A 42,145-nucleotide genomic window follows, 5' to 3' on the forward strand; every position below is an offset into this window, starting at 1 on the left:
GATCGCCCATCGCATCGCCCGCGTGGCCGCCCACCCCGCGCCGCATCCGCTGGCGGCGTCGCCGGGCGGATGGTCGGGTCTGGCCTACTGGCGATTGCATGGCTCGCCGCGGATGTACGCCTCCGACTACGACGCCGCGGCGCTCCAGCCTCTCGCGGTTCGCCTGGCGGCGTGTAAGGCGCAGGAAATTTGGTGCATCTTCGACAACACCATGTACGGGGCGGCGGCGGCCAATGCCCTAACCCTGCAGGCTCTGACCGCCTGAGCTGGGTCAGGTTTCCGAAAGCTCGATCCATGTGGCCGCATGGTCGCTGGCCTTCTCGCGCTCGCGATAGGCGCGGTCGACGCCGGCGGCCTGCAGCCGCGGCTTCAACGACTGGCTCAGCAGCAGGTGGTCGATGCGCAGACCGGCGTCTCGGGCCAGTGCATTCCGCAGGTACTTCCAGAAGGTGTAGATGCGCTCGCCAGAATGCAGCTCGCGGACGGCATCGGTCCAGCCGTCCTCCAGCAGCCGCGCATAGGCTTCGCGAACCTTCGGATGGAAGAGCGCGTCGTCGACCCAGCGTTCCGGCGCGTAGACGTCTAGGTCGGTGGGCATGACGTTGAAGTCTCCGGCGACCACCACAGGCTGCTTCGTCGAGGCCAGCCATTGCATGTGCGTGCGCAGGCGCTGGTACCAGGCCAGCTTGAACTCGAACTTCGGGCCCGGCTGCGGATTGCCGTTGGGCGCGTAGAGGCAGGCCACGATCACCCCGCCCACCGCCGCTTCTATGTAACGGCTCTGCGTATCCTGCGCGTCGCCGGGCAGCCCGCGTCGCGTCTCGATCGGCTGGGCGTCGCGGGCGAGGATCGCCACGCCGTTCCAGCTCTTCTGCCCGTGCCAGATAGCCCCGTAGCCGGCAGCCTCGATCTCAGCCAGAGGGAAGCGTTCCTGCGGCGCCTTCAGCTCCTGCAGGCAGACGACATCCGGGGCGGTGTCGGCCAGCCAGTCCAGCAGGTTGACCAGCCGGCCGTTGACGCCATTCACGTTGTACGTGGCGATCCTCAACGGTCGCCGCGGTCGCCGTCGCCCTTTTTGACCTTGGTCTTGGCCTTCTGGCGGGCGTCGGCAGACAGCGACTTGCCGACGTCGACGACCTCCTTGAACTGACCCTTGTCGTCTCGGCGCACGAACCGCTTGTCTGTGCCGGTGTCGATGAGTTCGCGGGGCATGGGGCTCTCCTTCGCTTGAGAACGAGGGAATCGGCGAACCGCAGATCCGTTCCCGTCAGCCGGCGGGCGAAGCGACCGCGGCCAGACGTGCGGCCTCGATGTCGGCGGCGCGACTGGTCATCAGGTGGTCGACCAACGCCTTGCTGGCGGTGGTCGGGCTGCCGGAGTTGAACGGCGGGTGCGGGTCGTACTCGAACACCAGCTGCAGCATCCGCGCATAGGGCTCGCCGCGCAGCATGGCGACGATCTGCAGACCGAAATCGATTCCCGCGGTGACGCCCGCGCCGGTGATGCGGTTGCGGTCGATGACCACGCGATCGGGGACCAGCTCGGCGCCCATCAGCGGCAGCAGTTGGCGCACCTGCCAGTTGCCGGTGGCCTTGTAGCCTTTCAGCAATCCTGCGGCGCCCAGCACCAGCGTGCCCGTGCAGATGCCGGTGATGTACTTGGCCCGACCACCCCGGTCGGCGAGGAAATCCAGCGTGGCGGGATCGCGCATCTGCTTGATCGAACCCTTCAGGCCGCCCGGCACGAACAGGATGTCGAGGTCCTTGGGGCAGGTGGCGAAGCTCGCGTCCGCCGGATAGATCAGCCCGGTGTCGGATCGCACCGGCGCGCCGTCCGCCGAAACCAGCCGCACCTCTACATTGCCCAGCGCCTTGAAGAAGGTGTGCGGCCCGATCAGGTCCAGGGTCACGAACCCGGGGAAGATCACCATGGCGACCTGGGTCGGTGGGCCTTCCAGCTTGGGGTGGAACATCTCGGCGTGCATGCCCTGGGCCTGGGCGCCTTCGCTCAGCAGGGCCGCGGCGGCCGCCGCCGCGGCGGCGATCTGGAAGTCACGGCGGTTCATCGGCGTGTTCCTGTGTTCAGGAGAGCGCCGTCCGGACCCGCCGCGTGTGCGACAGGTCCGGACGGGTCCTTGGGCTTAGAACGCGTAGGCTATCCCGCCGAACACCGAGCGGCCTTCGCCGGGGAAGAACACCGCTGTCGAAACGCCCGGGATGCGCGCGTCGGTCACCGCCGAGAAGTTCGAGATGTAGGCCTCGTCGGTGAGGTTGCGCGCGTCCAGGAAGACGCTGATCCCGTTGTCGAAGCTCCACCCGGCGTTCAGGTTCAGCAGGGCGAACGACGGCGCCTTCAGCGTGTTGGCGTAGTCGACCCAGGCATCCTTCGGGGTCCACTGCACGCTGGGCGCGACGAACCAGCCGGCCGCGTTCTGGTAGCGCAGCTCGGCCCGATACAGATGCTCAGGCACCACCGGAAGCTGGTTCTTGCCGTAGACCTTGTCCCCGTCGAACTTGAAGTCGTTCCAGGTGTAGGTCTGCTTCAGCCGCAGGCCTTCAGCGATCTGCCAGTCGACGCCGGCCTCGACGCCTTGGTGGATTGTGTCGCCGGCGTTGAAGGTCGCCGCTGGGATGCCCAACGCCGGGTTGACCTGGAAGGTCAGCAACTCGTGCTGCAGCTCGGCGCGATAGACCACTACGTCGAAGGTCAGCGGGCCCATCTTGCCGCGCGCGCCGACTTCGCCGGTCCAAGCCTCCTGCGGTTTCAAGGCCGTGAAGCCGGTGGCCTGAGGCGCCAGGGCGCTGAAGTTCGGGGGTTCGACCGACTTCGTGACGTTGGCGTACACCTGGGTGCCGCCTTCACCTTCCCACAGCAGGCCGATCCGCGGCGCGAACCAGTCGTAGTCGGCCTTGATGTTGGCGTCGAATGTCGCCGCCTGGCCCGGAACCCGATAGCCCGTGTAGTCGCGCTTGGCCTGGCCGTAGGTGCCGCCGGCGACAAGGGCCAGTTGATCCGTGACGAACAGGCGGCCTTCACCGAAGACGTCGAAGGCCTTGGCGTTCTGCTTGGCCTTCGCGGTCAGGGCGCCGCGCGAACCGCGCACGTTCACCCACTGGCGGGCGTCGTTGTCGCCGGTCCGTGCATAGAGACCGTAGAAGGCGTCAGCGCGCTTGCCGCCCAGTTCGCCCTTCCAGTTGAAGCGTCCGAAGACGCCCCAGTTGCGGCTCTCCTGGTCGACGACCGCGAAGATTGGGTGATCGAGCTGCTTCCAGGTGCCGTAGAGGCCCGAGTCCAGTGTCGTGGATTCCGACAGGCGCCAGTGGCTCTGCAGGCTGCCGCGGACCGTACCCATGTCGCGCTGGTAGTTCTGGGCGAGGTTCATCGGGTTGGCGAGCTTCGGCGTGTTGAGCGCCGACGCGAGGGTGACCGCGCCGTTGATCTCCTGGTGGACGTAGCCGGAGTTGATGATCAGACGGATGTCGTTCTCGTCGCCGAAGCTGCGCCCGACGTTCATCGAGAAGTACTGCTGCTGGCCGTCCGAGTTCTGGCGGAAGCCGGTTTGCTCGGCCCCGGTGACGCCCGCAAATCCGTCCCAATCGCCCCACACCCGCGCCGCTTCGGCGTGGACACGGTAGTTGCCGAACGAGCCGCCGTCCGCACGGACCAGAGTTTCGGCGCCGTTGTTGCGGCCGCTCGGGGTGACGATGTTGATCGCACCGCCCAGCAGCGAGCCGCCGAAGCGAAGCGCGTTGCCGCCCTTATAGACCTCGGTGTAGCGGGCGATCATCGGATCGACGAGCTGGAAGTCGCCGAAGCCATCGGCCTCATTCCACGGCACGCCGTCCTGGGCCAGCAGCAGGCCGCGATTGTGCGTCGAGTTGCCGATGCCGGAACCGCGGATCGACAGGCGCAGGTCGCCGCCCCACTTCTTCTCGGCATAGACCCCAGGAACGTCGCGCAGGATTTCGGCGAGGTTCGGCGTGAAGCGGGCCTTGTAGGATTCCGCCGAGATGACGGCGACCGAACCCGGTGTCTCGGAGAGGCGCGCGCGCGCCTCGGCGACCACGGGCGGGTCTTCGCTGTTCGGGGTGGCGGTGACGATGACGCTGTCGACCGTGTAGCCGCGATCGGCTTCGGCGGCGTGGCTGAGCGCCGGCGCGGCCAGCGCGAGCGCGGCCACGCCGGCGAGAAGGAGGGTCTTCATGTGAGTCGAGTCCTTGAGCCGGCGCGGGAGAGCGCTACGGCCGATTGATCTGAGATGACGAGCCGGCGTCGCCGTCGCGCCGTCAGGACGGAGCGGGCGGCGCGTGGCCGAGCGGTGTCCGCGCCCTAGACGGCGCAGATCTGCTCAGATCGTTGGAGGGCCTCGGGCAGGGGGCGGCGGCGCGGACAGACCGCGTCCCGGGATGATGTCGCGCCAGGCGGCGGACGGGGTATCGGCGACGTAGAGGGTGGGCGCCTCGGTGGACTCTGCGATCAGGCTGGGCGCGGGCGCGCCTGCGCCATGGCCGGCGAACACGCATTCGCTATGGGAGCGCGAGACGTCCTTGTTGCCGTCCGGATCGCCTTTGTGGCCGTGAGGCGTGGACGCGACGGCCATGTCGGCCATCTCGACGCCCATCGTCATGTGGCTGCCGGACGACGCCGCGCCGGGCAGCTCGCCGACGCAGGGGATCAGCCGCGGCGCGCCGTCTTCGACAGAGATCATGAAGCCGGCAGGGATCGCCGCGCGAAGCGCGAGCGCCATCATTGCGAACGTCACCGCGACGCCACGCAACCGCCAGCCTTTGATCTTTGCGTACAGTTTCATCACAGCCCCACCCAACCTTCGACACGTCCGCGGAGGACGCGCAAGGCCAGGCTTCCATGAGCCGGCAATACTGCCGCGCTGGGTCGAAAGTTCACAGCCGGTGGTGCAAAATTGATGCAGCGCAGCGCAAGGCGCTCTCAGTCTGTCAGTCGCGCCGCGTGATAGACGAGCTGCCGCCACCCGGCCGGCGTGCGCGTCCAGACTGCGCTGATGCAGGTTCGCAGGTTGATGGCGGCCTGGGATTCGCCCGCCCGCGCGATCGCCACCGCCAGTTCCGTCGTCACCGCGGCGACGTCACCTTCGACCACCACCGTCTCCGGCTTCAGCGGTTCGAACGCCATGAAACGCATCGTGCGTCCAAGGCTCGCGATGACTTCCGCCTTGGTCTCGATCTGGCCATGGGTGTGGATATGCAGCAGCCGGTCGGACAGCAGCGCTTCCAGCGTCGCTGCGTCCAGGGCGATCATCGCCGCGCGTCGACGCAACTCCGCCGCCAGCACCTGTTGCTCGTCGTTCGTCCGCGGCGCTACGGCGCCCGCTCCGCCGGTGCTCACGCCACCGCCGCCAGCCGGCTCGCCTGATCGATCGCGCGCTTGGCGTCCAGCTCCACCGCCTCGAACGCGCCGCCGACCAGCACCGCGCGCCTGCCGGCGTCCGCCAGAGCGTCATACAGCTCGCGCTTGGGTGTCTGGCCGGCGCAGATGATCACCGTGTCGACCTCGAACAGCACGTCCTCGCCGCCGACGCGGGCGTGCAGGCCGGCGTCGTCAACCTTCACGTACTCGACCCCGCCGATCATCCGCACGCCGCGCCGCTGCAGGGTCAGGCGATGGGTCCAGCCGGTGGTGCGGCCCAGCGTGCGTCCCAGCCGGTCGGCCGTGCGCTGCAACAGCACGACCTCGCGGCCCGAAGACGCCACCTGAGGCGCCACCCCGGTCACGCCGCCGCGCGGATGGTTGGCGAAATCGATGCCCCATTCGCGGGCGAACACATCGACGTCCAAAGCGGCCGACGTTCCCGCGTGTGTGATCAGCTCGGCCACGTCGAAGCCGATGCCGCCCGCGCCGATGATCGCCACCCGCCGACCGATGGGTCGCCGGCCGAGGATCGCGTCCACGTAGCCCACCACCTTGGGATGGTCGACGCCGTCGATGTCCGGGGTGCGCGGCTCGACGCCGGTCGCCACCACCACCTCGTCGTAGCCCGCGGCCTCCAGCGCGCCTGCATCCACGGCCACGCCCAGCCGCAACTCAACGCCCAGGGTGTCGATCATCCGGCGGTAGTAGCGGAGCGTCTCGTCGAACTCCTCCTTGCCGGGGATGCGGCGCGCCAGATTGAACTGTCCGCCGATCTCGTCGGCCTGTTCGAACAACGTCACCTGGTGCCCCCGCTGAGCTGCGACCGTGGCGTAGGCCAGGCCGGCGGGACCCGCGCCGACCACGGCGATGCGTCGGGGTTGTTCCGCCGCGGGGTAGTTCAGCTCCGTCTCGTGGCAGGCGCGCGGATTGACCAGGCAGCTCACCAACCGCCCAGTGAAGCCGTGGTCCAGGCAGGCCTGGTTGCAGGCGATGCAGGTGTTGATCTCGTCTTCGCGCCCGTCGCGCGCCTTGGCCACCAGGTCGGGATCGGCCAGCATCGGCCTGGCCATCGACACCAGGTCGCCGTCGCCGCGCGCCAACACGTCCTCGGCCACCTGGGGCATGTTGATGCGGTTGCTGGTGATCACCGGGGACTTCACCGCCTGCCGCAGCCGGCCGGTGACCTGGGTGAAGGCGGCCCTTGGCACCATGGTGGCGATGGTCGGCACCTGGGCCTCGTGCCAGCAGAAATGGGTGCTGATGATCGTCGCCCCCGCCGCCTCGACGCCTTGCGCCAGCGCCGTCACCTCGTTCCAGGCGAGGCCGCCCTCCAGCATGTCCATGGCCGGGATGCGGAAGATGACGATGAACTTCGGACCTACCGCCTCGCGCACCCGGCGCACCACCTCCACGGCCAGCCGCATACGGTTATCGAAACTGCCGCCCCAGCGGTCGGTGCGCAGGTTGGTCTTCTCCACCAGGAAGGTCGACAGCAGATAGCCGGCCGAACCGATGATCTCCACGCCGTCGTAGCCGGCCGACTGGGCCAGCGCCGCGCAGTTGGCGAAGTCGCGGATCTGCTTCTCGATCCCCGCCTCGTCCAGTTCGTTGGGCATGTAGGAGCCGATGCGCGAGCGCACCGCCGAGGGGGCGACGCAGTCGGGCGTGCGAGCCAATGCGCCCGCATGCAGGATCTGCATGCAGATCTTGACGTCCGGATCTGCGGCGTGAACCGCCTCGGTGACGATCCGGTGGCCCTGCGCCTCGGCCGGCGTGGTCAGCGCGCTTCCGGGGCCGGCCTCATCGTTGGGCGCCACGCCGCCGGTGATGATCATCCCCACCCCGCCACGCGCCCGCTCGGCAAAGAACGCCGCCTGCCGCTCGAAGCCGTCGGCGAGTTCCTCCAGCCCCGTATGCATGGAGCCCATGACGGCCCTGTTCTTCAGCTGCGTGAACCCCAGGTCCATCGGCGTGAACAGGTGTGGATAGCGGGCATGGTCGGTCATCGCGTCGATCCTGGAATTTTGACCCGCGCACTAGAATATCGCCCGCGCCCTGCGTCGAGCCTATCCCTGCGTCAAACAGCAGAGTCCGAGGCGCTCCGCCGCCCGTCGCGATCCCGGCGCCCGCTCACCCTGCACAGCATCTGACGTCGGCGGGTTGGATAATGCGCTTACGTTGCACTATAGAAGTGCTTTTTACATAGAAAAATCAAACAACATCAAGGCATGTAACTTCTATTATTACTTACAATATTAAAACATCGCATAATAATATTCACTGATGTTGTAATATAATTATATGAAAGTAGATTATATTTCAAAATATTATTGAACATCATAGCGCATGGAATTTTATTCCTGTAGATTATATACAGATATGAATCAGAAATCGTGTATGAATACGTAGCAATAATCCATCTGCGTCGAATAATCGCAGGGATATTTTATTCCATTTTTACACCCAAGATGCCCGTTATGTCAGAACCGAGCGATGACAATGTTCTCCGAATTGCACCTGATGTCTCATCATAATTGGTGGCTCGTGGCCCTCGCGGTCGCGGTCTGCGCGATTGCGACCAGCACAGCGTTGCGTCTGACGATGCTTGGAGCCCGGCCTAAGACGGCGCCGCATGCCGGCTGGCTGGTTTTCGGGGGCGTGGTCGGAGGGCTGGGAGCCTGGGCGACCCATTTCATCGCCATGTTGGCCTACGATCCAGGGCTCGCCACGTCCTTCGCACTCAGCGGCACCCTCGGCTCGCTCGTCATCGTGGTCTTTGCGGGCGCGATCGCGGTGCTGGCTGCGGTCCACACGCCCAAGCCCTGGAACATCCTGGCCTGGGGGGCGACCTTCTCAGCCGGCGTCGGCGCGATGCATTACATCGGCATGGCGGCGTTGCGGGTTCCGGGTGTGATGACATGGAATCCGCTTGCGGTGTCGATGTCGATCGCCGTCGGCGGCCTGTTGGCCATGTCGGCGCTTTGGATTTTGGAAAAGGCCCAGACGATAACCCGGCAGTTCCTGTGCTCGGCCATCATGGTGATGGCGATTTGCGGTCTGCATTTCATCGGCATGATGGGGCTGGTCATAAGTCACGATCCTACCGTCGCCATGCCGGCGGAGGTGCTCGATCATCGGTTGATCGCTGTCCAGATCGTCGCGGTGATGGGTTTGCTGGTCCTCGCCGGAGCCGCCACGATGTGGGGCGAATCCCGCGCTCAGAACAACGCGCTGCGTCTGTTCCGCTCCGTCATCGACGCAATGCCGCAGGCCCTGGCCTACTTCGACGCCGAGCATCGTCTGGTCCTGGGGAACGGGGCCTATCGCCGCGAACTGGCTGGGATCGGGCTCGTTTACGAGGAGGGGCTCACGCTTCGCGAGATCATGCTCACCGCGGCGACCCGCGGCGGCGGCTGGGCTGGTTGGGTCGAGGCGGGGCTGGAGCGCTGGGCCGACGGCCCTACGACCTTCGACCAAGAGACTTCGGATGGACGCATCCTGCGCTTGGAGTCCAACCGGACCGACAACGGCGGTTCGATCGTCGTGTTCACCGATATCACGGACCTCACCAGGCAGGCTGAGGATCTGGTCGTCGCGCGCGACCTCTCGGAGGCCGCGACGCGGGCCAAAAGCTCCTTCCTGGCGACCATGAGCCACGAGCTTCGCACACCCTTGAACGGCGTGCTCGGGATGGCTCAGGCTATGGCCGCCCATGAGCTCTCCGAGCCGCAACGCGAACGGCTCGAGGTCATGCAGCAATCAGGCAAGGGCCTGTTGTTGATCCTCAACGACGTGCTGGACCTGGCCAAGATCGAAGCCGGCAAGGTCGAGCTGGAGATCATTGAGTTCGATCTGGCCGCCGCCGTCGCGGCCCCGCACTCGGCGCTCGCGGCCCTCGCAAAGGAGAAGGGGCTCTATTTCGACGTCAGCATCGACGACGCCGCGCAAGGGACCTATCGCGGCGACCCTGCGCGCCTGCGCCAGATCATCTACAACCTGCTGGCCAACGCCGTGAAGTTCACGCTGGAAGGCGGCGTCCGGGTCTCGATCCACCGCCAGGGCGACGTTGTGGAATTCGTCATCGCCGACAGCGGCATCGGCATGACCAACGAGCAGGTGGGTCGTCTCTTCCAGAGGTTCGTCCAGGCGGACGCGTCGACCACCCGCCAGTTCGGCGGCACCGGCCTGGGTCTCGCCGTCAGCGGCGACCTCACGCGGCTGATGGGCGGCGCCATCACCGTCGAGTCGACGATGGGCGAAGGCTCGCGCTTCACCTTGACGCTGCCGCTCCAACGGTTGTGTGACGCTGGCCACGCCGAGCCAGTCCGCGCGGCGCCTGCATTTGACGACCTTGATCTGCAGATCCTGGCCGCGGAGGACAACGCGACCAACCGGCTGGTCCTGAAGACGCTGCTTGAGCACGCGGGCGTCACGCCGGTAATCGTCGAGGACGGCGCCCAGGCGGTCGAGGCCTGGGCTGCCGGCGATTGGGACGTGATCCTGATGGACGTGCACATGCCGGTGATGGACGGCGTCTGTGCGACCCGCGAGATCCGCCGTCGCGAGTTGGCGACGTCGCGGCCCAGGACGCCGATCATCGCCGTGACCGCCAACGCCATGGCCCATCATATCGAGGAATACCGCATGGCCGGCATGGACGGCCATGTCTCCAAGCCGATCGATCTGGCGCTGCTGCTGGCCGCGATCGACACCGCCCTCGCCGACGCCCCCGCCCTGGCGATGGAGGCTTAGGCCCTAGGGCGACAGCCGAGGCGCATCAGGCGGCTATGGCGGAGAGGGTGGGATTCGAACCCACGGTACCCTCGCGGGTACGCCGCATTTCGAGTGCGGTGCTTTCGACCACTCAGCCACCTCTCCGTGAGGGTATCTAACAGGCTACACCGAAGGCGGCCCGCCGAGCGAGGCGCGGAACCTAGCTATCTGGGGGCGAGCGCGCAAGCCGCCTCGCGTCAGCGGGGATAGAGCACGATCTGCGTACAGCGGAAGAGCGCCAGCGTGCGCCCGCTCTCCTCGTGCGTCACCACCGCATCCCACACCTGGGTCGAGCGGCCGGCATGGGCGCAGGTCGCCTCGCAGGCGATTGCGCCATCGCGCGCGGCGCCCAGGAAGTTGGACTTGAGCTCGATGGTGGTGAACCCTTCCGCGCCCTTTGGCAGCGCCGCCATGCAACCGTAGCCGCAGGCGGTGTCGGCCAGCGCGATCAGGCAGGCGGCGTGCAGGAAGCCGTTCGGCGCCATGTGATGGCGCGCGATCGCGAAGCGCCCGCGCACCTTTTCCGGCCCGACCTCCATCCACTCCAGTCCCAGCAGGTCCGGCAGAAGACCGGCCTGGTCGGGGTGCGCGGTCACGCCAGGGTCTTGCTCGGCTGATAGGCGTCGCGCAGTTCTCGCTTGAGGATCTTGCCGTTGTGATTGCGCGGCAGGACGTCGAGGAACTGCAGGTCCGAGGCGCGCTGGGTCTTGCCCAGGCGTGCGTTCAGCCAGTTGCGCATCGCCTCGGCGTCGCCGATTGCGCCGGCCCGCAGCACCACGAAGGCCACCGGCGTCTCACCCCAACGGTCGGAGGGCACGCCGACCACGGCCGCGTCGCTGACGTCGGGGTGGTTGGCCAGTTCCTGCTCCAGGTCGCTCGGATAGACGTTGAAGCCGCCGGAGATGATCATGTCCTTCTTGCGGTCGACGAGCTGCAGGAAGCCGTCCTCGTCCAGCTTGCCCAGATCGCCCGTGCGGATGAAGGTCAGGCCGTCCGGCGACACCCACTCGATCTCGCGCGAGCGGTCCGGCTGGTTGTGGTAGCCCTGCATAGCGTTGTCGGAGCGACCGACCACTTCGCCCAGTTCGCCCAGCGCCACCTCGCGGCCATCCTCGTCGATGATGCGGATCTCGGCGCCCGGGCCTGGCCGGCCGACGGTGTGCAGCTTGTGGGGAAATTCGTGCGCCGCCAGGGCGGTGCCGCCGCCGCCCTCGGTCATGCCGTAGCTCTCCTGCAGGCCGCCCGGCCAGCGACGGAGGACTTCTGACTTCATGTTCACCGAGAACGGCGCTCCGGCCACGTGCTTCATGCGGAACGACGAAAGGTCGCGGCGGTCGAAGTCCGGGTGCTCGAGGATCCGGTGCACCTGCACCGGCACCATCATGGCGTGGGTCACCCGGTGGCCTTCGGCCAGCCTCAAGAACTCGCCGACGTCGAACTTGGCCATCACCACCGCCGTGCCGCCATGCGTCAGGGTCGGCAGCAGGCTGAGCAGCGCCATGTTGGAATAGATGCTGAGCGAGACCAGCGAGACCGCGTCCGCACCATAGGCGAGGCCGCGGAACTGACGCCAACGCATGCGGTGGGCGTGGACGATGCCCTTGGGCACGCCCGTGGTGCCTGACGAGTAGATGATGTTGAACGGACGATCCGGGTCGAAGGCGACCTCGTTTGCGCGCGCACCGACGGGCGCCAGCCACGTCGAGAACGCTTCGCCGGCGTCGGAGCCGTCCAGCGCGACGCGTTTGGCGAGGATATCGTCGCCTGACTCCTTCATCGGTTCCCAGACCTTGGCGTCGAAGAACGCGACCCGGGCGCCGGAATCCTTCAGCAGCAGCACCAGGCTGTGCGGCGCCAGCGACGTCGGGATCGGCGCCGCTGCGCCGCCGGCGCGCACCGCGCCCAGCAGCGCCGCTACCGCTTCCATGGTCCAGCCGCTGACGCAGATCGCCACGACCTCGCCGGGTTGCAGACCCTCCCGTTGCAGCGAGGCCGCCACTCGGTCCACCACCGCGTCCAGCTCGGCATAGGTCAGCGCCTGGTCGCCGCAAACCACGGCGGTCCGGTCCCCATGCTCCAACGCCCGCGCATGCAGCAGGTCCGAGAACGATCCCAACTCCTGACCGAGCAACTCCGCGACAGACATCTGAGCGCCTCCCCTATTTTGTCCACAGTTGTAGCGGTGACGCCGGGGCGCCGCACTCGAAATCCATGCACGGCGCGCGACGCCCGCCGCCTGCGTCAGCGAGGCTCACAAGGGATTGCGGCGGATTCCCGGTGGGGCCATGGTTTCGGCCTCCGGTCCCCAAGATGACGGCCGGCTTGTTGCAGTGAATGGGATTTCGACCATGAAGGACACCTATGGCGCTCACGTCAGCGTGGCGCTCGACGGACGTCACGTGGCGATCGTGGAGATCGACGCGCCGCCGCACAATTTCGCCAACGTCGAGATGATCCGCGGCCTCGCCGAGGCGCTGGAGGCCCTGGATCTGGAGAACGACTGTCGCGCCGTGGTGCTGGCCGCGACCGGCAAAAGCTTCTGCGCGGGCGCCGACCTTGGCGGTTCGGCAGGCCTGGGCGCTGGCGGCATGCCGGCGATCCGCGAGCTCTATGAGAACGGCATCCGCCTGTTCGCCACCCAGAAGCCGATCGTCGCCGCCATCCAGGGCGCCGCGGTCGGCGCGGGCCTCGGCCTGGCGATGATCGCCGACTTCCGGGTCGCGGCGCCCGAGGCGCGCTTCACCGCCAATTTCGTCAAGCTGGGCTTTCATCCGGGCTTCGGCCTGACCGAGACCTTACCGCGCGCCATCGGCCGCCAGCGCGCCGCGCTGCTGTTCCTGACCGGTCGCAGGATCAAGGCGGACCAGGCTCTGGAGTGGGGCCTGGCCGATCAGGTCGTCCCGCTTCAGGAGCTGCGCACCGCCGCCGGCGCGCTAGCCCGCGAGATCGCCGAGAACGCGCCGCTCGCGGTCGTCGCCACCCGCGAGACGATCCGCGGCGACCTCGCCGGCCTGGTCCGCGCCCGCACCGCCATCGAGTTCGAGAAACAGTCGATGCTGCGGGTCACAGATGACTACGCCGAGGGCGTGCTCGCGGTGGCTGAACGGCGTCCAGGAAACTTCGCCGGCCGCTGAGCCGGCGACGCGCCCGGTCGGGCTAGAGCGTCACCTGGGCCCCCAGCTCGACCACCCGCGACGGCGGGATCTGGAAGAAGTCGGCGGTGCGCGCGGCGTTGCGCGACAGGAACATGAACAGCAGGTCGCCCAACCGGCCAAGCCCTGGCTGGGCGCGGGCGATCAGCGTGCGCCGGCTGAGGAAGAACGACGTCCGCATGATGTCGAACTTCAGGCCCTGCGCGCGCGCCAGCGACAGGCCGCGGGCGACGTTGGGCTGTTCCATGAAGCCGAAGCGCAGGGTCATCGCCTTGAACCCCGGAGCGATGTCGTTCACCTCGACTCGCTCGTCGTCGGCGACGCTGGGCCGGCGCACCATGCGCACGGTCAGCAGCACCACCTGTTCGTGCAGCACCTGGTTGTGCTTCAGGTTGTGCATCAGCGCAGCGGGCGCCGAGCCCGGCTCGGTGGTCAGGAACACCGCGGTGCCCTTGGCGCGCATCGGCGGTCGCTCGCTCAGCATGGCCACGACGTCGTCCAGCGGCACGTGCGGCTCCCGCGCCGCCAGCCGCCGCGCCCCACGCATCCAGGTCCAAATCACCACGATCATCGCCCCGGCTATCGCCAGCGGCACATATCCGCCGTGCGCCACCTTCAGCAGATTGGCGGCGGTGAAACCCGTTTCCACCACCAGGAACGGTGCGAACAGCGCTGCGGCCAGCCACAGCGGCCGCTTGTGCAGACGATGCACGGCGATCACGGCCAGCACCGTCGAGGTCATCATCGCGCCGACCACGGCGATGCCATAGGCGGACGCCAGGGCGCTGGACGACCCGAAGCCCAGCACCAGGGCGGCGACCCCGAACGCCAGGATCCAGTTGACCTGCGGCGCATAGATCTGGCCGGCGTGGTCCTGCGAGGTCGAGATCAGGGTCATGCGCGGCAACAGCCCCAGCTGCACCGCCTGGCGAGTCAGCGAGAAGGCGCCGGAGATCACCGCCTGGCTGGCGATCACCGTCGCCGCCGTGGCCAGCAGCACCAGGGGCGCCTGGAACCATTCCGGGGCCATCAGGAAGAACGGGCTGGCCGCCGCCTTGGCGTCGCGCAAAACCAGAGCCCCTTGGCCCAGGTAGTTCAGCGTCAGGCTGGGGAACACCAGGCCGAGCCACGCCGCCTGTATGGGCTTGCGGCCGAAATGGCCCATGTCGGCGTAGAGCGCCTCGGCGCCGGTGACCGTCAGGAACACCGACCCCATGACCGCCGGCGCCAGGACTGGATGGGCGGCGAAGAGCGCCAGCCCGGTGGTGGGATTCAGGGCGTGCAGGACTTGCGGCGCCTGGACGATCTGGGCCAGACCGAGGATTGCGATCACCGCGAACCACACCGCGCAGACCGGCCCGAACCAGCGTCCGACCCCGCCGGTGCCGTGCTTCTGCACGGCGAACAGCCCGATCAGCAGCACCACTGCGATGGGGACGATGAAGGCGTCCAGCCGCCCCTGAAGCACGTCGATCACCGACAGCCCTTCCACCGCCGACAGCACCGAGATCGCCGGGGTGAGGATCGCATCTCCGAAGAACAGGCCGGCGCCCAGCATCCCGATCGCCGCGATGCCCATAGCCCCGCGTCCGCCGACCCGCTGGACCAGCGCCATCAACGCCAGGATGCCGCCTTCGCCGCGATTGTCGAAGCGCATCAGCACCAGAACATACTTGACCGTGACGATCAGCATCAGGGTCCAGAACATCAGCGAGACGACGCCGATGATGTCGGCCGAAGCCAACGCGCCATCGGTCGCGCGCAGGTGGGCGATCGATTCCTTGAACGCGTAGAGCGGGCTGGTGCCGATATCCCCATAGACCACGCCCGCCGACCCGAGCGCCAAGGCCAGGAAGGCCCCGCGCTTGGCGTGGGAGGCAGGCGCCGTGTCAACGGCGTCGATGGCGGCCATGGAGGCATCCTGTTCAGACGTAGGGAACCGCCTCTGTCGCGCTACTCGACATAAAGATCCCATGTGGTTGTGAGGCGGGGAGGGTTGGTTCGCCTTGCAACCGCCGCTGTGCGGGGCCTCTTCTGCATCAGGAGGCGAAGTGCATATGCCCGACACCGATGCGTTCCCGGAGACGCCCGCCCGCCCGACGCGTGTCGTTCCGCCTGTCGCCGCCTATGGCCTGAGCGCGGCCATGGTGGCCGCGGCTATCCTCGGCGCGTTGATCGTCGACCAGGTGGCCGGGGCGTCGAACCTGTCGCTGATCTTCGTGCTGCCGGTGGTGGTCGCCGCCGCGGCGTTCGGTTGGGGGCCGGCGCTGTTCGCCGCGGTGGCCGGCATGGCGGCGTTCAACTTCTTCCTGATCGCGCCGCGCGGATCGTTCCGCGTCGACGATCCGGCGAATGTCTGGGCCCTCGGCCTGCTGCTGGTGGTTGCGGCCATCGTCAGTGGGGTCGCCGCTCTGGCCCGCGCCCGCGCCGTGGACGCCTGGCGACGTGCCGATCAGGCCCAGGCGCTGCAGGCCTTCGCCCACGCGCTGGTCGGCGCGCCCGATCGCGCCGCCGTCGCCGAGGCCGCCGCCCAGGCGCTGGCCCGCGCCTTCCGCGCACCCTGCGTGGTGCTGCTGGAACAGGACGGCGTCCTGGCCAGTCAGGCGAGCGCGGGCGGCGCGGTCTTGTCCGACGCTGACCTGGAGGCCGCTGGCTGGGCGCTCGCGGCCCGCCTGCCGTCGCATGCCGGCGCCTATCCGATCGACCGCTCGGCGTTCGACTTCTGGCCCGTGGCCGACCACGGCCGCTGGCGCGCGGTGCTGGGCGTCGGCCGCTCCGGCGCGGCGGCGGATCGCCCGTCTGATCCTCAAGGGTTGATGGAGACGGTGGGCGCTTACCTGTCCGTAGCGCTGGCCCGCGAGGCCTATGCCGCGGAAGTGCTCGACGGCCGGGTCGCCGCCGCCGGTCAGAGACTCAAAGCGGACCTGCTGGCCGCCGTCTCGCACGACCTGAAGACGCCGCTCTCCACCATCCTGATCACCCTGCAGAGCCTGGTGCGGTTCGCCGACGTCCACGACGCGCAGACGCGTGCGGAGCTGTTGCGGCTTGCCATCGTCGAGACCGAGCGGCTGAGCGGCCTGGTCGCCAACCTGCTGGACATGAGCCGGCTGGAGGCCGGCGCCGTGGCGGTCACGCCTTCCGCCGCCCTGCCCGTGACCATCGCCACCGTGGCGCGGCGCCACGCCGCTACGGCGCTCTCGGGCCACACGGTGATCGAAGAGGTGGCGGTCGATGCGCCGGCGCTGCTGGTCGATCCGGCCCTGAGCGAGACCGCGCTGGCCAACATCCTGGAGAACGCCGGCAAGTATGCGCCCCCCGGCTCGCAGGTCCGCATCCGCTTCTTCGCCGAGGACGGGGCGGGCGTGTTCGAGGTCACGGATCAGGGACCGGGATTCCACGGGTCGGCCGAGCCTCTGTTCGAGAAGTTCGCCCGCGGGGTTCAGGGCGACGGCCGAGCGCCGGGCACGGGGCTTGGCCTGTCTATCGCCCGCGGCTTCGCCGAGGCCCAGGGCGGACGGGTCGAAGCCGCCGACCGCGACGACGCGCCCGGCGCCTGCGTACGCCTGATCCTGCCGCTGGCGCCGCATCTGGTCGTGGCGTGAGCGAGGCCTCCGACCCGGCCACCGTGCTGATCGTCGAGGACGACGCCAGTCTCAACGCCGCTCTGTTCCAGACCCTGAAGGCCGCCGGCCATCGCCCCATCGCGGCCCATACCGCCGCCGAGGGCCTGCGCTGGTTCGCCCACTATGCGCCCGATCTGGTGCTGCTGGACCTGGGCCTGCCGGACCGCGACGGCCTGTCGGTGATCCGCGAGATCCGCGCCCGTGGCCAGACGCCGATCGTCGTGCTCTCGGCCCGCGACGCGCAGGCGGTGAAGGTCGAGGCCCTGGACCTGGGCGCCGACGACTATGTCCAGAAACCGTTCGGCGTGGACGAACTGCTGGCCCGCCTGCGAGCCGGCCTGCGCCATGCGGTGCAGCAGCGAGGGTCCGAGCCAGTCGTGCGGGCCGGCGACCTGGAGATCGATTTCGGTCGTCGGGCGGTCACCCGTGCGGGCGAGGCGCTGCAGCTTTCGCCGAAGGAGTACGACCTGCTGGCCGAACTGGCGCTCAATCTGGACAGGCCTGTGGCCCATCGCCAGTTGCTGGCGGCGGTGTGGGGCGATCCGGCTGCGGACATCCAGTACCTGCGCGTCTACATCGCCCAGCTTCGGCGGAAGATCGGCGTCGAACGCCTGATCTCGACGCCGGGGATCGGCTACCGGCTCGCCGCGGCCTGAGCTTTCGCCAGGCCCGCGGCTTCGCGAGCGCGGGCGGTGACGCCGTCCCAGTCGCGGGCGCGAACCGCCTCAACCGAGGCGATCCAGGTGCCGCCGACGCAGGCGACATTGGGCAGCGCCAGATAGTCGGGGGCGTTCTTCATGCTCACCCCGCCGGTCGGGCAGAACCGGGCGTCGGGGAAGGGGCTCTGGAACGCCTTGATCGCGTCCATCCCGCCGGCGACGTTGGCGGGGAATAGCTTGAAGCGCTCGAAGCCCGCGGCGAACCCCGCCATCAGCTCCGTCGCGGTGGCGATCCCCGGCAACAGCGGCGTCGGGCCGTCGGCCTTCTCGCCCTCGATCAGCCCCGGGCTCACCGCGAACCGCGCGCCCGCGTCGGCCACGGCCTGGCGCAGCGCCCGCGTCGTCACCGTGCCGGCGCCCACCACCGCGCCTTCGACCTCGGCGGCCATGCGGCGGATGCAGGCCAGGCCCGCCGGCGTGCGCAGGGTGACTTCCAGCACCGGCAGGCCGCCCGCGACCAGTGCGCGGCCCAGCGGCACGGCGTCGGCCTCGTCCTCGATGATCAGCACCGGAATGACCGGCGCCAGCCGCATGATCTCGTCGATGGTCATATGCGTACGCTCTCCAGCTGCGCCAGTTCACGCGCCGCGCCGACCAGGGCCGGGTAGGGATGCAGGATCAGCGAGGTGGGAATGGCGCTGACGTAGTCCGACAGCCGCCCCTTGTCCTCGAACCGCGCCCGGAACGCGCCGGCCGCCAGTTGCTCCGGCATGCGAGGTGCGATGCCGCCGCTGATGTAGACCCCGCCGCGTGCGCCATAGGTCAGCGCCAGGTCGCCAGCCACAGACCCCATGATCGCGCAGAACCGCTCGAGCGTCGCCAGCGCCAGCCGGTCGCCGGCCTGGGCCATCTCGAACACCTGCTTCTCGTCAGTAGCCTCGCTGTTCACGCCTTCCATGTCGCGCATCGCTACATGCAGGTCGAACAGACCCTGGCCGGACAGCAATCGTTCGTTCGAAACCCGGCCGTGCTTGGCCTTCAGCCTGCGCCAGACTTCGACCTCCAGGTCGTCATAGGGGGAGAAGCCAGCGTGCCCGCCCTCGGTCGCCAGCGCAACGTCGCCCCGTGAGGAGCGCGCCAGGCCGGCGACGCCGAACCCAGTGCCGGCGCCCATCACCACCATCGGGCAACCTTCGGATCCGCGGAGCTTCGGCCCGATCACCCGCAGGTCGTCGACGCCCATGCGCGGGGCGGCGAGCGCCTGGGCGGCGAAGTCGTTGATCAGGCTGACCTCCTCGAACTCGAAGGCCGCCACCAGATCGACCTCCGAAAGCCGCCAGTGCAGGTTGGTGAACTCGATCTCGCCGTCGACCACGGGACCGGCCACCGCGATCGCCGCGCGCGGCGGTCGCTTCCGCCCGGCGGTGGTCTCCAGGTACTCGGCGATGATGTCGGTCAGCGAGGCGTATTCCTTCGCCGGGAAGATGCGTGGAAAGCGGATGTGGCCTTCCTGGTCGACCAGGGCGAAGCGCGCATTGGTGCCGCCCACGTCGCCGACCAGGCCGCGCATCGCGCCCTTCACGCGGCGGCCTCGAACAGAACCGAGGCGCCGGCCTCCGCCGCATCGGCGCTGCGCCGCATCCAGGCGAACATCTCGCGGCCGTAGCCGGGCCCGGACGGCGGCGCGGTTGCGGCCTGCCGGGCGCGAAGCTCCGAGGCCTCCACCTTGATCTCCAGCACGCCGGCGTGGGCGTTCAGAAGGATCATGTCGCCGTCGCGCACATAGGCCAGCGCCCCGCCGTTGGCGGCCTCGGGCGTCACGTGGATCGCCGCCGGCACTTTCCCCGACGCGCCCGACATGCGCCCGTCGGTGACCAGCGCCACCTTGAATCCCTTGTCGAGGAGCACGCCCAAGACAGGTGTCAGGCTGTGCAACTCCGGCATGCCGTTGGCTTTCGGGCCCTGGAACCGCACCACGGCGACGAAGTCGCGGTTCAGCTCGCCGCGCGCGTGCGCCGCCAGCAGAGCCTCTTGATCCTCGAACACAATGGCCGGCGCTTCGATGATCAGGTGCTCGTCCTTCACCGCTGATGTCTTGATCACCGCGCGGCCGAGGCCGCCGGTCAAAAGCCGCATGCCGCCCTCGCTCTGGAACGGGTCGTCGACCGGCCGCAGCAGGTCCTTGTTCAGGCTCACGCTCGTCCCCTCACGCCACACCAGCCGCCCGTCGTCCAGGAACGGCTCGGCCTGATAGCGCCGCAGGCCGTGTCCCGCCACTGTCGAGACGTCGTCGTGCGCCAGACCCGCATCCAGAAGCTGGCGCACCACGAACGCCATGCCGCCGGCCGCATGGAAGGCGTTCACGTCCTCGCTGCCGTTCGGATAGACCTTGGCGATCAGCGGCGTCACACGGCTAAGGTCGTCGAAGTCCTGCCAGTTGATCCGCACGCCCGCCGCTCGCGCCATCGCCACCAGGTGCAAGGTGTGGTTGGTCGACCCGCCGGTGGCCAGCAGACCGGCCATGGCGTTGACGATGCTCTTGGCCCCCACCACCGCCGACATCGGCGTGTAGTCGTTGGTCCCGTGAGCGATCTCCACCGCCCGCTTGGGCGCCGCCGCAGTCAGGGCGTCGCGCAACGGCGTGTTCGGCGTGACGAACGCCGCGCCCGGCAGGTGCAGGCCCATCATCTCCATGATCATCTGGTTGGAATTGGCGGTGCCATAGAAGGTGCAGGTTCCGGGTCCGTGGTAGGACTTCATCTCGGAGTCCAGCAGCTCCTCGCGCGTCGCCTTGCCCTGGGCGTAGAGGCCGCGCACCCGCGCCTTCTCGGCGTTGGAGAGGCCCGAGGTCATCGGCCCCGCCGGCACGAAGATCACCGGCAGGTGCCCGAACGACAGCGCCCCGATGGTCAGGCCGGGCACGATCTTGTCGCAGACCCCCAGCATCAGCGCCGCGTCGAACGCGTCGTGGGTCAGCGCCACCGCCGTCGACATGGCGATCACGTCGCGGGAGAACAGCGACAGCTCCATCCCTGGCCGCCCCTGGGTGACGCCGTCGCACATGGCCGGCACCCCGCCGGCGAACTGCGCTGTCGCGCCCGCCTCATGCGCCGCGGCGCGGATCAGGTCGGGGTAGCGCTCGAACGGCTGGTGGGCCGAGAGCATGTCGTTGTAGGCCGAGACGATCGCCACGTTCGGCGCGTTGGGATCTCGCATCCGGACCTTATCGCTTCCGGGCGAGGCGGCGAAGGCGTGGGCCCAGTTGGCGCATGACAGCTTGCCCCGCGCCCGTCCCTGGGCGATGGCCGCCTCCATGCGCCCCAGGTAGTCGTCGCGCAGGTCGCGGCTGCGCTCGACGATGCGGTTAGTCACCTCTTCGACGACCGGATGCATGATCACGAACCTCGCGCCTGTTTGATGTCGGCCTTCACGTCGCCGGAGCGGCGTTCTTCATGTCTCGGCGACCACAGGATCCGCACCGGCGCCCGGTCCTGAGCCAGCAGCACCGCGACCGGCAGATCGCCGCCCTCGCGCGCCTGCTCGACAACCTGACGCTTCGTCTCGCCCGCGATCAAGAGCAGGACCAGCCGCGCCTGCGACAACGCCGCCAGCGTCAGGCTGATCCGCGCCACAGGCGGTGACCCCAACCCTGCGGGAACGTCCACCACGAGCTGCTCGCTACGCAGATCCAGAGCTTGCGCCAGCCCTGGCATGCCGGGGATCAACGAGGCGATGTGGCCGTCCTCGCCCATGCCCAGCAGCACCGCGTCGAAGGGCGCCAACGCGCGTATCGCCGGCTCCAGCTCCGGCGGCCGGGCGTCGTCGCGCCACAGCGGCAAGAACGCCGAACGGGCCGTTGCGCCGCGCAGCAGCCGCGCGTGCAGCAAGTGCGCGTTGCTGTCTTCGGACTCCCCGGCGACGCAGCGCTCGTCCGACAAGGTCGTCACCACCCGCGCCCAGTCCAGCTTGGCGTCCTGCAGATGGTCGTAGACCGGCCCCGGCGCCCGGCCGCCGGTGGCCACCAGGCTGGCCCGTCCGCGCTGCGCCAGTCCGTCGGCCAGCCGTGTCGCGACGGCGCGCGCGGCGGCCTCACCGACCGCGTCGGCGCTGGTGAAACGTTCGATCATGCCGCAGTAACGCCCGGAACGGCTCGCGGGTCGCGTCCGCCGGCGCCCTGATCGACAGCGGCCGGCGAAACGCTCATTTCAGCGGCGCATGCGCGAACCGCAGGATGTTCGCGGCGCCTGCCGATCCCATCGGCAAGCCAGCCAGGATCAGCACGCGCTGACCCGGCTGCGCGAGCCCCGCCGCCACCGCTTGCTGCACGGCGACGCGGGCGAGCTCCTCCGGGTCGGTCAGCTCGGGCACGACCCGCGTCTCCAGCCCCCAGACCAACGCAAGCCGTCGTGCCGTCGCCAGGTTCGGCGTCAGCGCCAGGATCGGCTGCAGCGGCCGCTCCCGCGACATCCGCAGCGCCGTCTGGCCGCTTGTGGTGAAGGTGACCAGGCAGGCGGTCGAGGCGGCTTCCGCGGCGCGACCCGCCGCTGCCACCAAAGCGTCGGCGTCGGCGTCGTCCACCGGATATTCCGCGCGCATCAGCTCGGGCCAGCGCGCGTCGCGCTCCACCCGGGTGATCACCCGGTCCATCATCGCCACGGCTTCCAGCGGATAGGCGCCCACCGCGCTCTCCGCCGACAGCATCAGGGCGTCGGCGCCCTCATAGACCGCCCCGGCCACGTCGGAGGCCTCGGCTCGCGTCGGCGTCGGCGCGGACACCATGGACTCCAGCATCTGGGTGGCGACGATCACCGGCAGGCCGCGCAGGCGGGCGGCGCGGACCAACGCCTTCTGCACCACCGGCACCTCCTCGGGCGCGAGCTCCACCCCCAGGTCGCCGCGCGCCACCATGATCGCCTGGCAAAGGTCGAGGATTTCGTCGAGCTGCTCCAGCGCCGCCGGCTTCTCGATCTTGGCCAGCACGCCCGCGCGCCCGTCCACCAGCTTGCGCAGTTCGGCCATGTCCGCGGCCCGCTGCACGAACGACAGCGCCACCCAGTCGACGCCGACCCCCAGGGCGAACGCCAGATCCGCGCGGTCCTTGTCGGTCAACGCCGGGATCGGGATCGTCAGGCCTGGCAGGTTGACGCCCTTGTGGTCCGACAGCCGTTCCCCCGCCTCGACCACGGTGTCAGCGAAATCGGCGCCGTGCCTGTTCACCCGCAACCGCACCCGCCCGTCGTCCAGCAGCACCGATGCGCCCTTCTTCAGCGCGGCGAAGATCTCGGGATGCGGAATGCCCACGCGCTTGGCGTCGCCTGGCGCGGCGTCCAGGTCCAGGCGAAGCTTGCCGCCGACCTTGATCGCCGCCTCGCCGCCCTTGAACACGCCCAGCCGGAGCTTCGGACCCTGCAGGTCGGCCAGCACAGCCAGCGGGCGCCCGACCTCGCCCTCGGCCCGGCGGACCTCGGCGATCGTCTCGGCATGGGCGGCGTGCGCGCCGTGACTGAAATTGACCCGGAAAACGTCCGCCCCGGCCCGGGCCAGTTCGGCGACGCGGCCGCTCGAGGCGGGACCGAGGGTGGCTACGATTCGGGCGCGGCGGGGTCGGATCAAGGGCGATCATCCATCTTGTGGCGAGACGCCTGGCCTGCACCTCGCACCCGCGCTGGTCCAGCCCTGCGGATCAAAGCATAGCAAAGGACGTTCACCCCGTGCGGCACGAATGCGGGGGCGAAACCCATTCGACCCCTGCGAAAGGCGCTCGCGTGATCCAGAACCTCGATCTGTTTCCGATCGGAAATTGCGCGGCCAGCGCGCTGATCGACCGCGCCGGGCGATTCGTCTGGTCCTGCGCGCCCCGCGTCGATGGCGACCCCTTCTTCTGCGCCCTGCTGGACGACCGAGATCCCGAGGGATCAAGCGCCCGCGGCCTTTGGGCTGTGGACGTCGAGGACACAGCCGAGATCACTCAAGCCTATCTGCGCAACACGCCGATCGTGCGCACCGAGATCACCGATGCCCGTGGCGCGAAGCTGGAGATCATCGATTTCGCGCCGCGGTATCGCCAGTTCGGCCGGGTCTATCGGCCGCTGGCCTTCATCCGCCTGATCAGGCCGCTGTCGGGCGCGCCGCGTGTGCGCATCCGCATGCGCCCCATGGCCGGCTGGGGCGCGGCGCCGGCCGAGATCACCGTGGGCTCCAACCACCTGCGCTACACCGGCGGCGAGATGACGCTGCGGCTGACCACCGACGCGCCGGTCTCGCACATCGAGATGGAACGGACGTTCCGGCTCGAAGAGCCGATCACCATGTTCCTGGGCCCTGACGAGGGCTTCGACGCCGCGCTGGCGATCACCGCCGAGCGCATGTTGCAGGAGACCGCCGAGTACTGGCGCGGCTGGGTGCGCACGCTCTACGTGCCGCTGGAATGGCAAGAGGCGGTGATCCGCTCGGCGATCACCCTGAAACTCTGCGCCTACGAAGAGACCGGCGCGATCGTCGCCGCCCTGACGACCTCCATCCCCGAACACGCGGAGTCTGGACGCAACTGGGACTACCGCTACTGCTGGCTCCGCGACGCCTACTATGTGGTCCAGGCTCTGAACCGTCTGGGCGCCGCCGACATGCTGGAGAACTATCTCAGCTACCTGCGCAACCTGGTCGATCAGGCGCGGGGCGGCCACGTCCAGCCGGTCTACGGCGTCGGCCTGGAGCCGGCGCTCACCGAGCGCATGGCCCAGCATCTGCCGGGCTACCGCGGCATGGGCCCGGTGCGGATCGGCAACCAGGCGCACGAGCACCTGCAGCACGACGTCTATGGCCAGATTATCCTGTCGACCGTCCAGGCCTTCTTCGACGAACGCCTGTTGCGCCCGGCGACGGCGGACGACTTCCGCGCGCTGGAACCCGTCGGCGAACGCGCCTGGGAGCTGCACGACAAGCCGGACGCCAGCCTCTGGGAATTCCGCGGCCGCGAGGCGGTGCACACCTATTCCGCCGCCATGTGCTGGGCGGCGTGCGACCGGCTGGGCAACGCCGCGGCGAAGCTGGGCCTCGGCGACCGCGCCGACTTCTGGAACGGCCGCGCCGCCAAGGTCCGCGCGGTGATCGAGGAGCGCGCCTGGAGCGAGACCGCCGGGCGCTATTCCGCGACCTTTGGCGGCGACCAGCTCGACGCGAGCCTGCTGCAGCTCGTCGACATCCGCTTCGCCGAGCCGGCCGACCCGCGCATGCGCGCCACCATGGACGCGGTGGAACACGGCCTGCGCCGCGGCCACTACATGCTGCGCTACGCCACCCCCGACGACTTCGGTGAGCCGAAGACCGCTTTCAACATCTGCACCTTCTGGCTGATCGAGGCTCTGCACCTTTCGGGCCGCACCGAGGAGGCGCGGACCTTGTTCGAAGAGATGCTGCAGCGGCGCACCGCCGCCGGCCTGCTGTCGGAGGATATCGCCCTGGACGGCGGCGAGCTGTGGGGCAACTACCCCCAGACCTACTCCCTGGTCGGCCTGATCAACTGCGCCAGCCTGCTGTCCAAGCCCTGGACGTCGGTGCGCTAGGACAACGCGTTGCGGCAGGCCGCGGCCATCGCCAGCGGTCCCAGCGCCACGGCCGCCGCCGCGTAGCCGCCGAGCAGCGCAAACCCTGCCCCCCACGGCAGGCCGCCTGAGAAGGCGTCCATCGCTCCGCCGCCGAAGATCACCGGCGGCGCATACAGCGGCAGCACGATCACCGCGGTCAGCAGGCCGCCGCGCCTTGCTCCCAGGCTCAGCGCCGCGCCGACACCGCCCAGGAAGGCGAACGCCAGCCCGCCCACCAGCGCGCAGGCGAACACCAGCGGCGCCATCGCCGGCGGCGCCCCCAGCGCGATGGCCGCGATCGGCGCCAACAAAGCCAGCGGCGCGCCGGTGGCGATCCACTGCCCCAGGCACTTGATCGCGCAGACCAGCTCCAGCGGCGTCGGTGCCAGCATCAGCAGGTCCAGAGCCCCGTCCTCGTAGTCGCGCTCGAACATCCGCTCCAGCGACAGCAGTGCGGCGAGCGCCAGCGCCACCCACGCCGCGCCGGGCGCGATCGCCGCCAACCGCTCGGCTTCGGGTCCGATCGCCAGCGGCAGCAGGGTCGCGGTCCCGGCGTAGAAGCCCGCCGCCACCAGCGCGCCGCCGCCGCGTCCCCAGGCGAGCGCGATCTCGCGCGCCAGCAGCGCCCCGGCGCGGCTCATGCGCCCAGCTCCAGCTCGCGCGCCGGGATCGGCAGGGGATCGTGGACCGCCGCCAGTATGATGCCGCCGCCGGTCAGGTGCTGGGCCATCACCTCGCCGAAGCGTGCGCGCCACTCTGCGTCGAGCGGGCTCAGCGGCTCGTCCAGCAGCCAGATCGGTCGGGGCGCCGCCAGCAATCTCGCCAGCGCCAGCCTGCGCCGCTGGCCTGCCGAGAGCCGACGCACCTCCAGGTCGAGAAGCCCGGCAAGGCCCATGGCGTCGGCGGCGTGCGCGGCGCTGGTTGCGCCCGTGCCGCACCACAACGACCAGAAGCCCAGTTCCTCGCGCGCCGTGCGGCCGGGCTTCAGCCCGTCCAGGTGCCCGACCAGGTGGATCATCTCGGCGCGCGCCTGCGCCGGCTCCACCGCGCCGAAGCCGATGCGGCCTTCCTCCACAGCAACCAATCCCGCCACCGCACGCAGCAGACTGGTTTTGCCGGCCCCGTTACGCCCGGTCAGGGTGGCGGCCTCGCCGGGCGCAAGTTTAAGCTCCACCTGCTCGAACAACAGGCGTCCGCCACGCCGAAGCGACAGCTTCTCCAGGCTCAGGCCAAGCTGGCTCAAAAGCCGCGGCCCGTTGAATGGACGCGCCCTACTGAGAGGTCTATGAAGCGGCCGGCCGTCACCGCCTCGCAGGGCGAACGCCGCGCATGAGCGAACGCTGTGTGTCCGCTTTTAGCGCGCGGCGCCCTCGACGATGGGTGAGCGGTCGAAAGCAGAGGGAGATTCCTACAGATGGCGTCGATTGACAGCCTGCAGACCCGCCGTGAACTCACGGTGGGCGACAAGACCTATGTCTACTACAGCTTGCGCGCGGCGGAAGCCGCTGGCCTCGCCGGTGTTTCGACCCTGCCGGTGTCGATGAAGGTTCTGCTCGAGAACCTGCTGCGCAACGAAGACGGCATGTCCGTCGGCCCGGACGACCTCAGGGCGCTGGCCGCCTGGGTCGAGAACCGCGGCGCGGTGCAGCACGAGATCAGCTTCCGCCCGGCGCGCGTGCTGATGCAGGACTTCACCGGCGTGCCGGCGGTGGTCGACCTGGCCGCCATGCGCGACGCCATGACCCACCTGGGCGCCGACCCGGAGAAGATCAACCCGCTGAACCCGGTCGACCTGGTCATCGACCACTCGGTGATGGTCGACTTCTTCGGCACCGCCAAGGCTTTCGGCGGCAACGTCGAGCGCGAATACGAGCGCAACATTGAGCGCTACCGCTTCCTCCGCTGGGGCTCCTCGGCGTTCAACAACTTCCGCGTGGTGCCCCCCGGCACCGGCATCTGCCACCAGGTGAACCTCGAGTACCTCGCCCAGACCGTGTGGACCGGTGACGAATCGGGTGCGACGCTGGCCTATCCCGACACCGTCGTCGGCACCGACAGCCACACCACCATGATCAACGGCCTGTCCGTGCTGGGCTGGGGCGTCGGCGGCATCGAGGCCGAGGCGGCCATGCTGGGCCAGCCGATCCCGATGCTGATCCCCGAGGTGATCGGCTTCCGCCTGGTCGGCGCCCTGCCGGAAGGCGCCACCGCCACCGACCTGGTGCTCACCGTAACCCAGATGCTCCGCAAGAAGGGCGTGGTCGGCAAGTTCGTCGAATTCTACGGCCCGGGCCTGGCGCACCTGACCCTGGAAGACCAGGCGACGATCGCCAACATGGCCCCGGAATACGGCGCGACCTGCGGCTTCTTCCCGGTCACCCGTCAGACCATCGACTATCTCACCGCCACCAACCGCGACGCCGAGCGCGTCGCGCTGGTCGAGGCCTACGCCCGCGAGCAGGGCATGTGGCACGAGCCGGGCGACGCGGACCCGGTGTTCACCGACGCGCTGGAACTGGACCTGGCTTCGGTGCTGCCCTCGTTGGCCGGCCCCAAGCGCCCGCAGGACCGCGTGGTCACCTCCGAGGCCGCCCAGGAGTTCAAGCTGGCGCTGTCGCGAGAGTTCGGCAAGCCGGAGACCGGCTCAGCCCGCGTCGCCGTCGAAGGCGAGACCTATGACGTCGGCCACGGCGACGTGGTGATCGCCGCGATCACGTCGTGCACCAACACCTCCAACCCCAGCGTGCTGATCGCCGCCGGCCTGGTCGCCAAGAAGGCGGTCGAGAAGGGCCTGACCGTGAAGCCGTGGGTGAAGACCTCGCTCGCCCCCGGCACCCTGGTGGTCACCGACTATCTGAAGAGCGCGGGCCTGACCAAGTCGCTAGACGCCCTGGGCTTCAACCTGGTCGGCTACGGCTGCACCACCTGCATCGGCAACTCCGGCCCGCTGCCGGAACCGATCTCCGACGCCGTGCAGAAGGGTGACCTGGTCGCCGTCAGCGTGCTGTCCGGCAATCGCAACTTCGAAGGCCGGGTGAACCCGGACGTGCGCGCCAACTACCTGGCCTCGCCGCCGCTGGTGGTGGCCTACGCCCTGGCCGGCTCGATGCAGATCGACCTGACCACCGAGCCGCTCGGCGAAGGCAAGGACGGCAAGCCCGTCTACCTGCGCGACATCTGGCCGACCAGCGAAGAGGTGGCGGCCCTCCAGCGCAAGCACGTCACCGGCAAGATGTTCGCCGCCCGCTACGGCGATGTGTTCAAGGGCGACAAGAGCTGGCAGGCGATCAAGGTCGCCGGCGGCCAGACCTACGCCTGGGAGATGGGTTCCACCTACGTTCAGAACCCGCCTTATTTCCAGGACATGAAGATGGAGCCTGAACCGGTCACCGACATCATCGAGGGCCGCATCCTGGGCGTGTTCGGCGATTCCATCACCACCGATCACATCAGCCCCGCCGGCTCGATCAAGTTGACCTCGCCGGCCGGGGTCTACCTCAGGGACCACCAGGTGCCGCAGTCGGAGTTCAACTCCTATGGCGCGCGTCGCGGCAACCACGAGGTGATGATGCGCGGCACCTTCGCCAACATCCGCATCCGCAACAAGATCGTGCCCGAGATCGAGGGCGGCATGACCAAGCACTTCCCCTCCGGCGAAGTGATGTCGATCTACGACGCGGCCATGCGCTACCAGAGCGAAGGCCGCCCGCAGGTGGTGTTCGCCGGCAAGGAATACGGCACTGGCTCGTCCCGCGACTGGGCGGCCAAGGGCACCAAGCTGCTGGGCGTGCGCGCGGTGATCGCCGAGAGCTTCGAGCGCATCCACCGCTCGAACCTGGTCGGCATGGGCGTACTGCCGCTGCAGTTCCTGCAGGAAGGCTGGCACAAGCTCAACCTGACTGGCGAGGAGATCGTCAGCATCCGTGGCCTGACCGAGCTCGCGCCGCGCAAGCAGCTGATTATCGAGCTCTACCGCCCGTCGACCGGCTACATCGCCCGTATCCCGGTCCGCTGCCGGATCGATACGCCTACCGAGCTTGAGTACTTCAAGAACGGCGGCGTGCTGAACTACGTGCTGCGCAACCTCGCCCGCGACGCCGCGGCCTAGAGCGAACAACCCGCGCGCCCGGACCGCTTCGCGCGGTCCGGGCGGCGTTTTCCGCACGGTCACACCTTGTTGAAACGCAGAGCCTCCGCAACTCCGGTTAAGTGCCGCGCAATGCGAAGGGCCGCGATTTTCCTGCTTCTGCTCGGGGTCTCCCCGGCCGCGGCCTGGGCCAGACCGCCTGTGGTGGTCGAGCTCTACACCGCCCAGGGCTGCGCCTCCTGCGCGGCGGCGAACGCCTATGTGGGCAAGCTCGCCGAAAAGCCGGGCGTCCTGCCGCTCACCTTCTCCGTCGACTACTGGGACTACCTGGGCTGGCCGGACAGCTTCGCGCGGCCGGAGTTCGCCCTGCGCCAGCAGGCCTATGTGAAGAGGCTGGACCTGCGCGAGCCCTATACGCCCCAGGTGGTGATCGACGGCCGCGTCCAGGCTGGCGGCCAGCAGACCGAGCGCATCGACAAGCTGCTGCGCGAGGCGGCGTCCGCCCCGCTGCATTCACCGGATATGCGCTTCATCGGTCGCGCCCGCGTCGACGTGGGCCAGGGGCGTGCGCCGCGCGGCGGCGGCGAAGTCTGGCTGATCCGCTACGACCGCCGCGAACAGGACGTCGAGGTCACCAAGGGCGACAGCCGCGGCCAGACGGTTCCGCATCGCAATGTCGTGCGCCAGGCCGTGCGCCTGGGCGCCTGGCGCGGCCGGCCCACGGCCTACCGCCTGCCCAAGTCGCCGCAGAAGGACCTCGCCAGCGTCGTGCTGTTGCAGGCCGGCGAAGGCGGCGCGATCCTGGGCGTGCTCGAAGCGAAGCCGTAAAGGCCAGCGCCAATCTCTCCGAACGTCATCCTCGGGAGAAGCCTGAGGATGACGTCAGTGAAAATGAAGACCTAGCCGAGGGGCTTCGGGGCGCCGCGACATGTGTGGATGCGGCCGAACTCACACCCCAGACAAAACGAAACCCGCGCAGCTGGAGAACTGCGCGGGCTGAACGTTTGGATGACACACTTTGGGGATCGCTTGGGAAGGCGGACCTTTGGGAAGGTAAACTGGAGTGCGGATCCTTTGGCGGGGCTCGTTCGAATAAGGCGTCGGCTGATCGAAGCCCGCGATCCAGGGGGGCGGGGGGGGCTGTTCAGGATCCGGGACCAACAGGGTTCCGACCAACCGACCATCGCAACATCGGGACCTAACCGGGCGCGGACTGGACCGAAATAAGGTCATTTCGCGGCGGCCGATTTTGGCGCTTGCGGCTTGAGGGGCTCGCCAGGAAGCGAGCTTTGGCGTTAGGCTGCCTGCCGATGGCAACCGATGCTTCCCCCGCGGCCCCCCGCCAGGCGATCGTCTTTTTCCAGCGCCGCGAGCTGGAGCGCCTGCTTTCCCTGTACGGCCGCATGGTGGCGGCCGGCGAATGGCGCGACTACGGCATCGCCGGTTTGCCGGAGGTGGCGGTGTTCTCGGTGTTTCGCAGGTCCGCGGAGGCGCCGCTCTACCGCTTCGAGATGCGACCCTCGCTAGCCCGCCGCCAGGGCGCCTGGGCCCTCGTCGGCCAGGGCGGCATGATCCTGCGCCGCGGACACGAGCTGGAGCAGATCCTGCGCTTCTTCGATCGCGATCGTTTCCGCGTCATCGACTGACGTCACGCCGCATACGCCGCAAACAAAAACCCCGGCGGTCGCCCGCCGGGGTCTGCGAAGTCTGAAGTCTCGACCTTTGGGTGTCGAGGGCGCGCGCCTTTTAGCGGCGGCTGCCGAACAGGCTCATCAGGAATTGGAACAGGTTGATGAAGTTCAGGTACAGGTTCAGCGCGCCGTAGTTGGTCGCCACGCTCATCCGCGCCTGGTCGCCGCCCAGGTCATAGTAGGTCATCTTCAGGCGCTGGGTGTCGTAGGCGATCAGGCCCGCGAAGATCAGCACGCCGGCGACGTTGATGATGAAGGCCATCGGGCCGTTGTGCAGGAACATGTTGACGATCGAGGCGCCGATCAGCCCGATCAGGCCGATCATCAGGAAGCTGCCGAAACCGGTCAGGTCCTTCTTGGTGGTGTAGCCCACCAGGCTCAGCGCGCCGAACGCGATCGCGGTGATCAGGAAGGTAGAGGCCACCGAGGCGCCGGTGTAAGCCAGCAGCCAGACGCCGAGGCCAGCGCCGATCGCCGAAACCACCGTCCAGTAGATCGCCCCCGAAGCCGCGGGGCTCGGGTTCTTCATGAACATAGCGCCGATCAGTATGACGAGGGGCGCGAAGCGAATGACGGTGCCCAGAGTCGTGAAGCCCGCCAGGCGTCCCTCGGGCGTGAGAACATAAAGCATCTGCCGGACCGGCTCGAAGTCGGCGGTGAGCCAGGCCAGGGCGGCGGAGAGCACGAGGCCCAGCGCCACCTTGTTGTAGACGCCGAGCATGAAGCTGCGCAGGCCTGCGTCCACCGACATGTCGGCGCGATCCGCTGGGATCGTGCGCGCGTAGCCGCGGTTGAGGTCGCTCATTTGAGGCATTGCCCTTGATAAAGACGTCCCCGATTGGACGCTCTCTCAATATCGTGAGCGTAGAGGTTATGCGCAAGTCCGTATGGCATGACGACTACGTCATTCCGGACGTTGCAAAACGGACACGAATTCACGAGTTTGACTCCGATGCTTCGACTGTTCTCTGCGCTCGCCGTGCCGCCCGAGGTCGGGGAACGCCTGGTCCAGGCCCAGAGCGGGCTCGAGCGCGCGCGCTGGCGGCCGCTCGAGAGTCTGCACGTCACATTGCGGTTCTACGGCGACGTGCGCGAGGACGCGGCCCGCGACCTGGACGCCGAGCTGGCGCTGGCCGGCGCGGGGCCGGTGGGTGTCGCGTTGAGCGGCGTCGGCGCGTTCGGAGAGGGTCGCGATATCCACGCGGTGTGGGCCGCGGTCATCGAAACCGAGCCGCTGCGCCGGCTGGCCGAGCGCTGCGAGCGCGCCGCTCGCCGCGCCGGACTGCAGCCGGAGCGCCGCGTCTGGCGCCCTCACGTGACGCTGGCCTATCTCAACCGCCCTGATCCGGATGCGGTCGCCCGCTGGATCCAGGCCAACAACCTGCTCAGCGTCGAAGCCTTCGCGCTGGACCGCTTCGGCCTCTATTCCAGCCACCGCACCGCCGAGGGCTCGGTCTACCGCCAGGAAGCCGAGTATCCGCTCTAAGCCTTGACCGCGTAGTCCTTCAGGACGCCCAGCGTGACGATCGCCAAGGTCTCCTCGTGGGTCGCATCCAGCACCAGCATCGGTGCGGCCCCGGCGTCCAGGGCCTCCTTCCAGCGCGGCGCGCACAGGCACCAGCGATCGCCCGGCTTCAGCCCCTCGAAACCCAGCTCGGGCCGCGGCGTCGACAGGTCATTGCCCACCGACTTGGAGTATTCCAGGAACGGCGCCGTCATCACCGCGCAGACCGTGTGGATGCCGGTGTCGTGCGGTCCCGTCTCGCAGCAGCCGTTCCGGAAGAAGCCGGTCAACGGCTGCATCGAGCAACTCGCCAGCTCCCCGCCCAGCACGTTGCGGGCGTCTTCATCGTATCGAGTGGTCATGGCGCCATCCTAAGCGATAAGACGCCGAATACAGCAACCGTCAGTACGTCTCAGGAGGCCGTCATCCCCGCCGCCGCTCGTCCCCGCCGCAGCGTCCTCTACATGCCCGCCTCCAATGCGCGCGCCGTGGACAAGGCCCGCACCCTGCCGTGCGACGTGGTCATCCTCGACCTGGAGGACGCCGTCGCGCCCGACGCCAAGGCCGAGGCCCGCATGCTTGCGTTGGAGGCGATCCGCGCCGGGGGCTTCGGCTCGCGAGAGGTGGTCCTGCGGGTTAACGGCCTGGAGACGCCCTGGGGCCGCGACGACCTGGCCGCTGCGCGCGGCGCCGGCGCAGACGCCGTGCTGGTCCCCAAGGTCGCCTCCGCCGCCGACGTCGCGGCCTACGGCGCAGCCGCGCCCGGCGTGCGGCTGTGGGCGATGATCGAGACCTGCGCTGCGCTATTCGCCCTCGACGCCATCGGCTCCGTCGCTCGTGAGCATCGCTTCGATGTCTGGGTCGCTGGGACCAACGACCTCGCCAAGGAGCTGCGCTGCCGCCAGGACGTGGAGCGCGCGTCCCTGCTGGCGCCGCTGTCGCTGATCGTCGCCGCCGCTCGCGCCCATGGCCTGGCCGTGCTGGATGGCGTGTTCAATGGCCTGGAAGACGACGCCGGCCTGGCGCGCCAGTGCGAGCAGGGGGCCGCCTTCGGCTTCGACGGCAAGACGCTGATCCATCCCCGCCAGATCGACGCCGCCAACCGCGCCTTCGCCCCGTCCGCCGACGACGTCGCCTGGGCGCGCACGGTGGTCGCCGCCTTCGACTCGCCCGAGAATGTGGCCAAGGGCGTACTGCGCATCGACGGGCGGATGGTCGAGCGCTTGCATCTGGAAGAAGCGCGGCGTCAGATCGCCGTGTCGGAGGCGATCGCCGCCAACGGGGCATGACCTTGCTGCGCACCTACTCGAGCCGCCTTGGCGCGGCGCTGCTGCTCTGCGCCGCCGCGGCGGCGATTGTTCCCGGACGCGCGGACGCGCAGGCCCAGGATCCGATCTCCGACCTGTTGGACGCGCCCCAGGCCACGGCGCCGACGGCGTCGCCGCCGGAGGCCGCCGCGCCGATCGCGGTCGCGCCGCCGCCGTCTTCACCAACACCGACCACATCGGCTCCCGCCGCCGGACCGGCTGAGATGGACGAGGATGAAGCCGAGTCCCTGCCGCCTGGCGACCCCATCGCCGACCTCGCAGCGACCCCCGCAGAGGCGCCGGTTCCGGCCCCGCCGACCGGTCCCGTGACGCTGCCGCCGCAGAGCTTCCCCGAAACCACCGCCACTCCGACCGCAGCCAGCCAGCCGGCCGCCGCCCCGGCGCCGATCATCACCGCGCCAGCCCAGGTCGAGGCTCAGCCGCCCGCCGCGCCTGTCGCCGTCTCGCCAGCGGTCGCGCCTGTCGCCATCTCGCCAACGGTCGCGCCTGCTCAAGAAGCGACCGCAGCACCGCCGCCGCCCCTGCAGTACGCTCGCCCGCCACAGGTCCCCGCCAGCGCCCCTGTCGCCGCGCCGCCGCCGGCGCCTTACCGCCGCGCTGTGACCAGCCCGGTCCACGTGGACGAGGTCGGCCGCTCGCCCGAGGCGCCGCCGAACCAGCGCGACCTCACCTACGAACAGCGCCTGCGCGCCTCGTTCGCCTCGGCTCAGGGGATGCAGGGACCGCTTGACGGCGCTTGGACGCTCGCCGCCGAACCCGGCGGCGACCTCTATTCGATGGAGCTGGTCGATCGGAACGGCCGGCCGCTGGAAGGCGCCTGGCGCGACCTGAAGCGGATCGGCGCGATCGGTGGATCGGGTTTCCTGGAGGATATCCAGCGCAACGGCTCGCTGCTCACCCTGCGTTTCCGTCCCCGCGTTGGCGCCGAAGCCGCCGTCGCCACGCTCTCACCCGGCGTCGACGGCCGCTGGTCCGGCGAGCTTCTCGACGCTGCCGGTCCCCGCCGCGTCACCCTGCGCCGCAACTAGGGGCGGGCTTCTACAACCCGAGGGCCGCCGCCGCGGCGGCCGTCGCCTCACGCAAGGCCGCCGCCGCGTAAGGCTGAGCCGTCCCGACGCCCCACACCGGCCCTGGCCAGGTCGCGTCGTCCGCTCGCCGCCCCACCACATGCACGTGCAGTTGCGCCGTCACATTGCCCAGCGCGCCGACGTTCAGCTTCTCCACGGGCCGTCGGGCGGCCTCGCCCAGCGCCCGCACCGCCCGGCCGGCGGCGAGGATCTCTTCCATCAGCAGGCTTCGGTCGCCAGCGTCGAGGTCCTCGAGCTCGCGCGCGCCCAGCCGGCGCGGGATCAGCACCACCCAGGGATATCGCGCGTCGTCCTGCAGTCGCGCGTGGCAGAGCCCAAGTTCTCCCAGGGCTCGCGAGCCCGCCTCGAATGCGGGATCGGCGGCCCATCCTTGCGGCAAGAGGGTCATCGCGCGCATCCTTCCGTCAGTTCGATCGCCGACAAGCGAGGCTTCGCCTTGCCCGCGCGGCAAGTCGGGTCTAGACCGCGCCGCGACTTTTTCACCGCCACTCGGCCCACCCACCCCATTCCTCGGAGACCTTATCCATGGCTCGCGCGAAGATCGCCCTTATCGGCGCCGGCATGATCGGCGGCACCCTGGCCCACATCTGTGCGCGCGAGGAGCTGGGCGACGTGATCCTGTTCGACATCGCCGAGGGCCTGCCCCAGGGCAAGAGCCTGGACATCGCCCAGGCGACCACGGTGATCGGCTCCGACGTCTCGCTGAAGGGCGTCAACGACTATGCCGGCATCGCCGGCGCGGACGTCTGCATCGTCACCGCCGGCGTGCCGCGCAAGGCGGGCATGAGCCGCGACGACCTGCTGGGCATCAACCTGAAGGTCATGAAGGCGGTCGGCGACGGCATCAAGGCGCACGCCCCAAACGCCTTCGTCATCTGCATCACCAACCCGCTGGACGCCATGGTCTGGGCGCTGCGCGAGTTCTCGGGCCTGCCGCACAACAAGGTGGTTGGCATGGCGGGCGTGCTCGACTCCGCGCGTTTCGGCCTGTTCCTGGCCGAAAAGCTCGGCGTGTCGGTCCAGGACGTGCACGCCTGGACCCTGGGCGGCCACGGCGACGACATGGTGCCGATGACCCGCTACTCCACCGTCGGCGGCCTGCCGCTGAACGTCCTCGTCGAACAGGGCGCGCTCAGCCAGGGCGACCTGGACGCCATCGTCCAGCGCACCCGTGGCGGCGGCGGCGAGATCGTCGCCCTGCTGAAGACCGGCTCGGCCTTCTACGCCCCGGCCGAAAGCGCCGTGGCCATGGCGACGTCGTACCTGAAGGACAAGAAGCGCGTCCTCCCCGTCGCCGCCCACCTCGACGGGCAGTACGGCCTGAAGGACATCTACGTGGGCGTGCCCGCGGTGATCGGCGCCGGCGGCGTCGAGCGCGTCATCGAGTTCCCGCTGGACGCCGGCGAGAAGGACATGTTCGCCAAGTCCGTCGCCTCCGTGCAGGGCCTCCTGGCCGCCTGCAAGGACATCGACAAGACCCTGGCCTAGGCGCTCCACCGCTTAGCACCCCAACTCGGCTCGCCCCGGCGAAAGCCGGGGCGCAGTTGATCGCGATTTGCGCCCCGACAGCCCGCTTGGGTCCCGACTTTCGTCGGGATGCGCGGGTGTCAGCGCCCATCGTCGGCCAGGCTCTCCAGTTCGCGGATGCGCTGGTCGTAGACGTCGGCGACGGCGGCGGCGGAATAGCGCGCCGCGTCCTCACGGATCGACAGCCAGTCGTTCTGTTCGTCATCCAACTCGCCGGCCGGCACGCCGATCGCGATCGCCCGCTGGTAGGCGCGGGCCATCCGCCGGTCGGCCGCTGACAGTCTGCGGTCTCCACACACCATCCGTTCGGCGACGGTGACCGCGCCTCGGCATGCCTCGCCAGGGGCTGACGGCGCCGCAGCCTCGGTGGGCTGGGGTTCGTCATAGGTCGGCGCCTGCGGCGTGATCGGGCCAAGCGACTGCCTGGCCTCGGCGAGGGCGGCCGAGGCCATGTCTGGCGGCAGCACCTCCAGCGGGCCGTCCGACTGTGGCGCTGGCGCGAGAGGGGCGGGCGCCGCGGGGTTGACCAGGATGCGCACCTTGCCGTCCGGGCCGGTGGCGGCCGCGGTCGCCAATGTCGGGGTCATCGGTTTGGGCGTCTTCAGCAGGTCCGGTCGCGCCCAGAGACCCAGGCCGACGCCCAGCGCCAGGGCGATGGCCAGGCCCACGGCCAGCAGGATCGCCGGCTTCGGGCGACTGGCTGGCGCCTCGACGGTGTTGGTCGTGCGCATCGGCCCCACACCTTGGCCCAGACCTTGGCCCAGGCTCTGGCCAGGACCTTGGCCAAGGCTATGGCCTGCGTCGCGGTCGCTGGTCATCGGCGAAGGCTCCTGCGGCCGTTCGGGGGTCATCTGCCAAATTCCTTGGCCGGTGCGCGGTTGCAGCCTGCAAAGTGCATCATCACGAGCGAACCTGAACTCGGCCTGAACCGTGCGCCAGATAGCGGGCGAAACCACCGCCGTGCCGGTTGCGCCAGTCCTGTACGGCGCCTATAACGCCGGCCACTCGCCGCCCGGGCGGGAGGCTCAAGCCAGCGCGTCTGCGACCTCATGAACATACACGAACACCAAGCCAAAGCCGTACTCGCCGAGTTCGGCGTCGCCGTCCCGCGCGGACAGGCCGCGTTCACCGTCGACGAGGCGGTCAAGGCCGCCGAATCCCTGGGCGGGCCGGTGTGGGTGGTGAAGTCGCAGATCCACGCGGGCGGTCGCGGCAAGGGGCGGTTCGAAGGCCTTGGCGCGGACGCCAAGGGCGGGGTCCGCGTCGTCAAGTCGGTCGACGAGGTGAAGTCGAACGCCGCCGAAATGCTCGGCCGCGTGCTGGTCACGCACCAGACCGGGCCCAAGGGCAAGCAGGTAAACCGCATCTACATCGAAGAAGGCGCCGCGATCGCCAAGGAGTTCTATCTCTCCCTGCTGGTCGACCGGGAGACCAGCCGCGTGTCGGTGGTCGCCTCCACCGAAGGCGGCATGGACATCGAGGAGGTCGCCCACTCGACGCCCGAGAAGATCATCACCTTCTCCATCGACCCGGTGACCGGCGTGTGGCCGCACCACGGCCTGCTGCTCAGCAAGGCCCTGTGCCTGAAGGGCGACCTGGCGAAACAGGCCGCCAAACTGCTCGGCCAGCTCTACGCGGCGTTCGTCGCCAAAGACATGAGCATGCTGGAGGTGAACCCGCTGATCGTCACCGCGGACGACCAGCTTCGCGTGCTGGACGCCAAGGTGTCGTTCGATAGCAACGCCCTGTTCCGCCACCCCGACATCGTCAAGCTGCGCGACGAGAGCGAGGAGGACTCGAAGGAGATCGAGGCGTCCAAGTACGACCTGTCCTACATCGCCCTCGACGGCGAGATCGGCTGCATGGTCAACGGCGCCGGACTGGCCATGGCCACCATGGACATCATCAAGCTCTACGGCGCCGAGCCCGCCAACTTCCTCGACGTCGGCGGCGGCGCGACCAAGGAAAAGGTCGTCGCGGCCTTCAAGATCATCACCACCGATCCCAACGTGAAGGGCATCCTGGTCAACATCTTCGGCGGCATCATGCGCTGCGACATCATCGCCGAAGGCGTCGTCGAGGCGGTACGCGAGATCGGCCTGAAGGTGCCTCTGGTGGTCCGCCTCGAGGGCACGAACGTCGAGCTCGGCAAGAAGATCATCAACGAAAGCGGCCTCGACGTGATCGCCGCCAACGACCTGTCCGATGGCGCCGAGAAGATTGTCGCGGCCGTACGAAAATGACCACGCCTGCCGCCTGCGCTGAGCGTCCCTCCGAAACGAGCCCGAGCTGAATGTCCATCCTGATCGACAAGAACACGAAGGTCATCTGCCAGGGGATCACCGGCAGCCAGGGCACCTTCCACTCCGAACAGGCCATCGCCTACGGGACCAAGATGGTCGGCGGCGTGACACCCGGCAAAGGCGGGACCACGCATATCGGCCTGCCGGTGTTCGACACCGTCGGCGAAGCGGTGCGACAGACCGGGGCTGACGCCTCGGTGATCTATGTGCCGCCGCCCTTCGCCGCCGACTCGATCCTTGAGGCGATCGACGCCGAGGTGGCGTGGATCATCTTCATCACGGAACGCATCCCGGTGGCCGACATGGTCAAGGTGAAGCGCGCGCTGTCCGGGTCCAAGTCGAGGCTGATCGGCCCCAACTGCCCGGGCGTGTTGACGCCCGACCAGTGCAAGATCGGCATCATGCCTGGAAACATCTTCCGCAAAGGCTCGGTGGGCGTTGTCTCGCGCTCCGGGACGCTTACCTATGAAGCTGTGTTCCAGACGACCCAGGTGGGTCTCGGCCAGACAACGGCGGTCGGCATCGGCGGAGATCCGGTCAAGGGCACGGAGTTTATCGATGTGCTGCAGATGTTCCTTGACGACCCGGAGACGGAATCGATCATCATGATCGGTGAAATCGGCGGTTCCGCAGAGGAAGACGCCGCCGCGTTCATTAAAAGTTCAGCAACCAAGAAGCCTATGGTCGGCTTCATTGCTGGACGCACTGCGCCGCCTGGACGGCGCATGGGTCACGCAGGTGCGATTATCTCGGGCGGCAAGGGTGGCGCTGAGGACAAGATCGCTGCGATGGAAGCCGCGGGCATCCGCGTTTCACCGTCGCCGGCGAAGCTTGGCGAGACCCTTCTTGAGGTGCTGAAGGGGGCTTGAGGTTCGCCGCACGGCGACCTTGGCATTTGAGGGGACGTTTCTGAGCCTGCGCGGCCTCCGCCAGGGTCCAGGGAAGCTCCCGGAAATTTAGCGTTAGGGCGATCCGCGCTCGGCTCCTTTCCCAGAAGCTCCGCGGCGCGATCCCCGGGAGCGGATGGCATGGCGGACGACGCAGGTATTATCAACGAGGTGCTCGCCGAGACCTCGTTCCTCTACGGCGGGAACGCCGCCTTCGTGGAGGACCTCTACGCCAAGTGGGCGCTCGACCCCAATTCGGTCGAGCCGTCGTGGCGGGCGTTCTTCGCGTCCCTGCAAGACCGCGCAGACGAGGTGAAGGCCGCCGCTGAGCGTCCGGCCTGGGCCAAGGCCCTGTCGCCGTCGCCGCGTCCGGAATGGCTGTCGGCCATCGACGGCCTGTGGCCCGCGGTCGAAGCCAAGGTCCAGACCAAGATCGCCGACCGCGAGCCCGCCGCCGACACCGACACGGTGCGCGCCGCCACCCTCGATTCCCTGCGTGCGATCATGATGATCCGCGCCTACCGCATGCGTGGCCACCTGCGCGCCAACCTTGACCCGCTGGGCCTCGCCGTGCCTCCGGGCGACGCCAGCGAGCTCGACCCAGCCAGCTACGGATTCAGTGAGAGCGACTTCGACCGGCCGATCTTCCTCGACTACGTGCTGGGCCTGGAGACTTCGACGATCCGCGAGATCCTCGAGATCCTGCGCCGCACCTACTGCGGCGATGTCGGCGTGCAGTACATGCACATCTCCGACCCGGCCCAGAAGTCCTGGCTGCAGGAGCGCATCGAGGGTCGCGACAAGGAGATCGTCTTCACCAAGGAGGGCAAGATCGCCATCCTCAAGAAGCTGATCGAGACCGAGGGCTTCGAACGCTTCCTCCACCGCCGCTTCCCCGGCACCAAGCGCTTCGGCCTGGACGGCGGCGAGGCGCTGGTGCCCGCCATGGAGCAGGTGATCAAGCGCGGCGGCGCGCTGGGTGTCGAGGACATCGTCATCGGCATGCCGCACCGCGGCCGCCTGAACGTGCTGGCCGCCGTGATGGGCAAGCCCTACCAGGTGATCTTCCACGAGTTCCAGGGCGGCACCAGCCTGCCCTCCGACGTCGAGGGCTCGGGCGACGTCAAGTATCACCTGGGCGCCTCGTCGGACCGCGAGTTCGACGGCAACACCGTCCACCTGTCGCTGACCGCCAACCCGTCGCACCTGGAGATCGTCAACCCGGTGGTGCTGGGCAAGGCTCGCGCCAAGCAGGCGTTCAAGCTGCGCGCCAAGGCCGACGCCGGCCGCGGCCACGTGCTGCCGCTGCTGTTGCATGGCGACGCGGCCTTCGCCGGCCAGGGCGTGGTCGCCGAATGCTTCACCCTGTCAGGCCTGCGCGGTTACGGCACGGGCGGGGCGCTGCACTTCATCGTCAACAACCAGATCGGCTTCACCACCAGCCCGAAGAACAGCCGCTCCTCGCCCTATCCGTCGGATGTGGCGCTGATGGTCGAGGCGCCGATCTTCCACGTCAACGGCGACGACCCCGAAGCCGTTGTGTTCGCCTCGAAGATCGCCGTCGAGTTCCGCCAGCAGTTCGGCAAGGACGTGGTCATCGACATGTTCTGCTACCGCCGGTTCGGCCACAACGAGGGCGACGATCCGACGATGACGCAGCCCTTGATGTACGCGAAGATCAAGGACCACCCGTCGACGCGCGAGATCTACTCCCGCCGCCTGATCGCCGAAGGCGTGGTCAGCCAGCCGGAAGTCGACCTGATGCTTTCCGACTTCGACGCCTTCCTCGACGGCGAGATGGATAGCGGCAAGGCCTACAAGGCGAACAAGGCCGACTGGCTGGACGGCAAGTGGGCGGGCCTCAACCCCACGGGCGGCGAAGAGCTGCGTCGCGAAACTGGCGTGCCGCACCAGAAGCTGCTCGACCTCGGCCTGAAGATGACCTCGATCCCCGAGCGGGTGAGCGTTCACAAGACGGTTCAGCGGGTGATCGACGGCCGCCACGCCGCCATCAAGGCCGAAGAGGGCATCGACTGGTCGACCGCCGAGTCGCTGGCCTTCGCGAGCCTCCTCGACCAGGGTTATCCCGTACGTCTGTCCGGCCAGGACAGCGTGCGCGGCACCTTCACCCAGCGCCATGCGGGCGTCGTCGACCAGACCAGCGAGGAGACCTACTTCCCGCTGCGCAACCTGACCGACACCCAGGCCCATTTCGAGGTGCTGGATTCCGCGCTGTCGGAAGAGGCGGTGCTGGGCTTCGAGTACGGCTTCTCGCTGGCCGACCCCAACACCCTGACGCTCTGGGAAGCCCAGTTCGGCGACTTCACCAACGGCGCCCAGGTGGTCATCGACCAGTTCATCTCCTCCGCTGAACGCAAGTGGCTGCGGATGAGCGGCCTGGTGATGCTGCTGCCGCACGGCTACGAGGGCCAGGGTCCGGAGCACTCCTCCGCCCGTCTCGAACGCTTCCTGCAGCTCTGCGCCGAGGACAACCTCCAGGTCGCCTACTGCTCGACGCCGGCCAACTACTTCCACATCCTGCGCCGTCAGCT

General features: G+C 68.8%; 37 protein-coding genes and 1 tRNA gene. 16 read left to right on the top strand and 22 right to left on the bottom strand.

Features of this window, described 5'->3' with window-relative positions:
* On the top strand, positions 1–265 hold a 265-nt coding region (locus tag Q8R27_RS01225; protein WP_305697296.1), incomplete at its 5' end, for a DUF72 domain-containing protein.
* Positions 266–271: 6 nt separating this feature from the next.
* Here the strand turns inward: Q8R27_RS01225 and xth are convergent.
* The 7 genes from xth to Q8R27_RS01260 all read right to left on the bottom strand — a co-directional run bounded on the left by xth (position 272) and on the right by Q8R27_RS01260 (position 7,394).
* Positions 272–1,048, bottom strand: coding sequence for an exodeoxyribonuclease III (gene xth / locus Q8R27_RS01230; RefSeq protein WP_305697297.1), 777 nt, complete (start codon positions 1,046–1,048; stop codon positions 272–274).
* The gene (locus tag Q8R27_RS01235) at positions 1,045–1,212 is read right to left on the bottom strand and encodes a hypothetical protein (RefSeq protein WP_305697298.1); all 168 of its coding nucleotides are present in this window, start codon (positions 1,210–1,212) and stop codon (positions 1,045–1,047) included. Before Q8R27_RS01235 ends, xth begins: the two co-directional genes overlap by 4 nt.
* 55 nt (positions 1,213–1,267) lie before the next feature.
* Entirely contained in the window at positions 1,268–2,065 is a 798-nt protein-coding gene (locus tag Q8R27_RS01240; protein ID WP_305697299.1) for a DJ-1/PfpI family protein, read from the bottom strand.
* A 75-nt stretch (positions 2,066–2,140) separates the two neighbouring features.
* Entirely contained in the window at positions 2,141–4,204 is a 2,064-nt protein-coding gene (locus Q8R27_RS01245) for a TonB-dependent receptor domain-containing protein (RefSeq protein ID WP_305697300.1), read from the bottom strand.
* Between the two features lie 144 nt (positions 4,205–4,348).
* The gene (locus tag Q8R27_RS01250; RefSeq protein ID WP_305697301.1) at positions 4,349–4,810 is read right to left on the bottom strand and encodes a hypothetical protein; all 462 of its coding nucleotides are present in this window, start codon (positions 4,808–4,810) and stop codon (positions 4,349–4,351) included.
* A gap of 137 nt (positions 4,811–4,947) precedes the next feature.
* Complete coding sequence (locus Q8R27_RS01255; protein WP_305697302.1) at positions 4,948–5,364, bottom strand: nuclear transport factor 2 family protein; 417 nt, start codon at positions 5,362–5,364, stop codon at positions 4,948–4,950.
* A complete protein-coding gene (locus Q8R27_RS01260) occupies positions 5,361–7,394 on the bottom strand; it encodes an NADPH-dependent 2,4-dienoyl-CoA reductase (protein ID WP_305697303.1) in 2,034 nt (677 codons plus the stop codon). Before Q8R27_RS01260 ends, Q8R27_RS01255 begins: the two co-directional genes overlap by 4 nt.
* Positions 7,395–7,932: 538 nt before the next feature.
* Between Q8R27_RS01260 and Q8R27_RS01265 the strand changes: the two genes are divergently transcribed.
* Positions 7,933–10,140: an ATP-binding protein gene (locus Q8R27_RS01265; protein ID WP_305697304.1), complete on the top strand. Its 2,208-nt coding sequence runs from the start codon at positions 7,933–7,935 to the stop codon at positions 10,138–10,140.
* A 36-nt stretch (positions 10,141–10,176) separates the two neighbouring features.
* Here Q8R27_RS01265 and Q8R27_RS01270 read toward each other — a convergent pair.
* The 3 genes from Q8R27_RS01270 to Q8R27_RS01280 form a co-directional block, all read right to left on the bottom strand.
* Positions 10,177–10,266, bottom strand: a tRNA-Ser gene (locus Q8R27_RS01270).
* A gap of 92 nt (positions 10,267–10,358) precedes the next feature.
* Positions 10,359–10,757 carry a PaaI family thioesterase gene (locus Q8R27_RS01275; protein ID WP_305697305.1) on the bottom strand — a complete coding sequence of 133 codons (399 nt, stop codon included), beginning with the start codon at positions 10,755–10,757 and terminating at the stop codon, positions 10,359–10,361.
* Entirely contained in the window at positions 10,754–12,307 is a 1,554-nt protein-coding gene (locus Q8R27_RS01280) for a class I adenylate-forming enzyme family protein (protein WP_305697306.1), read from the bottom strand. The genes Q8R27_RS01275 and Q8R27_RS01280 overlap by 4 nt, the downstream gene beginning before the upstream one ends.
* Positions 12,308–12,509: 202 nt before the next feature.
* Between Q8R27_RS01280 and Q8R27_RS01285 the strand changes: the two genes are divergently transcribed.
* Positions 12,510–13,295, top strand: a complete 786-nt coding sequence (locus tag Q8R27_RS01285; protein WP_305697307.1) for an enoyl-CoA hydratase/isomerase family protein — start codon at positions 12,510–12,512, stop codon at positions 13,293–13,295.
* A 22-nt stretch (positions 13,296–13,317) separates the two neighbouring features.
* On the opposite strand, the gene Q8R27_RS01290 is transcribed toward Q8R27_RS01285, so the two are convergent.
* Entirely contained in the window at positions 13,318–15,225 is a 1,908-nt protein-coding gene (locus Q8R27_RS01290) for a potassium transporter Kup (RefSeq protein ID WP_305697308.1), read from the bottom strand.
* A gap of 145 nt (positions 15,226–15,370) precedes the next feature.
* On the opposite strand from Q8R27_RS01290, the gene Q8R27_RS01295 reads away from it, so the two are divergent.
* Together Q8R27_RS01295 and Q8R27_RS01300 are read left to right on the top strand one after the other, a co-directional pair.
* A complete protein-coding gene (locus Q8R27_RS01295) occupies positions 15,371–16,915 on the top strand; it encodes a DUF4118 domain-containing protein (RefSeq protein WP_305697309.1) in 1,545 nt (514 codons plus the stop codon).
* Positions 16,912–17,592: a response regulator transcription factor gene (locus Q8R27_RS01300; protein ID WP_305697310.1), complete on the top strand. Its 681-nt coding sequence runs from the start codon at positions 16,912–16,914 to the stop codon at positions 17,590–17,592. The genes Q8R27_RS01295 and Q8R27_RS01300 overlap by 4 nt, the downstream gene beginning before the upstream one ends.
* On the opposite strand, the gene eda is transcribed toward Q8R27_RS01300, so the two are convergent.
* The 5 genes from eda to pyk all read right to left on the bottom strand — a co-directional run bounded on the left by eda (position 17,571) and on the right by pyk (position 23,208).
* Complete coding sequence (eda, locus tag Q8R27_RS01305) at positions 17,571–18,206, bottom strand: bifunctional 4-hydroxy-2-oxoglutarate aldolase/2-dehydro-3-deoxy-phosphogluconate aldolase (RefSeq protein WP_305697311.1); 636 nt, start codon at positions 18,204–18,206, stop codon at positions 17,571–17,573. The genes Q8R27_RS01300 and eda overlap by 22 nt on opposite strands.
* The gene (glk, locus tag Q8R27_RS01310) at positions 18,203–19,165 is read right to left on the bottom strand and encodes a glucokinase (protein ID WP_305697312.1); all 963 of its coding nucleotides are present in this window, start codon (positions 19,163–19,165) and stop codon (positions 18,203–18,205) included. Before glk ends, eda begins: the two co-directional genes overlap by 4 nt.
* 8 nt (positions 19,166–19,173) lie before the next feature.
* Positions 19,174–20,988, bottom strand: a complete 1,815-nt coding sequence (edd, locus tag Q8R27_RS01315) for a phosphogluconate dehydratase (protein WP_371134630.1) — start codon at positions 20,986–20,988, stop codon at positions 19,174–19,176.
* Positions 20,989–20,990: 2 nt separating this feature from the next.
* Positions 20,991–21,722 (bottom strand): 6-phosphogluconolactonase, encoded by a 732-nt coding sequence (gene pgl, locus Q8R27_RS01320; RefSeq protein ID WP_305697314.1) that lies wholly within the window; start codon positions 21,720–21,722, stop codon positions 20,991–20,993.
* 73 nt (positions 21,723–21,795) lie between these two features.
* Positions 21,796–23,208, bottom strand: a complete 1,413-nt coding sequence (gene pyk / locus Q8R27_RS01325; protein WP_305697315.1) for a pyruvate kinase — start codon at positions 23,206–23,208, stop codon at positions 21,796–21,798.
* Positions 23,209–23,360: 152 nt separating this feature from the next.
* On the opposite strand from pyk, the gene Q8R27_RS01330 reads away from it, so the two are divergent.
* A complete protein-coding gene (locus Q8R27_RS01330; protein ID WP_305697316.1) occupies positions 23,361–25,157 on the top strand; it encodes a glycoside hydrolase family 15 protein in 1,797 nt (598 codons plus the stop codon).
* Here the strand turns inward: Q8R27_RS01330 and ccmB are convergent.
* A complete protein-coding gene (gene ccmB / locus Q8R27_RS01335; RefSeq protein ID WP_305697317.1) occupies positions 25,154–25,819 on the bottom strand; it encodes a heme exporter protein CcmB in 666 nt (221 codons plus the stop codon). The two genes, Q8R27_RS01330 and ccmB, sit on opposite strands and share 4 nt — an antisense overlap.
* Positions 25,816–26,421, bottom strand: a complete 606-nt coding sequence (ccmA, locus tag Q8R27_RS01340; protein ID WP_305697318.1) for a heme ABC exporter ATP-binding protein CcmA — start codon at positions 26,419–26,421, stop codon at positions 25,816–25,818. Before ccmA ends, ccmB begins: the two co-directional genes overlap by 4 nt.
* Positions 26,422–26,592: 171 nt before the next feature.
* Here ccmA and acnA point away from each other — a divergent pair, with 171 nt between their 5' ends.
* The 3 genes from acnA to Q8R27_RS01355 all read left to right on the top strand — a co-directional run bounded on the left by acnA (position 26,593) and on the right by Q8R27_RS01355 (position 30,911).
* Positions 26,593–29,286 carry an aconitate hydratase AcnA gene (gene acnA, locus Q8R27_RS01345; protein WP_305697319.1) on the top strand — a complete coding sequence of 898 codons (2,694 nt, stop codon included), beginning with the start codon at positions 26,593–26,595 and terminating at the stop codon, positions 29,284–29,286.
* Positions 29,287–29,397: 111 nt separating this feature from the next.
* Positions 29,398–30,093 carry a thioredoxin family protein gene (locus Q8R27_RS01350; RefSeq protein WP_305697320.1) on the top strand — a complete coding sequence of 232 codons (696 nt, stop codon included), beginning with the start codon at positions 29,398–29,400 and terminating at the stop codon, positions 30,091–30,093.
* Positions 30,094–30,575: 482 nt separating this feature from the next.
* Positions 30,576–30,911 (top strand): DUF2794 domain-containing protein, encoded by a 336-nt coding sequence (locus tag Q8R27_RS01355; protein ID WP_305697321.1) that lies wholly within the window; start codon positions 30,576–30,578, stop codon positions 30,909–30,911.
* 100 nt (positions 30,912–31,011) lie between these two features.
* Here the strand turns inward: Q8R27_RS01355 and Q8R27_RS01360 are convergent, their stop codons facing one another.
* Entirely contained in the window at positions 31,012–31,761 is a 750-nt protein-coding gene (locus Q8R27_RS01360) for a Bax inhibitor-1/YccA family protein (RefSeq protein WP_305697322.1), read from the bottom strand.
* A gap of 147 nt (positions 31,762–31,908) precedes the next feature.
* On the opposite strand from Q8R27_RS01360, the gene thpR reads away from it, so the two are divergent.
* A complete protein-coding gene (gene thpR, locus Q8R27_RS01365) occupies positions 31,909–32,442 on the top strand; it encodes an RNA 2',3'-cyclic phosphodiesterase (protein WP_305697323.1) in 534 nt (177 codons plus the stop codon).
* Here the strand turns inward: thpR and Q8R27_RS01370 are convergent.
* Positions 32,439–32,822 carry a DUF2237 family protein gene (locus Q8R27_RS01370; RefSeq protein WP_305697324.1) on the bottom strand — a complete coding sequence of 128 codons (384 nt, stop codon included), beginning with the start codon at positions 32,820–32,822 and terminating at the stop codon, positions 32,439–32,441. The genes thpR and Q8R27_RS01370 overlap by 4 nt on opposite strands.
* Positions 32,823–32,885: 63 nt before the next feature.
* Here Q8R27_RS01370 and Q8R27_RS01375 point away from each other — a divergent pair, with 63 nt between their 5' ends.
* Positions 32,886–33,749 carry a CoA ester lyase gene (locus Q8R27_RS01375; RefSeq protein ID WP_305697331.1) on the top strand — a complete coding sequence of 288 codons (864 nt, stop codon included), beginning with the start codon at positions 32,886–32,888 and terminating at the stop codon, positions 33,747–33,749.
* Positions 33,750–33,751: 2 nt separating this feature from the next.
* On the top strand, positions 33,752–34,816 hold the full coding sequence (locus tag Q8R27_RS01380) for a hypothetical protein (protein WP_305697325.1): 1,065 nt from the start codon (positions 33,752–33,754) through the stop codon (positions 34,814–34,816).
* A gap of 10 nt (positions 34,817–34,826) precedes the next feature.
* Here the strand turns inward: Q8R27_RS01380 and Q8R27_RS01385 are convergent, their stop codons facing one another.
* A complete protein-coding gene (locus tag Q8R27_RS01385; protein ID WP_305697326.1) occupies positions 34,827–35,264 on the bottom strand; it encodes an HIT domain-containing protein in 438 nt (145 codons plus the stop codon).
* 137 nt (positions 35,265–35,401) lie between these two features.
* On the opposite strand from Q8R27_RS01385, the gene mdh reads away from it, so the two are divergent.
* A complete protein-coding gene (gene mdh / locus Q8R27_RS01390; RefSeq protein ID WP_305598221.1) occupies positions 35,402–36,364 on the top strand; it encodes a malate dehydrogenase in 963 nt (320 codons plus the stop codon).
* A 119-nt stretch (positions 36,365–36,483) separates the two neighbouring features.
* On the opposite strand, the gene Q8R27_RS01395 is transcribed toward mdh, so the two are convergent.
* Positions 36,484–37,254, bottom strand: a complete 771-nt coding sequence (locus Q8R27_RS01395; RefSeq protein WP_305697327.1) for a lysozyme inhibitor LprI family protein — start codon at positions 37,252–37,254, stop codon at positions 36,484–36,486.
* Positions 37,255–37,452: 198 nt separating this feature from the next.
* On the opposite strand from Q8R27_RS01395, the gene sucC reads away from it, so the two are divergent.
* The 3 genes from sucC to Q8R27_RS01410 all read left to right on the top strand — a co-directional run.
* On the top strand, positions 37,453–38,646 hold the full coding sequence (gene sucC / locus Q8R27_RS01400; protein WP_305697328.1) for an ADP-forming succinate--CoA ligase subunit beta: 1,194 nt from the start codon (positions 37,453–37,455) through the stop codon (positions 38,644–38,646).
* Positions 38,647–38,696: 50 nt separating this feature from the next.
* Entirely contained in the window at positions 38,697–39,575 is an 879-nt protein-coding gene (gene sucD / locus Q8R27_RS01405) for a succinate--CoA ligase subunit alpha (RefSeq protein ID WP_305697329.1), read from the top strand.
* A 159-nt stretch (positions 39,576–39,734) separates the two neighbouring features.
* Positions 39,735–42,145: 2-oxoglutarate dehydrogenase E1 component (locus Q8R27_RS01410; protein WP_305697330.1), on the top strand; the 2,411-nt coding region annotated here is incomplete at its 3' end.

The sequence above is a fragment of the Phenylobacterium sp. genome (genome assembly GCF_030697305.1).
Classification (GTDB): Bacteria; Pseudomonadota; Alphaproteobacteria; order Caulobacterales; family Caulobacteraceae; genus Phenylobacterium.

Excerpts from the sequence above, each read along its gene's own strand:
- Q8R27_RS01240 (WP_305697299.1), bottom strand. The coding sequence starts at position 2,065 with ATGAACCGCCGTGACTTCCAGATCGCCGCCGCGGCGGCGGCCGCCGCG.
- Q8R27_RS01280 (WP_305697306.1), bottom strand. The coding sequence starts at position 12,307 with ATGTCTGTCGCGGAGTTGCTCGGTCAGGAGTTGGGATCGTTCTCGGAC.
- Q8R27_RS01260 (WP_305697303.1), bottom strand. The coding sequence starts at position 7,394 with ATGACCGACCATGCCCGCTATCCACACCTGTTCACGCCGATGGACCTG.
- Q8R27_RS01285 (WP_305697307.1), top strand. The coding sequence starts at position 12,510 with ATGAAGGACACCTATGGCGCTCACGTCAGCGTGGCGCTCGACGGACGT.
- thpR (WP_305697323.1), top strand. The coding sequence starts at position 31,909 with ATGCTTCGACTGTTCTCTGCGCTCGCCGTGCCGCCCGAGGTCGGGGAA.
- ccmB (WP_305697317.1), bottom strand. The coding sequence starts at position 25,819 with ATGAGCCGCGCCGGGGCGCTGCTGGCGCGCGAGATCGCGCTCGCCTGG.
- acnA (WP_305697319.1), top strand. The coding sequence starts at position 26,593 with ATGGCGTCGATTGACAGCCTGCAGACCCGCCGTGAACTCACGGTGGGC.
- Q8R27_RS01385 (WP_305697326.1), bottom strand. The coding sequence starts at position 35,264 with ATGACCCTCTTGCCGCAAGGATGGGCCGCCGATCCCGCATTCGAGGCG.
- Q8R27_RS01250 (WP_305697301.1), bottom strand. The coding sequence starts at position 4,810 with ATGAAACTGTACGCAAAGATCAAAGGCTGGCGGTTGCGTGGCGTCGCG.
- mdh (WP_305598221.1), top strand. The coding sequence starts at position 35,402 with ATGGCTCGCGCGAAGATCGCCCTTATCGGCGCCGGCATGATCGGCGGC.
- sucC (WP_305697328.1), top strand. The coding sequence starts at position 37,453 with ATGAACATACACGAACACCAAGCCAAAGCCGTACTCGCCGAGTTCGGC.
- Q8R27_RS01395 (WP_305697327.1), bottom strand. The coding sequence starts at position 37,254 with ATGACCCCCGAACGGCCGCAGGAGCCTTCGCCGATGACCAGCGACCGC.
- Q8R27_RS01295 (WP_305697309.1), top strand. The coding sequence starts at position 15,371 with ATGCCCGACACCGATGCGTTCCCGGAGACGCCCGCCCGCCCGACGCGT.
- eda (WP_305697311.1), bottom strand. The coding sequence starts at position 18,206 with ATGACCATCGACGAGATCATGCGGCTGGCGCCGGTCATTCCGGTGCTG.
- Q8R27_RS01235 (WP_305697298.1), bottom strand. The coding sequence starts at position 1,212 with ATGCCCCGCGAACTCATCGACACCGGCACAGACAAGCGGTTCGTGCGC.
- edd (WP_371134630.1), bottom strand. The coding sequence starts at position 20,988 with ATGCATCCGGTCGTCGAAGAGGTGACTAACCGCATCGTCGAGCGCAGC.
- glk (WP_305697312.1), bottom strand. The coding sequence starts at position 19,165 with ATGCGCGGCCTGGTCGGCGACGTGGGCGGCACCAATGCGCGCTTCGCC.
- Q8R27_RS01370 (WP_305697324.1), bottom strand. The coding sequence starts at position 32,822 with ATGACCACTCGATACGATGAAGACGCCCGCAACGTGCTGGGCGGGGAG.
- Q8R27_RS01355 (WP_305697321.1), top strand. The coding sequence starts at position 30,576 with ATGGCAACCGATGCTTCCCCCGCGGCCCCCCGCCAGGCGATCGTCTTT.
- Q8R27_RS01350 (WP_305697320.1), top strand. The coding sequence starts at position 29,398 with ATGCGAAGGGCCGCGATTTTCCTGCTTCTGCTCGGGGTCTCCCCGGCC.
- pgl (WP_305697314.1), bottom strand. The coding sequence starts at position 21,722 with ATGATCGAACGTTTCACCAGCGCCGACGCGGTCGGTGAGGCCGCCGCG.
- Q8R27_RS01290 (WP_305697308.1), bottom strand. The coding sequence starts at position 15,225 with ATGGCCGCCATCGACGCCGTTGACACGGCGCCTGCCTCCCACGCCAAG.
- sucD (WP_305697329.1), top strand. The coding sequence starts at position 38,697 with ATGTCCATCCTGATCGACAAGAACACGAAGGTCATCTGCCAGGGGATC.
- Q8R27_RS01245 (WP_305697300.1), bottom strand. The coding sequence starts at position 4,204 with ATGAAGACCCTCCTTCTCGCCGGCGTGGCCGCGCTCGCGCTGGCCGCG.
- Q8R27_RS01360 (WP_305697322.1), bottom strand. The coding sequence starts at position 31,761 with ATGAGCGACCTCAACCGCGGCTACGCGCGCACGATCCCAGCGGATCGC.